General features: G+C 32.3%; 53 protein-coding genes (1 of these 53 only partly in view). 14 read left to right on the forward strand and 39 right to left on the reverse strand.

Annotated features, from left to right (window positions below; all coding sequences use genetic code 11):
* Positions 1–157: 157 nt before the first annotated feature.
* From OIU80_RS10420 to OIU80_RS10440, 5 genes are all read right to left on the reverse strand, one after another.
* On the reverse strand, positions 158–601 hold the full coding sequence (locus OIU80_RS10420) for a VOC family protein (protein ID WP_264286941.1): 444 nt from the start codon (positions 599–601) through the stop codon (positions 158–160).
* A 30-nt stretch (positions 602–631) separates the two neighbouring features.
* Positions 632–1,072, reverse strand: a complete 441-nt coding sequence (locus OIU80_RS10425) for an SRPBCC family protein (RefSeq protein WP_264286942.1) — start codon at positions 1,070–1,072, stop codon at positions 632–634.
* A 12-nt stretch (positions 1,073–1,084) separates the two neighbouring features.
* Positions 1,085–1,492 carry a VOC family protein gene (locus OIU80_RS10430; protein ID WP_264286943.1) on the reverse strand — a complete coding sequence of 136 codons (408 nt, stop codon included), beginning with the start codon at positions 1,490–1,492 and terminating at the stop codon, positions 1,085–1,087.
* A gap of 160 nt (positions 1,493–1,652) precedes the next feature.
* Positions 1,653–2,057 carry an SRPBCC family protein gene (locus OIU80_RS10435; protein WP_264286944.1) on the reverse strand — a complete coding sequence of 135 codons (405 nt, stop codon included), beginning with the start codon at positions 2,055–2,057 and terminating at the stop codon, positions 1,653–1,655.
* Positions 2,058–2,094: 37 nt separating this feature from the next.
* Positions 2,095–2,502, reverse strand: coding sequence for a VOC family protein (locus tag OIU80_RS10440; protein WP_264286945.1), 408 nt, complete (start codon positions 2,500–2,502; stop codon positions 2,095–2,097).
* Positions 2,503–2,644: 142 nt separating this feature from the next.
* Between OIU80_RS10440 and OIU80_RS10445 the strand changes: the two genes are divergently transcribed.
* Positions 2,645–3,610 (forward strand): GlxA family transcriptional regulator, encoded by a 966-nt coding sequence (locus OIU80_RS10445; RefSeq protein WP_264286946.1) that lies wholly within the window; start codon positions 2,645–2,647, stop codon positions 3,608–3,610.
* Between the two features lie 82 nt (positions 3,611–3,692).
* Here the strand turns inward: OIU80_RS10445 and clpX are convergent, their stop codons facing one another.
* The 6 genes from clpX to OIU80_RS10475 form a co-directional block, all read right to left on the reverse strand.
* Positions 3,693–4,925, reverse strand: coding sequence for an ATP-dependent Clp protease ATP-binding subunit ClpX (gene clpX / locus OIU80_RS10450; protein ID WP_264286947.1), 1,233 nt, complete (start codon positions 4,923–4,925; stop codon positions 3,693–3,695).
* A gap of 175 nt (positions 4,926–5,100) precedes the next feature.
* Complete coding sequence (clpP, locus tag OIU80_RS10455) at positions 5,101–5,775, reverse strand: ATP-dependent Clp endopeptidase proteolytic subunit ClpP (RefSeq protein ID WP_035617906.1); 675 nt, start codon at positions 5,773–5,775, stop codon at positions 5,101–5,103.
* Between the two features lie 169 nt (positions 5,776–5,944).
* On the reverse strand, positions 5,945–7,270 hold the full coding sequence (locus tag OIU80_RS10460; protein WP_264286948.1) for a trigger factor: 1,326 nt from the start codon (positions 7,268–7,270) through the stop codon (positions 5,945–5,947).
* Positions 7,271–7,389: 119 nt separating this feature from the next.
* The gene (locus tag OIU80_RS10465) at positions 7,390–7,734 is read right to left on the reverse strand and encodes a phage holin family protein (RefSeq protein WP_264286949.1); all 345 of its coding nucleotides are present in this window, start codon (positions 7,732–7,734) and stop codon (positions 7,390–7,392) included.
* Positions 7,735–7,790: 56 nt separating this feature from the next.
* Positions 7,791–8,555, reverse strand: a complete 765-nt coding sequence (locus tag OIU80_RS10470) for an alpha/beta fold hydrolase (protein ID WP_264286950.1) — start codon at positions 8,553–8,555, stop codon at positions 7,791–7,793.
* Between the two features lies 1 nt (position 8,556).
* On the reverse strand, positions 8,557–9,270 hold the full coding sequence (locus OIU80_RS10475) for a pyridoxine 5'-phosphate synthase (RefSeq protein ID WP_264286951.1): 714 nt from the start codon (positions 9,268–9,270) through the stop codon (positions 8,557–8,559).
* A 115-nt stretch (positions 9,271–9,385) separates the two neighbouring features.
* Here OIU80_RS10475 and OIU80_RS10480 point away from each other — a divergent pair, with 115 nt between their 5' ends.
* The 8 genes from OIU80_RS10480 (at position 9,386) to murI (ending at position 17,796) form a co-directional block, all read left to right on the forward strand.
* Positions 9,386–10,045, forward strand: coding sequence for a CBS domain-containing protein (locus OIU80_RS10480; RefSeq protein ID WP_264286952.1), 660 nt, complete (start codon positions 9,386–9,388; stop codon positions 10,043–10,045).
* An 85-nt stretch (positions 10,046–10,130) separates the two neighbouring features.
* Positions 10,131–11,015 (forward strand): NAD kinase, encoded by an 885-nt coding sequence (locus OIU80_RS10485; RefSeq protein WP_264286953.1) that lies wholly within the window; start codon positions 10,131–10,133, stop codon positions 11,013–11,015.
* Between the two features lie 172 nt (positions 11,016–11,187).
* The gene (porG, locus tag OIU80_RS10490; RefSeq protein WP_264286954.1) at positions 11,188–11,871 is read left to right on the forward strand and encodes a type IX secretion system protein PorG; all 684 of its coding nucleotides are present in this window, start codon (positions 11,188–11,190) and stop codon (positions 11,869–11,871) included.
* Positions 11,872–11,876: 5 nt separating this feature from the next.
* Positions 11,877–12,614 (forward strand): isoprenyl transferase, encoded by a 738-nt coding sequence (locus tag OIU80_RS10495; RefSeq protein WP_229989966.1) that lies wholly within the window; start codon positions 11,877–11,879, stop codon positions 12,612–12,614.
* Positions 12,547–15,279, forward strand: a complete 2,733-nt coding sequence (locus OIU80_RS10500; protein ID WP_264286955.1) for a BamA/OMP85 family outer membrane protein — start codon at positions 12,547–12,549, stop codon at positions 15,277–15,279. Before OIU80_RS10495 ends, OIU80_RS10500 begins: the two co-directional genes overlap by 68 nt.
* Positions 15,280–15,315: 36 nt before the next feature.
* Positions 15,316–16,329 (forward strand): OmpH family outer membrane protein, encoded by a 1,014-nt coding sequence (locus OIU80_RS10505; RefSeq protein WP_264286956.1) that lies wholly within the window; start codon positions 15,316–15,318, stop codon positions 16,327–16,329.
* Positions 16,330–16,375: 46 nt separating this feature from the next.
* Complete coding sequence (locus tag OIU80_RS10510) at positions 16,376–16,873, forward strand: OmpH family outer membrane protein (protein WP_229991342.1); 498 nt, start codon at positions 16,376–16,378, stop codon at positions 16,871–16,873.
* A 146-nt stretch (positions 16,874–17,019) separates the two neighbouring features.
* Positions 17,020–17,796, forward strand: a complete 777-nt coding sequence (murI, locus tag OIU80_RS10515; RefSeq protein ID WP_264286957.1) for a glutamate racemase — start codon at positions 17,020–17,022, stop codon at positions 17,794–17,796.
* Positions 17,797–17,940: 144 nt separating this feature from the next.
* Here the strand turns inward: murI and OIU80_RS10520 are convergent, their stop codons facing one another.
* Positions 17,941–18,462 carry a gamma carbonic anhydrase family protein gene (locus OIU80_RS10520; protein ID WP_264286958.1) on the reverse strand — a complete coding sequence of 174 codons (522 nt, stop codon included), beginning with the start codon at positions 18,460–18,462 and terminating at the stop codon, positions 17,941–17,943.
* Positions 18,463–18,490: 28 nt separating this feature from the next.
* Positions 18,491–19,477, reverse strand: coding sequence for a PorP/SprF family type IX secretion system membrane protein (locus tag OIU80_RS10525; protein WP_264286959.1), 987 nt, complete (start codon positions 19,475–19,477; stop codon positions 18,491–18,493).
* 164 nt (positions 19,478–19,641) lie between these two features.
* On the opposite strand from OIU80_RS10525, the gene OIU80_RS10530 reads away from it, so the two are divergent.
* From OIU80_RS10530 to OIU80_RS10540, 3 genes are all read left to right on the forward strand, one after another.
* Positions 19,642–20,541 (forward strand): NifU family protein, encoded by a 900-nt coding sequence (locus OIU80_RS10530; protein ID WP_264286960.1) that lies wholly within the window; start codon positions 19,642–19,644, stop codon positions 20,539–20,541.
* A 176-nt stretch (positions 20,542–20,717) separates the two neighbouring features.
* A complete protein-coding gene (locus OIU80_RS10535; protein ID WP_264286961.1) occupies positions 20,718–21,431 on the forward strand; it encodes an apolipoprotein A1/A4/E family protein in 714 nt (237 codons plus the stop codon).
* Positions 21,432–21,532: 101 nt separating this feature from the next.
* On the forward strand, positions 21,533–22,345 hold the full coding sequence (locus tag OIU80_RS10540) for a mechanosensitive ion channel family protein (RefSeq protein WP_264286962.1): 813 nt from the start codon (positions 21,533–21,535) through the stop codon (positions 22,343–22,345).
* A 9-nt stretch (positions 22,346–22,354) separates the two neighbouring features.
* Here the strand turns inward: OIU80_RS10540 and tsaB are convergent, their stop codons facing one another.
* The 7 genes from tsaB to OIU80_RS10575 form a co-directional block, all read right to left on the reverse strand.
* Positions 22,355–23,026: a tRNA (adenosine(37)-N6)-threonylcarbamoyltransferase complex dimerization subunit type 1 TsaB gene (tsaB, locus tag OIU80_RS10545; protein ID WP_264286963.1), complete on the reverse strand. Its 672-nt coding sequence runs from the start codon at positions 23,024–23,026 to the stop codon at positions 22,355–22,357.
* A 70-nt stretch (positions 23,027–23,096) separates the two neighbouring features.
* Positions 23,097–24,383 carry an efflux RND transporter periplasmic adaptor subunit gene (locus tag OIU80_RS10550; RefSeq protein ID WP_264286964.1) on the reverse strand — a complete coding sequence of 429 codons (1,287 nt, stop codon included), beginning with the start codon at positions 24,381–24,383 and terminating at the stop codon, positions 23,097–23,099.
* A 6-nt stretch (positions 24,384–24,389) separates the two neighbouring features.
* A complete protein-coding gene (locus tag OIU80_RS10555; RefSeq protein WP_264286965.1) occupies positions 24,390–25,763 on the reverse strand; it encodes a TolC family protein in 1,374 nt (457 codons plus the stop codon).
* Between the two features lie 81 nt (positions 25,764–25,844).
* Complete coding sequence (locus OIU80_RS10560; RefSeq protein WP_264286966.1) at positions 25,845–26,960, reverse strand: efflux RND transporter periplasmic adaptor subunit; 1,116 nt, start codon at positions 26,958–26,960, stop codon at positions 25,845–25,847.
* Between the two features lie 40 nt (positions 26,961–27,000).
* Entirely contained in the window at positions 27,001–28,269 is a 1,269-nt protein-coding gene (locus OIU80_RS10565) for an ABC transporter permease (RefSeq protein WP_264286967.1), read from the reverse strand.
* Positions 28,270–28,271: 2 nt separating this feature from the next.
* Positions 28,272–29,516: an ABC transporter permease gene (locus tag OIU80_RS10570; RefSeq protein ID WP_264286968.1), complete on the reverse strand. Its 1,245-nt coding sequence runs from the start codon at positions 29,514–29,516 to the stop codon at positions 28,272–28,274.
* Positions 29,509–30,210 (reverse strand): ABC transporter ATP-binding protein, encoded by a 702-nt coding sequence (locus OIU80_RS10575; protein WP_264286969.1) that lies wholly within the window; start codon positions 30,208–30,210, stop codon positions 29,509–29,511. The genes OIU80_RS10570 and OIU80_RS10575 overlap by 8 nt, the downstream gene beginning before the upstream one ends.
* 169 nt (positions 30,211–30,379) lie before the next feature.
* Between OIU80_RS10575 and OIU80_RS10580 the strand changes: the two genes are divergently transcribed.
* The gene (locus OIU80_RS10580; RefSeq protein ID WP_264286970.1) at positions 30,380–31,789 is read left to right on the forward strand and encodes a DUF4403 family protein; all 1,410 of its coding nucleotides are present in this window, start codon (positions 30,380–30,382) and stop codon (positions 31,787–31,789) included.
* 8 nt (positions 31,790–31,797) lie between these two features.
* Here OIU80_RS10580 and OIU80_RS10585 read toward each other — a convergent pair whose 3' ends face one another.
* From OIU80_RS10585 to cyoE, 8 genes are all read right to left on the reverse strand, one after another.
* Entirely contained in the window at positions 31,798–32,064 is a 267-nt protein-coding gene (locus OIU80_RS10585; protein WP_264286971.1) for a hypothetical protein, read from the reverse strand.
* Positions 32,057–32,596 carry a DUF420 domain-containing protein gene (locus OIU80_RS10590; RefSeq protein ID WP_264286972.1) on the reverse strand — a complete coding sequence of 180 codons (540 nt, stop codon included), beginning with the start codon at positions 32,594–32,596 and terminating at the stop codon, positions 32,057–32,059. The genes OIU80_RS10585 and OIU80_RS10590 overlap by 8 nt, the downstream gene beginning before the upstream one ends.
* A 1-nt stretch (position 32,597) precedes the next feature.
* Positions 32,598–33,287: an SCO family protein gene (locus tag OIU80_RS10595; protein ID WP_264286973.1), complete on the reverse strand. Its 690-nt coding sequence runs from the start codon at positions 33,285–33,287 to the stop codon at positions 32,598–32,600.
* Between the two features lie 12 nt (positions 33,288–33,299).
* A complete protein-coding gene (locus tag OIU80_RS10600; RefSeq protein ID WP_264286974.1) occupies positions 33,300–33,941 on the reverse strand; it encodes a hypothetical protein in 642 nt (213 codons plus the stop codon).
* Positions 33,942–34,018: 77 nt separating this feature from the next.
* The gene (locus OIU80_RS10605; RefSeq protein WP_264286975.1) at positions 34,019–34,369 is read right to left on the reverse strand and encodes a cytochrome C oxidase subunit IV family protein; all 351 of its coding nucleotides are present in this window, start codon (positions 34,367–34,369) and stop codon (positions 34,019–34,021) included.
* An 18-nt stretch (positions 34,370–34,387) separates the two neighbouring features.
* Entirely contained in the window at positions 34,388–35,368 is a 981-nt protein-coding gene (locus OIU80_RS10610; protein WP_264286976.1) for a cytochrome c oxidase subunit 3, read from the reverse strand.
* Positions 35,369–35,410: 42 nt separating this feature from the next.
* Complete coding sequence (locus tag OIU80_RS10615; RefSeq protein ID WP_264286977.1) at positions 35,411–35,998, reverse strand: cytochrome c oxidase subunit 3; 588 nt, start codon at positions 35,996–35,998, stop codon at positions 35,411–35,413.
* Positions 35,999–36,000: 2 nt separating this feature from the next.
* Positions 36,001–36,903 (reverse strand): heme o synthase, encoded by a 903-nt coding sequence (cyoE, locus tag OIU80_RS10620; protein ID WP_264286978.1) that lies wholly within the window; start codon positions 36,901–36,903, stop codon positions 36,001–36,003.
* A gap of 36 nt (positions 36,904–36,939) precedes the next feature.
* Between cyoE and OIU80_RS10625 the strand changes: the two genes are divergently transcribed.
* Positions 36,940–37,083, forward strand: a complete 144-nt coding sequence (locus OIU80_RS10625; protein WP_264286979.1) for a hypothetical protein — start codon at positions 36,940–36,942, stop codon at positions 37,081–37,083.
* On the opposite strand, the gene OIU80_RS10630 is transcribed toward OIU80_RS10625, so the two are convergent.
* From OIU80_RS10630 to OIU80_RS10680, 11 genes are all read right to left on the reverse strand, one after another.
* Entirely contained in the window at positions 37,061–39,184 is a 2,124-nt protein-coding gene (locus OIU80_RS10630) for a gliding motility protein RemB (protein ID WP_264286980.1), read from the reverse strand. The two genes, OIU80_RS10625 and OIU80_RS10630, sit on opposite strands and share 23 nt — an antisense overlap.
* A 19-nt stretch (positions 39,185–39,203) precedes the next feature.
* Positions 39,204–39,947 (reverse strand): deoxyribose-phosphate aldolase, encoded by a 744-nt coding sequence (gene deoC / locus OIU80_RS10635; protein WP_264286996.1) that lies wholly within the window; start codon positions 39,945–39,947, stop codon positions 39,204–39,206.
* Positions 39,948–40,119: 172 nt separating this feature from the next.
* On the reverse strand, positions 40,120–40,506 hold the full coding sequence (locus OIU80_RS10640; RefSeq protein WP_264286981.1) for a VanZ family protein: 387 nt from the start codon (positions 40,504–40,506) through the stop codon (positions 40,120–40,122).
* The gene (gene gcvH / locus OIU80_RS10645; RefSeq protein WP_086894628.1) at positions 40,499–40,879 is read right to left on the reverse strand and encodes a glycine cleavage system protein GcvH; all 381 of its coding nucleotides are present in this window, start codon (positions 40,877–40,879) and stop codon (positions 40,499–40,501) included. Before gcvH ends, OIU80_RS10640 begins: the two co-directional genes overlap by 8 nt.
* A gap of 87 nt (positions 40,880–40,966) precedes the next feature.
* Positions 40,967–48,181: a T9SS outer membrane translocon Sov/SprA gene (gene sov / locus OIU80_RS10650; protein ID WP_264286982.1), complete on the reverse strand. Its 7,215-nt coding sequence runs from the start codon at positions 48,179–48,181 to the stop codon at positions 40,967–40,969.
* Positions 48,182–48,209: 28 nt separating this feature from the next.
* On the reverse strand, positions 48,210–48,791 hold the full coding sequence (gene ruvA, locus OIU80_RS10655; RefSeq protein WP_264286983.1) for a Holliday junction branch migration protein RuvA: 582 nt from the start codon (positions 48,789–48,791) through the stop codon (positions 48,210–48,212).
* Between the two features lie 82 nt (positions 48,792–48,873).
* Entirely contained in the window at positions 48,874–51,165 is a 2,292-nt protein-coding gene (locus OIU80_RS10660; RefSeq protein ID WP_264286984.1) for an NADP-dependent malic enzyme, read from the reverse strand.
* Positions 51,166–51,323: 158 nt separating this feature from the next.
* Positions 51,324–51,749: a CBS domain-containing protein gene (locus tag OIU80_RS10665; RefSeq protein WP_264286985.1), complete on the reverse strand. Its 426-nt coding sequence runs from the start codon at positions 51,747–51,749 to the stop codon at positions 51,324–51,326.
* A gap of 253 nt (positions 51,750–52,002) precedes the next feature.
* Positions 52,003–53,943, reverse strand: a complete 1,941-nt coding sequence (locus OIU80_RS10670) for an OmpA family protein (RefSeq protein WP_264286986.1) — start codon at positions 53,941–53,943, stop codon at positions 52,003–52,005.
* A gap of 11 nt (positions 53,944–53,954) precedes the next feature.
* Positions 53,955–54,866: a PorP/SprF family type IX secretion system membrane protein gene (locus tag OIU80_RS10675; protein ID WP_264286987.1), complete on the reverse strand. Its 912-nt coding sequence runs from the start codon at positions 54,864–54,866 to the stop codon at positions 53,955–53,957.
* 63 nt (positions 54,867–54,929) lie between these two features.
* The coding region annotated (locus OIU80_RS10680; RefSeq protein WP_264286988.1) for a T9SS type B sorting domain-containing protein crosses the window boundary (this coding region is incomplete at its 5' end): on the reverse strand, positions 54,930–57,671 show 2,742 of its 2,754 nt. The annotated region continues 12 nt past the right edge of the window.

Genomic DNA, 57,671 nt, shown 5'->3' on the forward strand with positions numbered 1-57,671 from the left:
ATAATTTAATGTTCTATTCCAATGTTTAAAATAACTTGCATTGAAGCAACTTTTAATAAAAAAAGATTATTTAGTACAACTGAAGAAACAAGTAAATCTTGTTCTAAAATTATCCTAAATAATCTCCTGAATTAATTACTTAACAATAGTTATTTAATTAGCTGCTTGGCATATTTTCATCAAAATTCACCATCCAGTTTACTCCAAACTTATCGGTAAACATTCCGAAATAAGCGCCCCAAAAGGTTTTACCCATTGGCATAAATGGATTTCCTCCTGCTGAGAGTCCATTAAAAATTCTATCGCCTTCTTTTGCACTTTCGACATTAATTGAAACCGAAAAATTCCCTCCAAAAGTTACAGCACCAGATTGTTCGGTACTATCACTTCCCATTAAAATGGTTTGACCAATTGGTAAACTAACATGCATAATTCTTTCTGCTTCTTCGCTATCGCTTGATACTTGTGAACAATTTTCGTGTGCAGGCATATCTTTGAATTTTCCAATGTATGCAAATTCGCCTCCAAAAACTGATTTGTAAAATAGAAATGCTTCTTCGCAATTTCCATTAAAAATTAAATAGGGATTTACTGCTGCCATGATGTTTTATTTTAATTATTAGTGTTTTTATTATTTTGCTTCTGATAATTCTTTTACCTTTTCTAATCCTTTCGGAAAAGCTTCTTTAAAATAATCGATATATTTTTCGAGCGTATCAACTTTAGCTTCAAGAATAGTATAATCATTCTCTTGAATCAATCGATAGGTTTCCAATGCGCCAGTCCATTTTTTTGTTTCTTCATCGATTGGCATTTCTTTAAAATCTTTTAATCCGCTTATATGCTTAAATGCCATATATTCGTTTAGTATTTTCTTTTCGATAATGCTATTCATCCCTTCTCCATTTGGGTCTAAAAAATGAATTTTATCTCCTTCATTCCAATTACTTATCGCATAAGTACCTTCACAGAAAACACTTGTCCATTTTCGATAAGTTTCATCGTTCCATAAAATACCCCAGACTTTTTCTCTAGGAGCTTTAATCTTTATCTTAAATTCTAATGTTTCCATAATCTAATTTTTTTATGATAATTTACTAAAATCCATGAATAAAGAATTCCAACGATGTCCATCTAGATCTGCAAAACCACAACCGTACATCCAACCTTGATTCAAGCTTGGAGCTGCAAAAACATTCCCTCCTGCTTCCTGAACTTTTTTAGCAATTGTATCTACTTCTTCTTTACTTTCAGCATCTATAGATATTAGTATTTCTGAACTTGTTTTTGTATCTGTAAGTTTATTTTGAGAAATATCTTCAAACATTTTTTCTTCAAAAAGCATTATTACAAATTTACCTTCACCAACAAGCATACAAGTTGATTTTGGCGTATCATGCTCTTCATTGAATGAAAAACCTATTTTCGAGAAAAAGGCTTTCGATTTTGCTACATCTTTTACTGGCAGATTGAGCCATATTTGTTTTGCCATTTTTTGATATTTAAAGCTATTATTTTTAAACCATACAAGTTATATAAGATAATTAAGGCTATGCTTATATATTTACCTCAAAGGCATTAAGTCACAACGTTTTTTTTCATATTTGAGAGAAGCCTTAGAGTCTTTGTCTCTTTGAACCTTAGTTCCTTAATTAATTACGCTCTACATAACTTTTAAAATTATCTAGAATCGCTTGCCATCCACCACGTTGCATCTCTTCTGGATTTTCTGTCTCTGGATCAAAACTTTCTATTACTTCTACTCCGTTTGGAGTTTCTCTAAAAGTAATTTCGACTTTTCTCCCATCTCCAATTACATATTCAATAGCTTCGTTTTCTTTTACTAAGGTATATTCTCCTTCAAAATCAAAACTCATACTTCCGTCTCTGGCTGCCATTGTCGATTTAAATTTACCTCCTGTTTTTAAATCATTTTCAGCATACGGTGTATGCCATTCTGGCGATGGACTATTCCATTCTTGTATGTGTTTTGGAGCTGTCCATATTTCCCAAACTTTTGCTATTGGAGCTTTTACTGTACTTTGAACTGTTATCATATTCAATTGATTAAAATTATACTTTATAAATTGACTTTTAATTTTTTGGCGCTTGACTTTCATCCATGAAAAATATTTCCCAATGATGCCCATCTAAATCTAAAAAAGCTTTTTGATACATCCATCCATAATCTTTGGCTTCCATGTATTCTGTACCACCAGCTTTTACTACTGCTGTAATTATTTCATCTACTTTTTCTCGGCTATCAACAGATAACGCCATTAAGATTTCGGTCGTGGTTGCTGTATTGCAAATTTGTTTTTGTGTGAATGTTTTAAAAAACTCTTCTAACAAAAGCATTGCAAATATATTTTCTCCGATTTCTAAACAAGCTGCTTTATCATCTGTAAAATTTAAATTGAATGTAAAACCTAATTCTGTAAAAAAAGCCATGCTGCGATTTAAATCTTTCACTGGAAGATTTAAGAAAATTTCTGTTTTCATTTTTATATAAATTTACAAATTATTTAAAGCAAATTTAAAGTAATCACCTAGCCTTTAGACTATAATAAAAGTCATTTTTAGGGTCATTTAAGACAAAAAAGCTATTTTTGTATGAGTCATTTCCATTAAAAAAAGAGAAATAATGAGTAAAAAAGTTGGGTTAATCGTTCCGCATGACTATAAATTATTGAGTATTGCAGCCATTCTTGAAGTTTTTGAAACTGCTAATAAATTGCATTCTGAAGGCGAAAAACCGTTTGAGATATTCGTTTTTCAATCATCTGAACAAATGGAGCAAGAAAAATTGTTTAATTATAAAGTTAATTCCATCCAATCCTCCGATGAGAAACTTGGATTGGTTTTAATTCCTGCATTTACCACGGATGATATGAAAGGAATGATTGCAAAAAACAGCAATTTTATTCCTTGGTTAAAAAAACAGCATTTGTTTGGAGCAGAAATAGCTAGTTTTTGCACAGGCGCTTTCTTGCTTGGTGCTTCCGGATTACTAGATGAAAAATCAGCTACAACTCATGTTGACGCTTGTAGTGCTTTTAACCAATCGTTTCCTTTGGTAAATTTAAAACCCGAAGAAACATTAACTGCCGATGGAACGCTTTATACAAGTGGCGGATCAACTTCTTCTTTTCATTTACTGATTCTTTTAGTTCAGAAATATTGCGGAAATGAAGTAGCTGTACAAATTGCTAAAATTTTTGCCATTGATTTAAATCGTCATAAACAAAGTTATTTTAGCACTTTTCGTCCTAATCATTTACATAATGATATTCTTGTTGCTCAATTGCAACACAAAATAGAAAATGAATACAGCACAATAGAAAAACTGGAAGAAATTACTAAAGACATTCCGACTAGTAATCGTAATATGACTCGAAGATTCAAGCAAGTAGTTGGGATTCCTCCTATAGAATATTTACAAAACATTCGTGTAGAAAGCTCTAAAAAATATCTGGAACAAACACAACTTTCTATATCCGAGATTATTGAAAAAACAGGCTACAATGATCCTAAATCTTTTAGAAAAGTTTTCTACAAAATGGTAGGAATGAAGCCAATTGAATATAGAGAAAAGTTTAGAGTGAGATAAAAAAAAACCTGTTCAAATAAATGAACAGGTTAAGATAAATCTTTGACAAAAATTTAAAAATTTGACAAAGTTATTTCAAGATTTATGAAGCAATTTCTAATCGTTTCAATAAATTCTTATTCAAAGTTTCTTTGGCGTACTCTTTATCAATCTCTAATATTTTAACATCTGAGCTTGGTAAATCATACATAGCATCGGTTAAGATAGCTTCACATAACGAACGCAATCCACGTGCTCCTAATTTATACTCTAATGCTTTTTCTACAATAAAATCCAATGCTTCATCAGTAATCGTAAACTCTACCTCATCCATTAAAAACAACTTTTGATATTGTTTGATTAATGCATTTTTAGGTTGAGTAAGAATTGCACGCAATGTTTCTCTATCTAAAGGATCCATATGCGTTAAAACTGGTAAACGACCAATGATTTCTGGAATCAATCCAAAGTCTTTAATATCTTTTGGAATGATGTATTGTAATAAATTGTCTTTGTCAATATTATCCACATTTTTTGATGTGCTATAACCTACTGCCTGACGGTTTAAACGTTTTGAAATAATACGTTCTACTCCATCAAAAGCTCCTCCAGCTATAAACAATATATTTTGTGTATTTACCTCAACAAATTTTTGGTCTGGGTGCTTACGTCCTCCTTTTGGTGGTACATTTACAACTGTTCCTTCTAAAAGTTTCAATAATGCTTGTTGTACTCCTTCGCCCGAAACATCACGTGTTATTGATGGATTATCGCTTTTACGAGCAATTTTATCTATTTCATCAATAAAAACGATTCCTCTTTCGGCTTTTGCCACATCGTAATCGGCAGCTTGAAGCAAACGTGTCAAAATACTTTCTACGTCTTCTCCAACATATCCTGCTTCGGTTAGAACGGTAGCATCAACAATTGCCAAAGGAACGTCTAACATTTTTGCAATGGTTTTTGCTACTAATGTTTTTCCTGTTCCCGTTTGACCAACCATAATGATATTACTTTTCTCTATCTCTACTTCGTCATCCAACTGTTGTTGCATTAAACGTTTGTAGTGATTGTAAACCGCAACCGACATTACTTTTTTAGTTTGATCCTGACCTATTACATATTGATCTAAGAATGCTCTAATTTCTTTTGGTTTCTTTAATATTAAATCACCAACTAATTTTGAGCTTCCACTTGATTTTAATTCTTCTAAAACAATTCCGTGTGCTTGTTCGATACACTTATCACAAATATGTGCATTAATACCAGCAATTAATAAATTGGTCTCTGGCTTTTTTCTCCCACAAAACGAACACTCTAATACTACTTTTGCCATCTATTTTTAGTTGCAAAGTTACAAAGGTTCTAAGGTCCTGAGGTTCTTACATTCGAAACTCAAAACTAAGGCAACCTATAACTTCATTTTATTTTAACCTAAATTTCTCCTATTCAAATTCACAAAGCAGCGCACTTTGAAACTTAGTGCCTTTGTAACTTTAAACCTTAAAAATTTATCCTCTTCTCAAAACTTCATCAATCATTCCGTACTCTTTAGCTTCATCAGCAATCATCCAGTAATCACGTTCGCTATCTTTATGTACTTTATCAAAAGTTTGTCCTGAATGCTGAGAGATGATGTTATATAATTCATCTTTCAGTTTCAACATTTCGCGTAAATTGATTTCCATATCAGTAGCAACTCCTTGAGCTCCTCCAGATGGCTGGTGAATCATTACTCTTGAATGTGGTAAAGCCGAACGTTTTCCTGCAGCTCCTGCACATAATAAAACAGCTCCCATAGAAGCAGCCATACCTGTACAAATTGTAGCTACATCTGGTTTAATATATTGCATTGTATCATAGATTCCTAATCCTGCATAAACACTTCCTCCAGGAGAATTTAGATAAATCTGAATATCCTTAGATGCATCCGCACTTTCTAAAAATAATAATTGTGCCTGAACAATATTTGCAATTTGATCATCAATACCTGTTCCAAGGAAAATAATTCTATCCATCATTAATCTTGAAAAAACGTCTAACTGTGAAATATTCAACTGACGTTCTTCTATAATATATGGAGTCATATTAGTTGGAGTCATTGCACTTACGATTTTATCGTAATACATAGCATTCACTCCTTGGTGCTTTGTAGCAAATTTTTTAAATTCTTTACCGTAGTTCATATTTTTTTGTTCTAAGTTGTACGTTACTATATTATATATTTTATTTAATCAAAGGTCATACCTCTTTATAAACAATGCCAATATGTCTTATTTTAAATTTGAAACCTAAAAAAAGAGCGTCAAAGAAAAATATTCTTTTGACGCTCAAATATACTTATTTTTTTAGAAATTATTCTCCGTAAGAAGCTGCAATAAATTCTTCGTAAGTTACTTCTTTAGTTGTTGGATTTGCTTTTTCTTTAAACAATACCAATAACTTCTCAGCTACAACTTGCTCTGAAAGTCTTTTTACTTCTTCTTGGTTTGACAACACTCTTGCAACAATTCCTTGAACTTCTTCGTCTGTTGGGTTTGTTTGTCCAAATTGAGCCATTTGTTGTTTGATTGCACCTGTTGTGAATGCTTTCAAATCTTCAAACGTGATTTGGATATTACTTTGAGCCATTGCTTTTCCTTCAATCAATTGAAAACGTAATCCTTTTTCTGATCTTGCGTATTCAACTTCTGCTTCTTCTGGAGATAATTTTTTCTCACCTACAGTTTGCAACCATTTTTTAAGGAATTCAGCTGGCAATTCAAATTTAGTGCTCTCAATTAAGAAATCTTGAACATCTGCTAATAATTTTTGATCTGCTTGTTGTGCAAATTGAAGTTCTGCATCTTCTTTAATTTTTGCTTTCAAATCTTCTAATGAGGCTACTTTACCTTCACCAAAAAGTTTATCAAACAATTCTTGGTTTAATTCAGCTAATTCAGCTCCGTTGATAGCTTCGATAGTAAAGTTAACATCTACATCTAAACCATGAACATCATCATGACTTACTTTTAAGTAATCCATTAATTGGTGATCATCTTCGAATAAACCTTTAGTATTTACAGTTACAACATCTCCAACTTTTTTACCGATGAATTTATCAGCAGTTTTTTTATCTTTAAAGATAGAAAGTGAAATTGTTGTAGTATTGTTGATTCCTTTTTCTTCATTTGTAAAAGTTCCTGTAATATCAGAATCAGCTACAACTACATCTTGAGGAATTGCTTTTCCAAATTGTTTTTGGATACGCTCTACTTGACCGTCAATTAATTTATCATCAGCAGTAACGATATATTTTACGATATCATTTTTAGCTTCAAGATCAATTTCGAAGTTAGGTACTAAACCAATTTCATATTCGAATACTAATTCTTCAGCATCCCAATCAAAATTTTCATTTTCTTTAGCAAGAGGAGTTCCAAGAAGATTTAATCTTTCAGATTGTACATAACGCTCCAAAGCCAAATCAACTACTTTTTTAACTTCTTCTTGTTTTATTCCTTTTCCGTATTGTTTCTCAACAAGGTCTTTAGGAACTTGTCCTTTTCTAAAACCTTTTACAGTTGCCAAAGGCATTTTTTCGTTTAATCTTTTTTGAACTTGACCTTTGTAATCCATATGAACAACGTTCAATACAATTGTCTCATTTACTGCGTTTATTGCTACTCTTTTAATATCCATCTTCTTCTTTAATTTACATAATAAAATTGGGTTGCAAAATTATAAAATTTTTGCAACCCAACCAAGCTTTTTAATATATTGATAAGAAGTGCTTTTTAAGACTCCCCTTCCTTATTATTTTATCTATCTTCTCCTAATATTTTATACGTAATAGACTGTAGAATAGACAGAACGATACTAAATATTAGTGCCGTCCAAAACGAATCAACTGTAAACCCGCCAACAATTTTGGTACACAACAAAATAATTATAGCATTAATAGCTAGCAAAAACAGTCCAAACGTAATCAAAGTAACTGGCAATGTGAATAATACTAATAGCGGCTTAATAAAAATATTAAGCAATCCTAGCACCACAGCAACAATTAAAGCAATAGTAAAACTAGCTACATGAACGCCTGGCATAAAATGAGCAATTAGTAATACTAAGCCTGCGGTAATCAATATTCTGAGTAGTAATTTCATATTTTTTTGTTTTAAAATTTATTTAAAAGTAATAAAATTTTCATTAAACAAAGTAATTATTTTTTCAAAAAATCGATGGATAGTTCGTAAAACATCTTAGGATTTTCGGCATGTAACCAATGCCCAACGTTTGGAATCGTCTCAATATTTGAATTTGGAAAATGTTGCTTGATATTCTCAAAATCTGAATCTAAAATATATCTCGAAGCGCCTCCTCTAATAAATAATGTGGGATTATTAAAAACCAAATTGACATCTAATTCTTTACCTATAGCTTCTAAGTTAGTATTAAAAACTGGTAAATTAAATCGAAATGCTAATTGTCCCGGCTCCAGCCAATACAGATTTTTCATTAAAAATTGTCTTGTCCCAAAATCAGATATATACGCTGCCAAAATAGCTTCGACATCATTGCGACTTGGTTTTACTGAGAAATCAACTGCATTTAATCCAGCCAATATATCTTGATGATGTTGCTTATAATATTTAGGTGCGATATCGGCAACAATTAATTTATTAACTTTCTCAGGATGCTTTGCTGCAAAGAACATAGCCGTTTTACCTCCCATCGAATGCCCTATGATATCGACTTTATCCAAGTTATTAGCTTGACAATATTCGAAAACATCTTGCACCATTGCCTCATAAGTAAATATATCGGAATGAAAACTACGTCCGTGGTTACGTAAATCTAAAATATGAACCTGAAAACCACCAGCCGCAAATTGAGTACCAAGCGTTTTCCAATTATCAGACATTCCTAAGAATCCATGAAGAATTAGTAACGGCTTGCCTTCCCCTTCTATTTTTGAATATAACATACTATTTTAGTTTACGCAAATACATATTAATCACATTATCTAATCCAAGATAAAGCGCTTCTGAAATTAAGGCATGACCGATAGAAACCTCTAATAATCCCGGAATATTTTGTTTAAAAAACTCAATATTATCCAAACTTAAATCATGCCCAGCATTAATCCCTAAATTAAGTTCATTTGCTAATTTAGCTGCTTCGGTATAAGAATCAATTCCCTTTTCGTTTCCTAGACTATATTGATGCGCAAAAGCCTCTGTATATAATTCTATTCTATCTGTTCCTGTTTTTTTAGCACCTTCAATAATTTCAAGAACTGGATCAACAAAAATCGAAGTCCTAATTCCGTTACGCTGAAACTCCTGTATTACTTCTGTTAAATACGCTTGATTCTTTATAGTATCCCAACCTGCTGAAGATGTAATAGCACCAATTGCATCTGGAACCAATGTTACCTGATCTGGTTTACATTCTAAAACCAAATCGATAAAATTATGTTGTGGATTTCCTTCAATATTATATTCTGTATACACAATTGCTTTTAAATCTCGTGCATCCTGATAACGAATATGGCGTTCGTCTGGACGAGGGTGTATTGTGATTCCTTGGCCTCCGAATTTTTGAATATCGGTCGCCACTTTTAATAAATCCGGTACATTTCCGCCACGCGCATTACGTAACGTTGCAATTTTATTGATATTTACACTTAACTTTGTCATATAAATGGATATTAATTCTAGTAACACTATATTTGTTACGACAAAAATACAAAGTAAAACTTAGGAGTTTTTGCTATTTTTTGATTATTTTGCATCAAATATTGCTAATTGGATTATGACAGATATTACTAATTACATTACCAATGACTTTAGAGCTATAAACAGCCAAGAAACCATCACTTCGGTACAGGATTTCTTTGCTGACCTAAGCTTCTCTCATTTTCCTGTTTTGGAAGATGGAGTATACATTGGTTGTATAGCCTCTGATGATATTGAAACTTTTGATAGCGACAAAAAAGTAATTGATTACAAATATACTCTCGAGCATTTTTTTGCTCGAAACAATATGATTTGGCTAGATGTATTGGAAGTTTTTGCCAAAAACCACACCAATTTAATCCCTGTTTTAGACGAAAACAATGTTTATCTTGGATTTTATGAAATAGGTGACATCATCAAATTCTTTCATGAAACACCCTTTTTAAAAGAACAAGGCGGAGTAATAATCGTAAAAAAAGGACTTCTGGATTATTCCATGAGTGAGATTACTCAAATTGTAGAGAGTAATAATGGTAGAATTTTAGGTGCGTTCGTTTCTGATGCTAATACAGACAGCATTCAAATAACCATTAAAATTAGCTTAGGAGCAATGAACGAAATTATACAAACCTTCCGAAGATATAATTACGAAATTATATCCGAACACCAAGAAGACACATATATCAATAATTTAAAGGAACGCTCTGATTACTTAGACAAGTACCTTAATATATAAAAAATTAGGCGATGTGTCAATTAGATAATTTTCACATTATGCAATTGACAAATTATTTAATTGACACATTATTTAATCAAAAAGAATGAAAGTAGCTATCTACGGACAATACTATCTAAATAGTACAGACCCAATTATTAAAGACATATTTGTTTTTTTTACCTCGAATAATGTTGAAATGGTTATCGAAGCCAATTTCTTGAAGATGCTCCATGAAAAAAAGATAATCGAAAAAGAATATAAAACTTTCTCAACTCACACTGAATTAGACAGCAGTTTTGAAATGCTGATAAGCATTGGTGGAGATGGAACCATTTTAAGAGCCGCAACATTAATTCGTAATTCAGGTGTACCAATTTTAGGCATCAATGCCGGTCGATTGGGATTTCTTGCCACTGTACAAAAAGAGAACATAGCGGCATTTATGCAATTTGTAATTGATAAAAAATACACTGTATCTGAAAGAACTTTATTAAGTTTAACGACAGAACCAAAAAATGAGGCAATAGAAGAACTGAATTTTGCTATGAATGAAGTTACAGTAAGCCGAAAAGATACTACTTCGATGATAACAGTAGACACTTACTTAAACGGAGAATACCTAAATTCATATTGGGCAGATGGACTAATCATATCAACACCAACAGGCTCAACAGGATACTCATTAAGCTGTGGTGGACCAATATTGACTCCAGATGTAAACAGTTTAGTAATTACACCAATTGCGCCACATAATTTAACAGCCAGACCGCTTATAATACCAGACAATACCGAGATTAAACTTCGCGTATCAGGAAGAGAAGATCATTATCTTGTTTCATTAGATTCAAGAATAGCTTCAATAAAAAACGAATCTATTTTAACAATAAAGAAAACCGATTTTAAAATAAATATGGTTGAAATTCCCGGAGAAACTTTCTTAAAAACCTTACGTAATAAACTACTTTGGGGGGAAGACAAAAGAAATTAAGCTTTTTTCAAGCGTACTTTATACTATTTGTAATGTTTTTCTCGTTTTGCAAGTATCGAATATTCAGTAATTGTTGAGATATTTCGTCTATAATTCAAAAAAAGACAGTTTTAACTTAATCAGCATTGATTCGTATTGATTATTATTATATTTGCACGCAATTTTTAATTAAATGAACAAAATTTTTAATTTATTGTTATGTTTCTTTTCCTTTACAAGCATGAACGCTCAGATACATGAGGTTGGTGTTTTTTTAGGAGGTAGTAACTATATTGGAGATGTAGGAAGTACAACTTATATTTCACCAGATAAGCCTGCTTTTGGTGTATTGTACCGATGGAATAAAAGTCCTAGACATGCCTATCGCTTTTCATACACACAATCAACAATCACCGCAAATGATTTAGACTCAAGAGAAGGAGGTCGAAAACTAAGAGGATATCGTTTTGACAATACAATTAGAGAACTTTCTGCTGGTCTTGAATTTAATTTTTTTGACTTCAACCTACATGAAGAGAAAAGAAAATTTACACCATATGTGTTTTCAGGTCTTAGTTATTTCAGATATGATGAGTTATACATTCAATCTGGCGAGACAAAAAAAGAAAAAAACACAGGTTCATTCGCAATTCCAATGATATTAGGTGTAAAAACAAATTTAACGAGTAATTTTGTTTTAGGATTAGAGGTTGGCGCACGATATACCTTTACAGATAATCTTGATGGCAGCAATCCAGATAATGATAATTTAAAATCATTACGTTTTGGAGACTTAAATAATAATGACTGGTATGTTTTTTCAGGAGTAACTTTAACGTATACATTTGGAAACAAACCTTGCTATTGCCCATATTAAAAAAAATGAATTTAGACACAATAGATAAAACGAACTTACCACGACATTTAGCCATCATAATGGATGGAAATGGGCGCTGGGCTAAACAACAAGGCTTCTTACGAGCTTTTGGCCATGAGAATGGAACAAAATCTGTAAAAGAAACCATCGAATCCTGTGCCAAGATAGGAATTGAATATCTAACATTATACGCCTTTTCAACTGAGAACTGGAATAGACCAAAATTAGAGATTGAAACTTTAATGAAGATACTTATAAATTCATTAAAAAAAGAACTTGGTACATTACAGAAAAACAACATAAAACTTAATGCAATTGGTAATTTAGAAAAATTACCTAAATCCGCACAAAAAGAGCTATTGGATGTTATTGAAAAAACAAAAAACAACACAAGGCTTACGCTCACATTAGCTTTAAGTTACGGTTCAAGAGAAGAACTTGTAAACGCTGTTAGAATCATCAGTAATAAAGTTAAAAATAATATAATTTCAATAGACACTATTGACGATTCAATTATAAATGAGCATCTTTACACGCAAAATTTACCAGATGTAGATTTATTAATACGAACAAGTGGAGAACATAGAATAAGTAATTTTTTGTTGTGGCAAATTGCCTATGCAGAACTATATTTTACTAATGTCTTATGGCCAGACTTTAAAGAAAAGGATTTATATGAGGCTATCATTAGTTATCAAAAAAGAGAACGTAGATTTGGAAAAACAAGTGAACAAATTAAATGATTTTTTAGTGTTACAAAAAAGAATAAAAATAGTACTTACCTTATTGGTTTTTGGTAGTTTTTCACAAATAAAAGCGCAAGAAAGAATTCCTTTTGACCAAGGGAAAAAATATATTCTTGCTGACGTATCTGTAATTGGTAAAATAAGCTTCAATGAGCAAACTGTTGTCACTTTTTCTGGCTTACAAAAAGGACAGGAAATAACAGTTCCTGGTGAAGAAATAAGTGGAGCCATCAAAAAGCTGGGAAAGCTTGGACTTTTTGACGAAATTTCATTCTATGTAAATAGAATTGAGAATGATAGCATCTATCTAGATTTAGATATTATAGAGCTACCTAAATTAAACGAAGTAAAATTTGTCGGTATAAAGAAAGGTAAAATTGAAGGCCTAATTAAAGACAACAGTTTAACAAAAAACAAAATTGTAAACGAGAATTTAATTACAACTACCAAGAATTATATCGAAAACAAATACAAAAAAGAAGGTTACTATAATACCAAAGTAACCATTACTACTACTGCTGACACCACCTCTACAAACCAAGTAAATATGCTAGTTCGTGTAGATAAAGGGGATAAAGTAAAAATTAGTAAAATCGAATTTGAAGGCAATAAACAATTGTCAGATGCTACTTTGCGAAAAGCAATGAAAGACACCAAGCAAAAGAATCCTATTCGTGTTTTTAAAGCTTCTAAATTCATCAAAGACAAATACAAAGCTGATTTAGAAAAAGTTATCGCCAACTACAAAGAAAAAGGATATAGAGATGCTCGAATATTATCTGATACTATTGTTTACGATAAAAAGAAAAACACATTAGCCATAAAAGTAGATGTTGAAGAAGGAAACAAATACTACTTTGGTGACATCAAATTCTTAGGAAACACTGTATATACAGACCAATTATTAAATCGTTATTTGGGTATCAAAAAAGGAGAAACATATAATGGTGTACTTCTAGAAAAAAGGATTGCCGATAAGACAAAACCTGATGCTGAAGATATCACGAATTTATACCAAAATAATGGTTATTTATTCTCTAACATTAATGCTGTAGAGGTAAGAACTGTAAATGACACTATTGATTTCGAAATTAGAGTAACCGAAGGTCCAATTGCATATTTTAATAAAATATCAGTTGTAGGTAATGACAAAACAAATGATAAAGTAATTTACCGTGAGTTAAGAACTAAACCTGGTGAAAAATACAGTAAAGATTTATTAGTAAGAACAATTCGTGAGATTGGACAATTAGGATTCTTTGATCCAGAAGCAATTGACCCAAAATTCAAGAATGTAGATGCTGCTGCAGGAACTGTAGATATAGAGTATAATCTTGTAGAAAAAGGATCTAGCCAGATAGAACTTCAGGGAGGTTATGGAGGTGGTGGTTTCATCGGAACCTTAGGTCTTTCATTTAATAACTTCTCTGCCAGAAATTTATTTAACAAAAATGCCTACAAACCTTTACCAATGGGTGATGGACAAAAAGTAGCACTTCGATTACAAGGAAGTACTTATTTCCAAACCTATAGTGTATCGTTTTCTGAGCCTTGGTTTGGAGGAAAAAAACCAGTACAATTTAGCACATCGATATCATACAGTACTCAGTTCTTAAATAATTACATCACACAAAAAGTAGACAGAAGCAAAAGCTTTAACATCTTAACGTTATCGGTTGGTATAGCAAAAAGATTATCGGTACCAGATGATTACTTCGTATTATCACAATCGGTTAGTTACCAACACTACGATTTACATAATTACAATACAGGATTGTTTACTTTTGGTAATGGAACTTCAAGAAACTTAGCATATACTATTGGACTAACCAGAAGTAATAAAGGGGTAAACCCAATATTCCCAACATACGGTTCAGAATTTAGTGTTTCTGCAAAATTGACTCCTCCTTACTCTTTATTTAATGGAATTAATTATGCTGATTTAGGTAATCAGAAAGAATACAAATTAAGAAACACTACAGATAGAGGAAATGTTCCTGATGCAAATGGAAACATGGTGCAAATTGGAGATTTAATTGATGCGAACGGAAATAGAGTCGAGCCAGATGATTACAAAAATGCCGCTACAGATCAAGGAAAAGTTGACCAAAAGAAATTTAATTGGCTAGAATACTACAAAATTAAGTTCAAAGCTGATTGGTATACCAAAGTTTATGGTAAATTAGTACTACGAACGCTAACTGAATTTGGTTTCTTAGGAGCATATGACCAATCTAGAGGTGTAGTTCCTTTTGAAAGATTTTATTTAGGAGGAGATGGTATGGCAAACTACTCTATGGATGGTAGAGAAACAATAGCATTAAGAGGATATGAAAATGGTTCATTAACGCCAATACAAAACGGAGAACAAATTGGAGCAACGATTTACAATAAATTCTCATTAGAATTACGTTATCCAATTACATTGAAACAATCAGCTTCGATTTATGTACTTACATTTGCTGAAGCAGGTTCGTCTTATCCAAGTTTCAAAGACTACAATCCTTTTGATTTAAATCGTTCTGTGGGAGCTGGTTTACGTGTATTCATGCCTGCATTTGGATTATTAGGAATTGACTTTGGTTACGGATTCGATACATTACCAGGACAAACAAAACCAAGCGGTTTACGCACGCACTTTATTATTGGACAACAATTTTAATCGTATTGGTTAAAAATTTCAAATAAAATTAATGTTATGAGAAAACAATTTTTATTTATAATTTTGGCTTTGATAGTAGTAAATACAAGTCAGGCACAAACCAAATCGACAAAAATAGGATACATCGACATGGAGTATATTCTACAAAATGTCCCTGACTATAAAGAGGCTCAAACTCAATTAGAGCAGAAAGCCGAAAAGTGGAAACAAGAAATTGAAACTAAGAAATTAGAAATCAATAAACTTAAAGACGCTTTAAAAGCTGAAAAAGCATTATTAACGAATGAGTTAATTGATGAAAGAGAAACTGAAATTAAGTTTCTTGAAAAAGAAACGTTAGATTATCAGCAGCAACGCTTTGGTGTTAATGGAGATTTAATTAGACAAAAATCGGCCTTAGCAAAACCAATACAAGATCAGGTTTTTACTGCTGTTCAGGATATAGCAGAAGCTAAAAGATATGATTTTATATTTGATAGATCATCCGACTTAACAATGCTTTTTGCAGCAAAAAGATATGATGTTAGCGACCAGGTTTTAAGAGTAATTACCAGAACCGATAAAAGAGAGCAGTTGACAAAAAAGCAACTTGCCATAGAAGAAGAAAAAGAAAATAAAGAAAGTGCAATTGACGAAAGTCCTGCTTTACAAGAAAGACAAAAAATCTTAGACGAAAGAAAAGCTGCAAGAGATAAAATACTAGAAGACAGGAAAGCAGCACAAGAAGAAAAGATAAGGATATACGAAGAAAACAAAAAAGCAATTCGTGACGCAAGGGAAGCTAAAAAAAATGGCACGGTTTCTGAAACAGTAAAAAAGGAAAGTACACCTTCAGTAGCTAATCCAACTAAAGAGGCAGTCAAAACAACTCCAACTACAGAAGCAGCTAAACCAACTGCAACTGATGATACAAGAGCTAAACAAGCTGAAGAAAGACAAAAGCTTTATGACGAACGTAAAAAAGCTTTAGAAGAAAGAAGAAATAAAATTTTAGAGGAAAGAGAAGCTGCAAAAAAAGCGAGAGAGCAAAAAGCAAAAGAAGACAAATAAAAACAAGGAAATACGACCAATAATTAATTAATATTTTAAAATGATGATGAAACAAATCAAAACTTTACTAATTGCTGCAATACTAGTTTTAGGAGCAAACCAAATGAATGCTCAAGCTAAAGTAGCTCACGTTGATGTAAGCGAAATTATGTCTAAAATGCCAGCAATGATAGATGCACAAAAACAACTTGAAAAACTAAGCGGTACATATGATGCAGATTACAAGAAAATGGTTGAAGAATACCAAGCAAAATTAAAAAAATACGAAGCTGAATCAGCTACAGTAACAGATGCAGTTAATGGAGAACGTTCAAAAGAAGTTCAAGATATGCAAAAAAGAATTGTAGACTATAGAGACAATGCTCAAAAAGAATTGCAACAAAAAGAATCTGACATTGTAAAACCATTAATGGAAAAAGTGAGAGCTTCTATCCAAAAAGTTGGTAAAGCAAAAGGTTACCAATATGTTTTAGATGGTTCTACTCTTTTATTAGCTGACGGTCCAAACGTTACTGCTGATGTAAAAAAAGATTTAGGTTTCTAGAAAACTGTCTTAGTAAAAATAAAAAAACTGCTCACCAATAAAATGGTTCGAGCAGTTTTTTTATACATGAAAATTAATTTCATTCCACTTAAAAATCCTCGTTAAAGACTTTTTTTTGATTCTAAAAAATACTTAACTTTGTTTTTATGATAAACAATAATCCTATAGGCATTTTCGATTCTGGCATTGGTGGCACTTCAATTTGGACTGCAATTCATCAATTACTTCCAAACGAAAAAACCATCTATTTAGCTGATAGTAAAAATGCCCCTTATGGTCAAAAAACGAAACAGGAAATAGTAGCCTTGAGTAAAAAAAATGTAGATTTTTTACTAGATATGGGTTGCAAACTAATTGTTGTTGCGTGCAATACAGCAACCACAAATGCTATTAAAGAATTAAGAGAACAATACACCGTACCGATTATAGGAATTGAACCAGCTATAAAACCAGCTGCGACTAACTCAAAAACGCAAACTATTGGAATCCTCGCTACTCAGGGAACTTTAAATAGCGAGCTTTTCAATAAAGCAACTGAAATGTACCAAGACACTAAAATTATTGAACAAGTAGGTCATGGTTTAGTACCGTTAATTGAGAATGGAGATTTAAATTCTCCTGAGATGGCGCAACTTCTCGAATCGTACCTCAGACCAATGATCGAAGCTAATATTGATTATTTGGTATTAGGATGCAGTCATTACCCATATTTAATACCTCAGATAAAAAAAATATTACCAGAACACATTCATATTATTGATTCAGGCGAAGCTGTTGCTAAACAAACTCAAAACATATTGCGCGAAAAAGCAGGATTTAATAATGGTCCTCTAGATGAACCTATATTTTATACTAATGGCAATCCTAAAGTTTTATCGGACATACTAGAAAATAAATATAAAGTTGAAGAAAAAGTTTTTTAGTAATTAATCTATTTTTCTCTTAACAAACCATATTCCATCCAATGCTAAATTGAGTGATAGTTTATGATAATTCTCTTCTATAAGACTGTACCTATTTTTCCTTTTAACCATTAAGAGTAAGAAATATTTAGAGCTGAAAAAGTATTATTTTTCCTCTTCTTTAAACCAACTCGAATACATTACATAATTATTAGAAATACGTTCAATCTCGCCAGCAAAGTCTGATTGGTCGATATCTTTCACTTTCTTAGCAGGCACTCCTGCATAAATACTGCCTGAAACTACTACTGTATTTTGAGTTACTACAGCGCCCGCAGCAACAATAGCATTACTTTCGACTACACAATTATCCATTACAATAGCTCCCATTCCTATTAATACGTTATCGTGAATTGTACAACCATGCACAATTGCATTATGTCCTATAGAAACATTATTGCCAATTATTGTTGGATGTTTTTGATAAGTACAATGAATAATAGCTCCATCTTGGATATTTACTTTATTCCCTATTTTAATAAAATTTACGTCTCCCCTAATTACAGCATTAAACCAAACACTGCATGAATCTCCAAAAGAAACATCTCCAACAATTGTTGCATTTTCAGCTACATAGCAATCATTTGGAATGTTAGGCATTTTTCCGTTTACAGATTTTATCAACATACGTTTATTTATTTAAAATGAATTATAATTAGTTTATTGCAGGACAATCGCAATCATATTTTTCCCGCTTACAGAATAAATTAAGCCCCAAAGTAATTTGATGATATGCGCCATTATCAAATTTTACATTTCCTGTAACTTGAGAATAGGTGTAAGCAAACATGAAGTTTTTATAGTTAACTCCTAAAATTGGTGTTATGTATTGTAGTTTTTGAGTAGAAACACTTGAACCATTATAATATTGTGCTCCATCAAAACTTCTTCTGTATGATAATCCAGCCCAAACACTTCCAAAATCCATATTCTTATAAGCCTTTATATTAAAATCGATTAGCTTCTCTTTGGTTTTATCAAATAATTGAAAAAGTACCGAAGGCTCCCACAATAGTTTTCTTTTATTTCCAAAAACATATCCTGCACTCAAAAGATATTTTCTGAGATTATCACTTTCAAATTCTGTATAAATTTGCCGCCTTGTTTCTACTGCCCCCTGAACCGTTGCATGAGCATAAAAATTAAGAAAATTATATGACGCACCAAAATCTACATTAAAATAAGAGTCTCTCTGAATGTTTCCAAAAACAATCGGGTCAAATTCTCCAAAAGAAGTTTCATCTAACTGATTCTGAATTACTCCTGCGTTAATACCAAATGAAAGTTGGTTCAAATCGATTTCATTTCTCGAAAAAAGAATATGATACGCGTAAGTAAGTTTAATTCCTTTTTGAGAATGATATCCATTTTTATCATTAAAAAGTATAATTCCTGCCCCTGATCTGTCACCTACCCGACCGTTAAAGCTTAATGTCTGAAGTGCTGGTGCATCATCCTGGCCAAACCATTGTTTACGTGCGGTTAATCTAAGTTTTGCACAATTTGCCGCTCCTGCCATCGAAGGATGTATCAAATAATAATTATCTGATAAATAATCTGAATAAACCGGGATACCTTCTTGAGAATAAGAGTATAAAAATATAAATAATAAAAAAATTGAATATTTAATTTTAGAATACATTAAAGGTAGCTTTATTTAAAATAGATGTTAAAAATATATTTCAGCATCATACTATGACAAATTGTATTGAGATAGATGGAATAATACGTTATTTTTATATTAAAAATCAAATATAACTATTAGTAGAAAATAACTTTAGTAAATTTGTAAAAAATTACTAAATCATGACAAAACTCACTATAAAAGAAACGCAAAACCCTAGCATATTAAAATTTGAATTCCCAGACTTTATCACTAAAAATGAGAGCTTTGAATTTAAAAATATTGATGAAGCTAAAAACTCTCCGCTAGCCCAAAAATTATTTTATTTACCGTTCGTAAAAACAGTATATATTTCGGGGAATTTTATTGCCATCGAAAGATATAACATCGTTGAATGGGATGATGTAAAAGATGCTGTAGTGGAGCAAATCGAAACATTTGTAAACGATGGTGGCGTAATCATATCTATTGACGAAAACAAACCAAAGAAACAGCCTATAACTGTTTATGGTGAATCAACTCCAAACCCTGCTGCTCTAAAATTTGTGGTAAGCAGAATGTTGACAAAAAATGCTATTGAATACAAAAACATTGATCAGACTGCATCTTCTCCACTTGCGAAAGAATTATTTAAATTCCCTTATGTAAAAGAGATTTTTATCGATGAAAATTATATCTCGGTAACTAAATATGAAATTAATGACTGGCAAGAAATTACTCTTGAACTGAGAACTTTCATCAAACAATATATTGAAAATGGAGGAACTGTTTTAGACGAAAGTTTAATTGAAGTAGCAACCAAAAATGATGTTACCAAAGATGAAGCTTTTGATAAACTAGATACAACATCTCAACAAATCATCAATATATTAGAAGAATATGTTAAACCTGCTGTAGCTGCAGATGGTGGAAACATTGCTTTTGATTCCTATAATGATGTTGACAAAACTGTAAAAGTAATTTTACAAGGAGCTTGCAGCGGTTGTCCTTCATCTACATTTACTCTTAAAAGCGGTATAGAAAATATGCTAAAAAGCATGCTAAATGATGACAACATTAAAGTAGAAGCTGTAAATGCATAAATAACTTTTATAAAAAAATCAAAAAAAGCGCTTCATATGAAGTGCTTTTTTTTGATCTAAAAATAAAAACCAGCAAACACAAATTACTTACTATCAATAAATTATAATTAAACAGTTACTATAATTCTTAAAAAAAAGATTAATATTGTAATCTATATTAACTAACAAGAACTATTATGGGATTATCATCATTTTTTAAAAATTTATTCGGCACTGCTAAGGAGTCTGCTACTGAATTAGCAAGCCAAGCCGAAAATACATTTGAGCAAGCTAAAGAAGCGGCTGCGCCGTATATTGAGAAAGCAGAAACATTTGCCGGAGAATCAATAGAAAAAGTCAAAGAAGTATCAGCTCCATATCTTGAAAAAGCAGAGTCATTTGCCGAAGAAACAATAGATAAAGTTAAAGAAGTATCCGCTCCTTATCTTGAAAAAGCAGAGTCATTAGCTGGAGAAACAATAGATAAAGTTAAAGAAGTATCCGCTCCTTATCTTGAAAAAGCAGAGTCATTAGCTGGAGAAACAATAGAAAAAGTCAAAGAAGTTTCTGCTCCTTATCTTGAAAAAGCCGAAACATTTGCAGGAGAAACAATAGAAAAAATCAAAGAAGTATCAGCTCCTTATCTTGAAAAAACAGAATCATTAGCTGGGGAAACAATAGAAAAAGTTAAAGAAGTATCCGCTCCGGTATTAGATACTGCTGAAAATCATGTTCATGAAGCAAAAGATGTAGTTACTGATTATACTGAAAAAGCTTCAGATGATTTAGAAAAAGTAGTTGATTCAATTAAAGAAAAAGCTACAGTAACTGCAGATACTGTTGTTGAAGAAACTAAATCACTTGCAACCGATATTGCCGATGAAACTTCAGATGAAGCATTAAATAAATAGTTAAAGATAACTGCAATATTTATTAATAAAAATAATTAATTTTTATCTTTGCCTCACTAATTCGAACCTTCTCATTGAGAAGGTTTTTTTATACTAAAAAAATGAATCTAAATCCCGAACAAATTAGTGGTTATGTTAACCAATTTATCCAAGTACTAGTTGATTATTCGCCTAAACTAATATCTGCCTTCCTTATTCTATTTGTTGGGCTATATATTATTCGCGTTATTAATAGACTAATACGCCGTGTAATGGTAAAAAGAAACTTAGACCCTACCTTGACTAAATTTCTTGCTGATATTTTATTGTGGGCTTTACGAATATTACTATTTGTATCATTTATTTCTAAACTAGGAATAGAAACATCTTCATTTGTAGCCATCCTAGGAGCTATGGGTCTTGCTATAGGTTTATCTCTTCAAGGATCGCTTTCTAATTTTGCAGGAGGTATGTTAATTATTCTTTTCAAACCTTTTAAAGTTGGTGATACTATTGAAGCTCAAGGAATCGTTGCAACTGTATCTGAAATACAAATTTTTGTAACTAAACTACTCACTGCAAACAACCAAACTGTATTTATGCCAAACGGAGCTTTATCTAATGGCACAATTATTAACTACTCTATGCAAGGCCAACGTAGAGCTGACTTGACATTTGCAATTGCGTATGATGCTGATATTAAAAAAGCCAAAGATATTCTTGAAAAAATTTTAACAGACAATCCAAATGTGCTTAAGGATCCTGCTCCTGAAGTTTTCGTAAAAAACTTAACAGCTAGTTCAATAGAGTTTGCTGTACGTCCTTGGGCAAAAAAGGAAAATTACGGAACTGTTTTTTCTCAAACTTTAGAGAATTGTAAGATTGCTTTAGATGAAGCCGGAATTGCGATTCAGCCCTATACCCTACAAAAATAAGGCTGTTTTTTATTGCTTTTTAGGAGTTGTAACCATAAAGTCTTTCAAATAATAAGGTTCAAAATAAGCGACATCTACTGTGTCGCTTTTTTTGTATTTATCGTAGCTTATGATACACATTTCTTTTGCTGATGGAAATTTAATATCCTCTAGAAAAATAAAATTTTCTTTTGTTAAAACTGATTTGCATTTTTCAGCACAATCACCAACAAAATAAAGTGTTTCATTATATTCCTCAAAAGAGTTTTCGGTAATTATTTCAGCCAAAATTTCTCTTTGTTTTTCAAACTTTGAATTAAATACTGCGCTATATACTTCCATTCGTCTTGCATCTAGCATTGGAACTATTAACCCTTCAGTAATTTTAGCTTGAGAAGCTAATGTTTGCAATGTATCAATAGCAATTAATGGAATATTTAATGCAAAACACAATCCTTTTGCTGCCGAAACTCCTATACGCAATCCTGTGTACGAACCTGGACCCTGACTAACCGCAATGGCAGATAAATCCTGAAATGAAATTCCAGCTTCTTGAATACATTCTTCAATAAAAACATGTAATCTTTCGGCATGAGAATAGCCTTCTTCGGAAATTTCTTTACACAAAATTATTTTTCCTTCTTTTGCTAAAGCAACAGAGCAGTTCTTTGTAGCGGTTTCAATATTAAGAATGTAAGCCAAACTAATTTTCTATTTATGGTAACAAAAAACAATCTAATTCTATTATAGAACTAGATTGCCTTCGTTATTATTATTTTTTTACTTTTTCAGATTTAAGACTAACCTTATCTCCTGAATTCAAATCTTTCGAAACTGTTGTATATGGTCCTGTAATCACCACATCTCCTGCCTTAAGTCCTGACATTACTTCGATGTTTGTATCGTCTTGAATTCCTGTTCTTATGATTCTAATTTTAGCTTTATCTCCTTCTTTCACAAAAACACATTCGAATTTTTTGTCATTTTTGGGAACTATCTTTTTATCATTTGGATCTTCAATTTTGATTTCTTTTACTGCTGCCGTATCCGATTTTACAACTACTGAACTTATTGGTACTGCCAACACATTCTTTTTGGTATTTGTTATAATATCAACCGTAGCTGTCATTCCTGGTCTAAAAGGAGAATACGCCTCTGGTTTTCCTTCCAATAAATCTTGATAAGATTCTTTTAAAATTCTTACTTTAACTTTAAAATTTGTTACCTGATCTGATGTTAAAGTACTGCTAGCTGAGTTAGAGATACTGGTTACTATACCTTTAAATTGTTTTTTCAAGTAAGCATCTACTTCTACATTTGCCTCGTCTCCTACTTTAATTTTTACAATATCATTTTCATTTACATCTACTTCAACTTCCATATTATTTAAGTTTGCAACTCTTAAAATTTCGGTTCCTGCCATTTGTTGTGTTCCTAAAACACGCTCGCCTAGCTCAACATTAAGCACCGAAATTGTTCCATCTGCAGGAGCATAAATAGTAGTACGGCGTAAATTATCTTTAGCTTCATTTACAGATGCTGAAGCACTTTGTACTGCAAAATAAGCATTCTCTTTCGCTGCTTTTGCTACTTCAAAAGAAGCAATTGCTTTATCCCAATCTGACTTAGAAATTATTCCTTTCTCAAATAATTTTTTATTTCTCTCATAACTAGCCTTTGCTTCTTTAAAAGACGCATCTGATTGACTCAAACTGGCTTTAGTCGCTGACAGATTAGAAACGGTACGATTATATCCTGAAGTATATAAATCAGGATTTATCTTCACTAATAAATCACCTTTCTTAACAATCTGTCCTTCTTTTACATTTAGTGCAATAATTTCTCCCGAAACTTCTGATGAAATTTTTACTTCAATTTCTGGCTGGATTTTCCCCGTTGCCGATACTGTTTCTACAATAGTCGACGCTACTACTTTTGTAACTTCTACTTCTGTACCTGTATCTTTATTTCCTATTATACCTGCTTTCGAGAATCCAATTAAGGCTGCAATAACTATAACTGCGCCTCCTAACAAGAAATAAACTGTTTTTTTTGACATAATAAATTAATTTTTAACTATCGGAACAATAGGGATTCCAAAATAGAATTCTAATATTTTTGTTTTAAAGATATAATCGTATTTTGTTCTAATTACTTCTGATTGTGCATTGGTCAATAATGTTTGTGATTGATTAAAATCAAAAGCATTCATTAAGCCTACTGCAAATTTTTCTTTTGCATAATCATATGCTCCTTGTCTTGCTTCTAAAGCTACAACAGCTGCTTCATGCGCATTTAAAGCCCCTCTTGTGTCTGTAAAAGCGGTATAAACATTACGTTGCAAATCTAAGTTTTTTTGCTCTAAATCAATTTTAGATTTCTCTAAACTTACCTTATTACGTTCTACATTATTTCTTGTAGAAAAACCATTAAAAATTGGAATCGATAATTCTGCTCCAAAAGACTGCCCTTTGTTATCACTAAACTGATTCCAAAATGGAGCAGGCCCTGTTACAACAGGAGTTCCGCCAACTAGTGTAGTTCTATCTGAGTTTGAAACTCTGGAGTTAAAGTTATAGAAACCTCTTAATGAAGGTTGATAAGCTCCTTTAGCAATAGCAACATTCTTCTCTGCAATTTCAAGATTAGTCTGAGCTATTTTTAGTTCAGTTCTAGTTTCTTTAGCTTTTTCATAAATCGCTGTAGGCGATTGTGCCAAAATAGTTTCTCCAGCATTAATATTTGTATCATCAACTACATCAAAATCATTGAACTCTTTTAATTGTAATAACTGTGCTAAACTTAGTTTAGAAATCAACAATGTATTCTCTGCTATAACAACATTTTGTTTACCTGTTGCTACTGTTGCTTTGATGTCTAGTAAATCTCCTCTTGGAATTGTTCCTGCTTTTACCAATTCGTCTGAACGTGTATATTGCTTTTCGCTAATTGCAAGCTGTTCCTGCTGTACTTTTAGATTTTCTTTATTAAAAAGCACTTGTAAAAAAGCATTAGCAACATTAAGCGAAATATCTTCTTGCATTTTTAACAATTGATATTTAGAAGCTACTATAGATAAATTTGCTTTTCGTAATGCATTCTGATTTTGCAATCCTTTATAAATATCAACTCCTACAGTTGCTCCTGCAGAGGTAAACTGTGTGGTTTGATTACGTAAAATCCCTGTTGTTATATCCTGATTTAAACCAATATTCCATGAATGTGATACTTGTGCATTGGCGGTAGGAAGAAATTTTCCAAATGCATCTTTTTTATCGATAGCAGTAGTTTGAGTATCCAATTCCGATTGCTTAATCGAGATATTGTTGTCCAATGCATACCTTACACATTCTTCAAGAGTCCATTTTTTAGTTTGCGCCTGTATTGACGCTCCTAATAGTAAGACAAAAACAAGATAAATATATTTATTATTTTTCATAAACTTTGAATCAAAGCATAGCAAAGATACTATACAAATTTAACATTCTTTAAAAACCAAAAATTCTTTTTTAACTGCTACTTATTTTTTTTCTTCTTCTTTTAACAAGCCCTGATTCCAAATTTTTATTTTATCAGTAGCTGTAATTCCACTTTTCACCTGCACATAAATTCCATCACTAACTCCTAAAACAAGATCTTTTCTTTGAAATTTTTGTGGTGCGGTTTCTACTTCAACGTATGGTTTTTGAGTTTTCTTGTCAAATTGTACTAATGATTCTTTTATAGCCAAAACTTTTTCTGCTTTCTCTAGTATAATTGATGCATTCGCACTTAAACCTGCTCTAATAAATGTATCATCTCTATTTTCAAGTGATCCTTTTATTTGAAACTGAATTGCTCCATTTTCTACTACCCCTTTTGGTGCAATATAACGCAAGGTTGCATCAAATTTTTTATTTTCAATAGCTCCGATGGTAATTTCGATTGGCATATTTTCTTTGATTTTACCAACTTCTGATTCATCAATTTTCCCAACAAAAATCATCTTTCCAACATCTGCAACGCTAGCAATTGTAGTTCCTTCATTAAAGTTATTACTCTCAATAACCTGATTTCCTACTTTTACTGGCACATCTAATACCATTCCGTTTACCGTAGAACGAATTAAGGTATTGGCATAATTCCCTAGTCCTGATGTTGTTCCGGTTTTTACAATATCAAAACTTTGCTTTGATGACAAATAACTTTGTTTAGCCTGTTTATAAGCTAATTGTGCTGCATCAAAATCATTTGCAGAAATCACTCCTTTATCAAACAATGTTTTTTGTCTCTGGTATAATTTTTCTTGGTTGTCCAATGCAATTTTAGCAGTTTGAACTTGATTTTGAGTGTTGCTTACATTAGAAACATTTGCAACAACTTTTATCTTTGCAATCATATCTCCTGCTTTAATACTTTCTCCTGCTTTAATATAAACAGCTTCAATAATTCCTGAAATATTTGGTTTGATAAGCACCTCTTCATCAGGCTGGATATTCCCCGTTGCAATTGTATTTTTAACTATCGTTTTTATTTCAGCTTTCTCTGTTTGGTAAACAATTGGTGACTCTTGATTTTTTGCATACAAATAATACAAAGCACCAAAGAAGACTACTGCAATAAAAATTAAAATGGTTATGGTTACTCCTTTTTTCATTTTGTTTTTTGTTTAATCGATTATTTTATTGATTGATAATTTATTCTGTTCGCAAAGCATCTACTGGCTTTACATTTATTGCCGTTTGCGCTGGAATAAACCCTGCCAACAAACCAGATCCTACTAATATTAATAATGCTACAAAAACAACCCCTAAATCTACAGTTGGACTTGCAAACATAGTATTACTGTCAGCAGGCATCGAAGCGAGTACCATATTAAGAATTGCAATGACTCCTGTAGCAACTGCAATACCTAACATACCCGAGATAATGGTTAAAAATATAGATTCTGAAAGTATTTGTCTTCGAATTGCTCCTGGTGTTGCTCCCAATGCTCGTCGTATCCCTATTTCTTTAGTTCTCTCTTTTACCACAATAAGCATTATGTTAGAAATTCCGATAACACCCGATATCAAAACCAATGTTCCTACAAAATAAGCAATAAATGTTAAGATTGTAAACAATCCCTGTACTTGATTAAATCGTTCAAACAAATCAAAATTCCCTACTGCCCTATCATCAGTCGGACTAACAGAATGTCTTTCTTTTATTAATTCTATTATTTTAGGTTTTAGCTCTGTAATTGATACTTTATCATTTGCTGTAAGTGCCATCCAACCTACTTTATCTCCATAATTAAAAGCTTGCTGAAAAGTTGTAAAAGGAACAAATATATTTTTCTGTTCTGCTTCTGCACCTCCATTATTTTGATTTTTAGAATAATATACTCCAACAACCATAAAATTCACCCCATTTACTTTAACATAAGTTCCTATAGCTTCTTCTTCTTTTCCATAAAGTTCACTTATAACTCCTTTTCCAATAACTGCTACTTTTCTGTTGTGCTTGATATCTTGTTGGTTTAAAAAACGCCCTTTAATGATAGTCATTGGTTGCTGCATGATAAGCTCCGGATAATCACCATATATGGTAAAAGCTGAAGTTTTAGTCCCTCGAACTACATTATTGGCACCATTAAAATCTCCTAATTGATTTCTAGGTGAAACATATAGTAAATCTGGAAAAGCTTCTTTTAAAGCCATCACATCGCTATTCTTAAAATCATATCGGCGAGTTTTAGGCAAACCTTTATATGCTTTTGATGTGGTTTGACTCCACATAAACATAGTATTTGTTGCAATTCCATCAAATCCTTTTTTTACTCCATTCTCCAAACCATTTCCAGCAGCAAGTAATATTACCAAAATGAATATCCCCCAAAACACACCAAAAGCAGTAAGTACTGTTCTAAATACATTAGCAGTTAAAGCTTCTAAAATCTCTTCCCAATTATCTCTATCAAACATAATTATTCGTCTCTAAGTGCTACAATAGGTTTTATTTTTGCTGCTCTATATGCTGGAAAGAAACCAGCCATTGCTCCTGCAAATACAAGCAAAACAAGAGTGGTCAATGCCACACTAAAATCAACTTCCGGATTTAAAAAGAATTCACTTTTTATCATTGGACCAACTACTTCCAGCAATAATAAACTTGCTAACAAACCTATAAAACCTGCAATTGTTGTAATAAAAATAGACTCATGTAATATCATTCCAATAATTGATATTGGTGAAGCACCAAGTGCTTTTCTTATTCCAATTTCTTTAGTTCTTTCTTTTACAATAATTAACATGATATTACTAACTCCAACAACACCTGCTATAATTGTACAAATTCCTACCCACCAAAAAAATAGTCTAATATATAGATTCAGATCATATACCTGTTTTGCATCCTCAACTGAGTTGTTCAAACCAATACCACTATCATCATCTGGAGCTACATTATTTTTACTCTTAAGAAGTGCTTTTAAATCTTCACTAAACTTTTTAGATTCTGCCAATGCTTCTTCATAAGTAGCTTTTTTGTTTAAAGTAAAGAACAAATTACTCACTTTGTCACCAACCCCATAAGCTCGTTGTGTTGTTGACATTGGTAAGTAAACTCTTGTTTCCTCTCTTTCACCAGCCGGATCTGTAAAAACTCCAACAACTTTGAAATTAATATTATTAATTGCAATTTGTTCTCCAAGCGGATTTTTATCTTTAAACAAGTCTGTTTTTACTTTCATTCCAATAACAGCAACTTTTTCATAATTAGCCAAATCTTTGCTATTTATAAATCTCCCCATAACAACTGTAGCATTTTCAATTCCCAAATAATCGGGATCTACACCTCTAAATTGATACGTTGAAGATTCTTTTCCGTAACTCACTGAGGCTCCCCAAAAGTTATAAGTTGATGCTCGCTTATCTAATTTATCTTCAAATTTTTGAACGGATTGCGAATAATCACTATTTCGAAACTGAATTTGTCTTCCAGGATTTAGTCCTTTATATTGTTTGGCAGTAGTACCCGTCCAAACTTCTATAATACCAGCTGCATCACGTTCGAATTGTTTTTCGATTCCATTTTGAATTCCTTTACCTACCCCAAGAAGAATAACTAATATAAATATCCCCGAAGCAACAGATACCCCCGTAAGAAAGGTTCTTAATTTATTTTTAGCGATTGCCTCAAATATTTCTTGCCAACGCTCAATATTAAACATAAGCTGATGCTCTAACTTGTTCTACATATTTATCATCGATGATTAGTCCATCTTTCAAGACTACATTTCTCTTACACATTGCCGCTATATCTGGCTCGTGAGTTACAATCAGGATAGTTTTTCCTTCGTCATTGATTCCCTGAATCAATTCCATTACTTCGTATGATGTTTTTGTATCCAAAGCTCCTGTTGGCTCATCTGCCAATAATACTTTGGGGTTTGAAGCCAATGCTCTGGCAATTGCTACACGCTGTTTCTGCCCACCCGAAAGTTCACTAGGCAAGTGATGTGAATGCGAATCCAAACCCACTTTTTTTAAATAGGTCATAGCAATTTCATAACGCTCTTTTCTTTTTATACCCTGATAATACAATGGCATAGCTACATTATCGAGAGCGGTTTTATAATTAATCAAATTAAATGACTGAAAAACAAAACCCAAAAATTTATTTCTATATCGAGACGCAATTGTTTCATTAAGATTTTTAATTGGCACATTATCCAAAATATATTCTCCAGAATCTGCTTCATCCAATATTCCTAAAATATTAAGCAACGTTGATTTTCCTGAGCCTGATGACCCCATAATTGCAACCAACTCTCCTTCTTTAATATTGAAATTAATACCTTTTAATACATGCAATTCAGATTTTCCCATTTTATAGGATTTATGTAAGTCTTTAATTTCAATCATGATTTGTTAATTTTAAAACAATAATACCTATTTTGCCAAGCAATTTACTACAATAAAATGTTAATACTCTTAATCTATTACATCAATAAGACTAAATCTCTATCAAAATGTTACACTTTAATCTTAAAATATATTTGTTTTCTTAATTTTACATCTTAAAAAAAACACAATGAAGAAAATTTTTTCGTTTCTAATACTCTCAATGGCTCTACAATTTGTAGTTGGTTGTTCTTCTACTCAAAAACTAGCAACATTAAAACCCGAACCTGATGATGCCAGTCCATTACTATATGACAACACTCCTTCATTTATTAATTTACCCATTACTGTAAAACTAAAAGATATTGAAAACCAAACCAATACTTTGCTTAACGGTTTAATTTACGAAGACAACAACATTGAAGATGACGATATCGAAATTAAAATATGGAAATTAGCTCCTATAAAAATCGAGACTGATCCAGCTAATCCTGGTAAAAAAATAAAAACTATTTTACCTTTAAAAGCGCTTGTAAAATACCGAATAGGAACTAAACAGCTTGGTGTCGAATTATACGATACACGAGAATTTAATTTGAATGGAGTAATTACATTAATCAGCTCAGTAGGTTTAACCAACTGGAAGTTAAATACTAAAACCGAATTAAAATCATTAGATTGGAATGAGAGCCCAACAATGAGTGTTTTTGGAAAAAATATGCCTGTAACTTATCTTATAAATCCAGCCGTTTCTATTTTCAAATCAAAAATAGAAAAAAGTATTGATGCAGCAATCGAAAAATCGATGGATTTTAAACCAAATGTTTTGGCTGCTTTAGAAAAAATCTGTACTCCATTTCAAATGAATGAAGAATACGAAAGCTGGCTTAAGATTGTACCTATTGAAATATACTCTACTGATGCAAAGCTAAAAAATGATTCTTTTTTGCTGGAAATGGGCATGAAATGCAATATGGAGACAATAATTGGCAAGCAACCTGAAAGTAAGTTCAGTGCTTCTAAAATAGTTTTAAAACCTGTAGCAAAAATTCCAAAACAAATTACAGCTAATATCGCTGCAGTTTCAAGCTACAAAGATGCTTCCAAAATCATGTCTAGGAATTTTGCAGGACAAGAATTTGGAACGGGAAGCAAAAAAATTACCGTTAAAAATGTTGAAATCTGGCACAAAGAAGGAAAAATGATTATTGCCTTAGATGTTTTAGGAGCTGTAAATGGTACACTTTACCTAAACGGTTTTCCAAAATATAACCCACAAACAAAGGAACTTTATTTTGATAAACTTGACTACGTTCTGGATACAAAAAGTAAACTCACCCGTACCGCTAACTGGCTTATGCAAGGTTATATTTTAAAGAAAATGGAAGAAAGCTGCCGTTACTCGATACAACCTAACTTAGAAGAAGGAAAACAAAGCATGCTTACTTATCTTAAAAATTACTCTCCTATGCCTGGTGTTTTTGTAAATGGAAAAATGGAAGATATTGAGTTTCAAAAAATAGAATTGACAAATCAAGCCATTATTGCTTTTATAAAAGTTAATGGAACTGTGAATGTCTCGGTAAACGGATTAAAATAAAATCTAGTCTACGCGTTTTTCTTTTTAGATTGATACATTCTATAAATCAAATAACCAATTACTGCAACTAGTAAATACGGAACTACCATCAGGTAAACAATTCCATCATTTACTGCTTCTGCTTGTTTCGTGTTTTCGTCTCCACCTAAAGCGGCACGACACATTGCACATTGCGCGTTAGCAGATAAATTAAAGAAAAAAATAACCAACAAGAAACTAATCTTTGCTAGTCTAGAAACACCTTGTTTCTTGTTGTTTGTATTTATATTAAACATAATAAGGGGAAATCATTAAATAAACAATCACTCCAGTAATAGCAACGTATAACCAAAGTGGAAATGTAACTCTTGCAATTTTTCTGTGATTTTCAAAATTTTTCGCAATTGCACGAACGTATGTTATCAAAACTAATGGAACAATAGCAATTGACAATAAAATATGAGAAATTAAGATAAAGAAATACACATATCGAATTGCTCCTTCTCCACCAAATTTAGTAGAGTCTGATGTCATATGATATGCAATATACATTACCAAAAAAACTAACGAAAGAGCTATTGCTGTAGTCATCAAACGCTCATGAAGCTTTCGATTTCCTTTTTTAATAGCCATTACTGCAATAATCAAAACCAAAGCTGTAATACCATTTATTGTAGCATAAATAGGCGGCAAAAAAGTAAGTGGCTCTACATTATATCCAAAATCTTTAAGTTTGACTCCAAATAAGATAGCTACTACAACTGGAATTACAATTGAAACAAGTACAATGTACTTGTTATATTTTTTTTCTAATGAATTATCCTCCATCTTATTCTTCTAATAATATATTTATATCTTGTTGTATATCTCTAACTCCTTTTTTGTCCAATCCATCGTAATAAAGTATTGGGTTTCCAAATTCATCTTTACGACAACGAATGTCTCCATTTTTATCTATTAAAGCAAATAAACCTGAATGCTCAAAACCTCCACTCACTTTACTGTTTGCTCCTGCATATAAATTAAATCCTTTATTAGATAAATCCATAATAACATTTTTATCTCCTGTTAAAAAATTCCAATTAGATGACTTAACTCCTAACATCTTTGCATGATCTTTTAAAACTTGTGGTGTATCATGAGCTGGATCAATTGTTATTGCAACAATACCAAAGTTTGGATTTCCAAAAAATTTCTTTTCTATTTCTAACATACTCAAATTCATCTTAGGACAAATTGATGGACAGCTTGCAAAGAAAAACTCCAGAACATAAACTTTACCTTTATACGTTTCATTAGATATTTTAACGTTATCCTGGTTTACTAATTCAAATTTAGGTGCTGGACCAATTTTTACTAATTTTCCGTCATCCTTAACATTTTTACCTTCAACGCTATCTAAACGACTTCCTTTTACAATTGTATCATTTTTTACTCTATCTATAATTTTAGGAATAGCATAAATACCAAAAATCAATACTATAAATGAAATTCCGATATATGATTTGTTTTTAAACATGATAATATAATTTTAAAGTTGTTTTGTTGCATTATGATTTTTCTTAAGAGCTGCACGATATTCGTAAAGGATAATCTTAAAATCATCCAACATTTCATTACTTAACTCTGAAGGGTGAAATGTATTATACCCTTCTTTGTAATCTTTCTCATCTTTTCGCCCTCTTAAATTACGTTCTTTATCAACAATAAAAACATTAGGAGTTCCTAGGTGCTGATCTAACTTTCCAACTAAATGCAATTGATTGTAATATGCACTAATTTCAGCTGGAGATGCAAAAACAAAATGCCATTGTGACACATCTGTAAACGCTGCTAAAGCATCTACAACTTTGCGTGCATCCTCTTCTGTTCCTAAAGGACAGATTACAACAAATTGTAAATCTTGAAAACTATGATAACGCTGGTAAACTTTTTCATTTAGATTAAAATAATTACCACGATTTTTTAGAATTTCTGCTCCTGAAAAACCTAGTATTGTTATTTTATTATCCAAACCAACTTTCTCACCTCTTAAAGACTTCCAGTCTCCTAAGTTGGCAATTTTAGATGTTACAATAGGCAGTTTAGTAAAGCCATTCACGCCAGATGCAAAAAAAAGATATGCAACTATAGGCAAAACGAAGAGAACGAAAAGAACTATATTTTTTTTCATTATACAAGGGAAAAAATTAAAGTACAAAAATAAAAAAAGGTACGCAATGCGTACCCTCTTTTTGAATTAATATCATGTTAAAAATTCCATTTGATGGTAGAATTTTTAAAAACCTCAAAAATATAATGTCCTTCGGTTAAGAGAATGAACAATAAATACAAAACTAGGAAAATAACCGTTGAAACTACCGACCATCTTAGGCTACTTTTTTCACCCTCCATATGCATAAATGCCCAAACTATATAATAAGCTTTATATATTGTTAGAATATAAAATATCCAATTCAATAAATTTAAACCTATAAAATGATTAAACTCTAATATTCCTGGCTTATAAATCCCAAGGATAACCTCTACTGTTGTTACAACTGATAAAAGTGCAAAAACAAACCAGATTCTTTTTGTATGTGATACATATTCGTGTGACATAATAATATAAATCTAAAATTAAACTAAGTAGAAAACTGTAAATACAAATACCCAAACTAAATCGACAAAGTGCCAGTATAAACCAACTTTCTCCACCATTTCATAGCTTTTTCTCTTTTCATAAGTACCTAACAATACATTAAAGAAGATAATAATATTGATGATAATTCCTGAAATCACGTGAAAACCGTGAAAACCTGTAATAAAGAAAAAGAAATCCGCAAACAATTTATTTCCGTATTCGTTTCTAGTTAAATTAGCACCTTCTACAACGTAATGTGCTTGACTTAATCTAGCTTCTGACTCTTCTCTTGTTAGAATAGTTTTTTGCTTTTTCTCAGTAAGTTTTTCTGTTCTTACTAATAATTCAGGATGTGCTTTAAAACCTGCTTGTACTTCGGCTACTGAATATGTTGGCAATGTTTCTGCATCGCTCATAAACCATTTACCTTTGTCTCTAGTCAATGCTTCTCTTCCTTCTGGCAATTTCACTGCAAAATCTGCAAGAGCAACACGTTTACCATCTTTATCTACAAACTGAAGTAAACTTCCTCCTTTTGTTTCAATAGCTCCGTATTCTCCTTTGATAAAGTTTTTCCATTCCCAAGCTTGTGATCCAACGAAAATCAAACCTCCAATAATAGTTAAAAACATATATACTGCAACTTTGTTTTTCTTCATTTGATGTCCTGCATCAACAGCCAAAACCATTGTTACAGATGAAAAAATCAAAATAAATGTCATTAATGCGACATAATACATAGGTGCAGGTACACCATGCATAAAAGGGAAGTGATTAAACACTTCATCAGCCAATGGCCAAGTTTCAATAAATTTAAATCTAGAAAAACCGTAAGCCGCTAGAAATCCAGAGAACGTTAAGGCATCCGATACGATAAAATACCACATCATCATTTTACCATAACTTGCTCCTAATGGCTCATTGCCGCCTCCCCAAGTTTTTTCTTCATTATTTGCAGTAGTAACTGTCGCTTCCATAAAAGATATTCGTTAAAAAGTTCCCAAATTTACGTTTTTTTCTTATTTAAAGAAATATAAAAATAAAAATAAATAGACCCACAAGAAATCAAGAAAGTGCCAGTACATTGCACCTAGTTCTATTCCAAGAGTTTGAGTCGAATTGTATTTCTGTTTAAAATGATTATAAATAATAACTAAAAGAGAAATGATCCCTCCAGCTAAGTGAAATAAGTGTGTAACTGTTACAACATACAAGAAAGTTGTTGTTATTGTACTCTCTGCTCCTGTAAAATAGTACCCATCTGCCACGATTTGTCCAAATCCCACAAACTGTAAAACTACAAACAAGATCCCTAATGCTAAAGTAGTCAAAAGTAAGTTAGTTGTTGCTTTTCTGTTGTCTTTTTGCATTGCTTTTTTAGCTAAATGAAAAGTAACACTACAACCTATAATTACCAAAGTACTATAAAAAAACGCCGGTGGTAATTGAAAATCCTTCAACCAGTCGGTTCTTGACTTACTTACCACAAAAGCACTTGTAAGTCCTGCAAACATCATGGTCATACTAACCATTGCGAACAATAAAATTAATTTAGATGACTTAGCGCTCCTTGCTCTATTTTCATCTGCTGTCATTGTCATTTCCATAACTATCTTAAAAATTTATCAAATATATAAATCAACTGCAACAAGGTAATATAAGAAACACTTACCAACATTAATGTTCTTGCCGCCTTAGCTGTTCTTAACTTATACAAACGAACTGCATAAATCAACATCCAAATCCCTAACAAAAACACTAAAACCGCTGCTATTGGTGTAATAAACAATTTACCTGTATAACCTAAAGCTGGCAATAGTGACGCCACTATAAGCCATACTGTGTACAAAATAACCTGTAACGCAGTTCCTTTATCTTTTTTCCCTGTAGGAAGCATAAAAAACCCTGCTTTTTCATAATCCTCATACAAGAACCAACCAATTGCCCAAAAATGAGGAAACTGCCAGAAAAACTGAATTAAAAAAAGTGTTCCTGCTTCTATACCAAAATCTCCTGTAGCAGCTACCCATCCTAACATAAATGGTATTGCTCCTGGAAAAGCTCCAACAAAAACTGATAATGATGTTACCGTCTTTAATGGTGTATAAACACTAGTATATAAAAATATAGAGATCGCTCCAAACATTGCTGTTTTTGGATTGATCGCATAGAGTAAAGTTAATCCGATAATTGTAAGCAAACTTGCAACAAACAAAGCCACTTTTTGTGACATTCTCCCAGAAGGAACTGGTCGATTCTTTGTTCTATCCATCAAAGCATCCAAATCTTTCTCGATAACCTGATTAAAAGCATTTGAAGCTCCTACCATACAATATCCTCCAATTGCTAAAATTAGAAGTACCGACCATTGAAAAGGATGTTTATCATCAAACCCAAGTAAATAACCTGCTATTGAAGAAAACAAAACACTTACAGCGAGTCTTGCTTTTGTGATTTCTTTGAAATCATTAAAAATAGATTTGAGCGAAAGTGTATTTTGTGTTGCGTCCAATGCGTTGATGTTTTTGTTTTTCCAAAACTGGTGCAAATGTACAAATTAGATTGCAGAATTCAGGATGATAAAATTACATTTTTTCAAATGAAGCATCCAAATACACCACAATTTCACCATAAAAGCGAATCATTTGCAAAAAATCTTACTAAATATTCTAATAATCAAAATACCAATTAAAGACATCTGCTCTTAATCCGAAAGTAAACCATGTTGTGCTTTGCTTAAAAGTAGCCTCAGTATCTTTAGTAGGATCAAAACTTCTGTAAATCAAGCTTCCAAATAATTTTAAATTTGTTGCTGGGTTTACCAAATATCCAGCCTGTATATCTGTAATAAAAACTGCTGTTTTATTTCCCTGTCCAACTTTTACCCCTTTATTGTAAGGTCTTTTGCTATCATAACTTTTATAAATATTCGATCCATAATTAAATGAATCCTCTGTCGTATCAAAATCTAAACCTCTTGTACCTGTAGTGATTTTTGCATCTGCAAAATACCTTCCTTTATGATATCGTGCTATTGCAATAAGCTCACTAAAATTACCGCCCCATTGATGTCCAATACTCTGATTATTATGTCCGTAATTTGTAATAACCGCACTATGTGAATATACATATGGACGCACATGGTTATACTCTAACTGTACTAATAAATTTGGAATTTTAAAAGCATCATAATATTTAACTCCTAACTGATATCCGAATTTATTCTTCCAGCTTTTTTCTCCGCTTTTCATATCACTAACTGAGAATTCATCTAAAAGAAATTGTCCGTATAAATTTATTTGATCATTCCATTTGTATTTTGCCGTTAAACCTAATAAAGCATTACCGCTTTTGGATGAGGAAGCAAATTCTACTGATCTATAAAAAATGATCGGATTAGCAAAAGCCATATCAAATCCTCTGTCGTTACTATTGGTCCAAATTACAGATTCGAAAAAACCTAAATTTAATCTATTTGTAACATTCAAACTTAAGTAATGGTTTGCCATGAATTTACTGGCATAAGTTTTATCAACTGTTGCATCTTGTCGAATATCTTTAAGAAACATATAGGTATTAGTATACTTTATCTTCCAAAAGGTTGTATTCATTTTAAAATACGGATACGGACTTGCTCCATCACTTTCTAGTAAAGAACGATATCCATCTCCTATAAAATTTCTTCCATAACCCAATTGAAAATTAAAAATCTTACTTGGTGTGTATGTCAAATTTGCTTCGGCTGAAGGAAAATCGAAACCGTTTGTTTTAAATTCCTTTCCTATTCCAATTCCCGGAACTACCCCTGGATTTCCTCCCGAAGGCTTTATTGATCGTGCATAACTATTGTAATAATCTGCAAATCTTCCCTGACTCTCAAAAACAGTTGTTGTAAAATTAAGTTGCTTACCCAGTCCTCCTCTAAAATTAAGAGCTCGTGTATTTACGTAAGTATAAGAAACATCACTTTTTGTATCCTTACCAACTTGTAAATCCATAATCGCATTTAATGTAAACCAATACCCTTCTCCTTCGATTTCGACTAAACTTTCATTCCAAAGCTTACGTCCCAACCAACTAGAAACATTCTTTTTAAGCGATTCATTCACCGCTTTAAGGTTATAATATTTTGAAACTTCTGCATACGTATATGGCTTTGAGCCAGTATGGTTGTTACTTCCCACTCTATTCATCGCTCCATCAAATTGAGCGTAATAACTATGTGAAAACGGGATATTTAAATGACTTTCGAATTCTGGATTTGTATATTTCTTGTAAACAATACTATCCAATTCCGTTAATGGCTTAGTCGCTGGTTTAATAATTTTAGCCGCAGCTATGGCTTCTTCTGAAATTTGTCCTGCCGTTTTTAGCGGTATATTAATTATGATTGTATATTTAGAATAGGTAGGCTTACCATCATAAGTAGACGGTTTAATCTTTGGAAATGCTGCAAAAACACGTTTTGTTTCCTGAACTAATTCTTCATTATTTGCATTAACATATATTACCTTAAACTCTCCTGTTTTATCAACCTCAAAAAGCACTTTAACATCTCCTTTATAATTATCCTGCTTTAAAGCTGATGGCACTTGAAAATTATTAAATACAAAATCCTGAACCTTGTTATAAAAACAACTTTCTAAAGCCTTCGATTTTAAATTTTCACATGTTGGGAAAATTGGAAATTCTTCGGAAGTAAAACTAGAATTAACGGCTAAATTATTCCCTTCCTGAGAAAAAGCTAGTAAGGAGTTCAATGTTATAAGAAAAGTTAAGAAACCTTTATTCATATAGTTTTGGTTGTGAATTTTAATATTGGTTTTGCGAAATTTCTCCGTTTGCAATTGCTCTAGCATTTGAAGTCCCTATGCGCTTCACTCCAAGATTAATCATTTCAACAGCCTCTTCATAAGTTCTTACTCCACCTGCTGCTTTTATAGGTAATGGCGAAGCGTTTTCAAGCATCATAATAATTGATGGAACTGTTGCTCCATTGGGTAAGTTGTTTTCTGTTTTATAAAAACCTGTAGATGACTTTACAAAAACAGAAGAATATTCATTCTCCTCAAAATTCTGAATGACTATATTTTTTATTAGTGCTGATAATTGTATAATTTCTTTATCATTAAGCGCAGCAACTTCTATAATCCACTTTACAACTTTACCATTAGTCAATCCTAATAGTGTACACTGCAAGATTTCATTTTTAACTAAATCAATTTCTCCATTTTTAAAGGCTTCATAATTACACACAAAATCCAGCTCATTTGCCCCATCTTGTATTGCTATATTTGCCTCCGCAATCTTTTCTTCTAAACTTGATTTACCTTCTGGAAAGTCAATTACTGTCCCTATCAAAAGATTCGATTTAGCATTCGAAATCATTTCTTTGGCTAAACTTACTTTATCTGGACGAATCATTATCAATTTGAATTGCTCTACTATAGCTTCTTCAATCATATCCTTAACTATCTGTGTATTTTCTGCTTCACTTAAATTTGCCTGCTCTGCAGTTTTTAAATATGTCGAGTCTAAGTATTGTTTAATATTCATAGCCATAATAAATTGATTGTATTAAATCCTAATTGACAAAAATACATTTTATATTGGGATAAGTCTGGAATTAAGGGCTACTTTTATCTAGCTTATTCATAACAAAATTTTTACTGCAAAAGCACATCCTATAAATTCCCAAAAACAAAAAATCCCACCGAAGTGGGATTCTTTAATTTACTATTTTAGTGATTAGCCTATTAAATAAGAGCACAGCAATTATTGCTGATGTTGCCCCTAGTGAATTGGCTAAAAAATCCATCATGTCTGCACTTCTTGTCAAAGTGTATTCACTTTGTAAAAGTTCGATTGTAATTCCAAAAAAGGTTGAAAAAACAAAAGAAAGTAATAGTGGTCTAAAATCATCCGCGTTCTTAAATTGTTTTTTAAAATATAAAAACCACAGAAAGGTAAAACCAAAATAAAAACAAAAATGAACTAATTTATCTATGTTTGGTATAGTTACAACTGGTATATTACTTGATTCAGTTAAACAGAGAAAAATAATAACCCCTGTCCACAATAAAGCCAAACATAAAAAAAATATTTTTTTAAGCACCGATTAATTCTTTATAAGCTTCATCAGATAATAAAGAATCTAATTCTGATGTATTTGATATTTTAATTTTAATCATCCATCCAGCACCATAAGGATCTGAATTTACTGTTTCTGGAGCGCTTTCTAAACTATCATTAAAAGCAATAATCTCTCCAGACAAAGGCAAGAATAAATCTGAAACTGTTTTTACTGCTTCAACTGTTCCAAAAACCTCATCTTTATCAAGTGTTTGATCTAAAGTCTCTACTTCAACATAAACGATATCTCCTAATTCTTTTTGTGCAAAATGAGTAATTCCTACTGTTGCAACATCACCTTCAATGCTAACCCATTCGTGATCTTTTGTGTACTTTAAATTTGTTGGTATATTCATAATAAATACTTATTGATAATTGATAATTTAATTTTAATAGGGCAAATGTAATAATCTTCTAATCAAATTCTCTTTAGAATCTGTAATTTAATTTCCAAAATTATATCGAATGGTAAATCCTGATCGAATATTCGTTAGAGGATATAAAGTCGAAATAACTGCTTTAGAAAATGAATGATCATAATAAAAGATTGCTGTTAGGTTTTTACTAAATGAATAGTCGGCTGTGATTTTTACTGACCAAATGTTTTGTCCAGCAGCCAATTGATTGTTATCATAATCTAAATAACGAACCATTGTTTGATTATTTCGATATGACAAATCTCCTTTTATGTTGATATCACTTTTTATAATTCCTGTAGGGCTATCTGCTAATGTTGATGAAAAAATCACATCTTTAATACGGTATCCAAGACCTATGATATATTCCATTCCTTTTACTTCTGTCAATAAATTATTATCAAAACTCATTGATAATGCTCTATCCTTTTTAATTTCCGTAAGTACTTTCAAAGAACTCTTTAGCTCAAAATCCATTCTGATAAGCGGACTAAATTGTTCCACTAAATTCACATTAGACATGATTGTCGCATTATAAAAATTATCACTATCTGGATCAACTCCTCCTGGATTTTGGTCATATTTAAAATTAGAACGATACTGGTTAATTGTATAAGACGCTCTATAGTTATGCTGCAATGAGAAACGTTTGAAATTTTCTTTAAAGTATCTATAACGCATCAATCCATTGTACTTTATACTCCAGTTTGGAAGCGGAAAATTTCTAAAAATACCTGTCGAACTACTTGAAGCATTGCCTCCCGAATAAGCCGCCAAAAACGAAGGTAGTAATACTGCCTGATTACTTTTTGTATATCCTATAGGAAACCCTTCATTTGATATATAAATATCTCTCTGACCATATTTAGGATCTGTTGGGTTGGTCGGAATAGGATTTGCAGCATCACCATAACGAGGAATATCACTTCCATAATGACTTTCTGCCAAACGATTTGCAATTACCAAACGATTGGATCTAAAATCATCAAACGCAGATGAGAAATTTTCATCACTTGTAGAAAATGCTGTTTTTATCAAAATAGTCGAAATAGAAAACATTCCGTAATTGTATGGTGATCTCGCATGATACAATCCTGTTGCATCAACATCATATTGCTCTGAGAAATTAGCCGAATAAGAACGATCTAAATTCAAATCTATTTTTAAATCTGGTAACAGATCTATATTAGCTGTCGCTTTAAGCATCTTGTTTGTTACCTGCGAAAAGTTCTGGTTGAAATCTTGATAATTGGTTAACCAGCCATTTTTAGCTGCCTCATAACGTACGTCATCCTGACTTCCGAAAATAAACCCTAATGATGGTCGAGATGAACCTAAAAATCCAACACTTGGAGTATATCCAGGTAAAACTGTTCCGCTATTTACGGTATAATTAACCTGAATATTTTTTATGCTTGTTAACACTCCTATTAAACCATCTTGGAATGCACTATTTTTTACCAATGCTTGATTTGTATTTACTACTTTCTCACCTGGTTTTGGCACAGTAGGTTTTGCTTTAGGAGTTTTAGCACCTCCTTTTGTAAGTCCCAAATACTTATAAAGCGTATTCATATTCATTGCCGCAGTAAATGTATTCGAATTTGCATTTTGAACTGTATTCCCCAAATCATACATATTCCCTTTATCATCTTCATACCTTGATAATGCCTCTGATGTACGCTGCCAGCTATAATCTCCTGTATAAGTATAATTTGCTTTTAAAAACCCTAATACTGGTATTTTATATAACGGAATTTCATAATTTAAAATCAATTGTTGCATATGCTGATTTGGCGTACCAATATCCCAATAACTATCCCAAATACTAAAGCTATCAATTGGTTCGTTATCAGCATTCATATAATTTTTAACAATATTATTAGATGATGCTGTATAGTTTATTTTTAATGATTTCGTAAGATTAAAATTAAATCCATACTGATAATTAAATGCAAAATTTCTTCTATACATCGGGTCTAATCCAATACCTTCAACATTCTCAACTTGTCTAAACTCCTGACGGTTGTATTGTCTTATAATATTAGTATTAAATGTTATGTTTGATGGCAAATAATTAAAATTAAAATCACTTAACATTTTCCAATAGTCACTTTTCTTGAAATATTTACTTTTCTTAAATGGCTCAACTGCTTTTGGCTGAAAGCTGTATGCATAATTTACAGTTGTGCTCGATTGCTTATCTTCATAACTTCTTATCTCATAATCGTGACGTTCTACTTCATTATATGATTGTGAAAATGTAAAATTTTCAGGATCATAAATATGTTGTTTTTGTTCAGGTGCTCTATCTTTTCTAACTCCAATAAAATTGATACTTCTACGCTTTGTATAATCAATAGCACGGTTTCTTATATTCTCTTTTTCTGCAGAATTTGTAGTTATATCCAGTAACTGTTTAAGTTTAATATCTTCGTTAAACGGGTCATATTCTGGAGTAATTATCTCTTCTCCTACTGCATAATTAAAAGGTAAATTAATCCCCCATTTTGGCGGTAATAACTTTCCTAAATTTAAATTAGTTACAATATTATATTGTTGTATATCTTCTCTACTTCTTTCATTTGGCCCTTGCTCTAGAGAACCAAATCCTATTGTACTTTTTCTACCTGTTGCAGAAACTGTAGCAAAATCAGCAAAATTAGTATCAAGGTTCAGCACTGCCGCCATCCCTCCTTTATTATCCATTTCGGCTAGACGTAATTCATTAAACCAAACTTCTCCTTTAACATCTTGGTGCGTTTCTAAGTTTTTAACACCTATCATTAAATTCCTAACTAACCCAAAATTCGGATTTCCTTTTATTCCTAATCGCAATTTATTATCTCCATCTCCACCTGAATTGGCTAGATCATCATCTGGATAATATATTCCATCTAGCGGCAGTGTATTTGGATCAATTTTCATTGCCTTAATTTTCATCTGTGTCAATAATTCAAGAGCCAAATCAATATTATTTTCTTCTGGCCAAACAACTTCTGGACTTAAAGGCGAACAATCTTGTCCTGTCATTGAGGTTGGAATTGTTACTTTTAAAGGTATTTCAATTTGATAGAAATTCTGAGTAAAGTCATTTCCAAAACGAATAAAACCTACCATTTGTCCATCTCTCAAAACTACTTCATCTGGTAATGATTCTGCATGTAAAAACATTTTCAATCTGTTGTATTGACGCATATCAACACTTACATTTTTAAATACTGCTCTGGAATCTTTTGGCTGTAAACCATTTCCTGAAACTCGTAATGCCAATGCCTGCTCATTTTGATTGATAATCGTATTATTATTATACAATTGCTCTCGTGCTACTTCTGGAGGTGACACATAATTTATTGGACATCTAGTACTATTCTCTTCAATATTTACTGCCGAAACATCAAAATTTGTATTATCATCTTCTACATTAACATCTGCAGGATCCAATGTACTTGTATATCTTCTCCACTCTCCTCTCACTAAATCTAATGCTCCAAAACGAACTGTAACGTTGCTTCCAAACCCTGTCATGAACATTCTCATAAAACGAATTGATCTGAAATCAGATATATTACCAACAGTATTTTGAGGTTGTGAAACTGGAATCTTAAACTGAATCCATCTGGCATCAGTAACCGAACCATTTGCCATTGTTACCTGGGTATTTTTTATATCTGTAATATAATTTTGCCCTACGGTCATATTTGGCTTAATATCAACACCATACTCATAATAGGCATTGATTGTATTCATGGTGTTGTCTCTATTAATATCTTCAACGTCTGGAAGTGTTGTTGAAGCTCTATTAGCATCATTTATGTCTACTGCTGAGTTTCCTTCTACTCCGTTATAATTTTTATAACGATCCAGAACTCCACCTGTAGTATTTAAATAATATCTATAATCATCTGCTGCTGGATCTGCCTCTGAGGCAAAATTATTATAAATTGATCCTTCTTTGGCATTTGGCAAACCATCTAAACCTACATCTTGATTTGCTCTATTTGAGCTGTTATTATCAAATGCATAAATTAAAGATTGTGATGCTGGAACATCTCCCCATAAAGGCTGAGGCTTCACTAATATTTGATTTGGTCCTAAACCATTTTCATATTGCTTTCTACCATCTTTCAAAATATCTTCTGAAATTTCTCCTAAGTTAAAATAAACCTTACCTGTATTAGTTTGATCTGTTTGTCCTGCACCTACAAATGGATCTAATACCCAAAACTGGATGTACTCAACATTTCCTTGTTCAAAATCAGTTGAACTTAAAGCACGCATTATCCCTCCAAAATTATCTTTTGGACTCGTTGCATAATTTAAATTATTGTTATAAGGTCCTCTTTCTGATGGATAGTATGTTAAATCTAATGTATTTACCACTTGTGATTGTCCTTGGGCAATATCAGTTAGTGGATACAATTCTTCACTGTAAATTCTACGGGTTGAGTTCAACGATAAATCATCATTAGTAATTCCAGATGGTTTCGAAGCATAAAAAATTGGATCGATTGTATACCATGATAATTTTGCTCTTTTAAAACCGTAGCTTAAATCATTATTTTGTGCATTAAAATTATAGGTACTTAATGCATTATTATCCGGTGTTGATGCCAAACTCCAAGCATATGCCGAGCGCATATCTATTGTTGATTGTGATCCTTCGAAATCATCTACATAAATAGTTGACTCTCCTTCAAAATTGTCTGCTTTTGGAGTTCCCGGTTTTAAGAAAGCAACTTCTCCTCTTATCGAAAGATTAGATGGAACATCGGTATCCATAAATGGCAATTTATTTACCAATCGGGTAAAGAAAGGAACTTCTGTAGAGAAATTTGTATTGAACCCATAAATCATATTATTTACAGATTCCTGTCCGTAACTTGATTTTTGTGTAAATGGCTTCTCTGTCATTTGTAAAAAAGTACCTCCAACAGTAAAATTCTCTGAAATTTTATGTTGTACATCTATTCCCATAAATCTTCGGGTTTGTTGCCCGAAAATAGAATTATTCTCTAACGAAATTTCGATTGGTGTATTTGATGCCTGAAGTGAAGGGTCCAAAATCTGAACTCTTCCTAATTGATAATTTACACTATAATCAATTCCTTCGACTAATACACGGCCTGCTGCAGTAACAACAACTGATCCTTGAGGAACATTAAAAGCTCCGATAGGAATTCCGTCACCTCCTGTAGATTTATATTTACCTCTTAATAAGAATTTATTTTTATCACTATCCTGTAAAGCTCCCGATTGTGTATTCGCATACATATTACGGAATACATATTTACTCTGATTCGGGTTATATGTACTTGTATTACGATAGTCTTCTCCTGCGCTATTTGATAGTTTTGAGAATAATAGTTCCCCAAAAGGTTCTTTGGTTGTAAATATGATTCTACCATTTTGCACATCCATTGTCAATCCTGGTAAGAAATCAAAAAAACCATCACCTCCAGCTTGCGGGTCGTTATTATAATTTAATTTATCCAGATTAAACACTTTTAGCAAAGGTGTATCTTCTACCTTGTTGCCTGGAGTAGGATTTGAAGGAAATGGTGTTCCTGATACTGGCGTAATATAGTTTATAGGAGATGGATCTGTATATAATATATTAAATCTAAAATCTTCTTGTTTTATTTGATATGCCCCAGGGATTTGATAGATATTTTTCATCATCAAATTCCAAACTGGATTTTTGACATTGGTCAAATTACTTTTTAGCATTTTCAAAATCAAACTCTGCGTTATGATTACTTGGTCTGAAGGATTGTTTCCTGTTACAATTGTACCATCCACACCATCGTTTCCAAATTCTCCAACTTGGTATACCTGATCCCCCATTGTATATTCATAGGCTACCGCCAAAACTTCATCATTTGCTAATCGTTGTTGCAACGAAACATATCCTAATTGTGGGTTAAAAGTATATTCATTTGAATTTAACTTTCTTGCATTTTCTAATTTCGAATAATCCTGACCTTCACTTACTGTAACACCTCTAAATCCTTGACTTGAAGTAACTATTTCACGAATCTCACTCTTTAAGAAACCTGTTCCTGCAGCAATTAATTTTGGGTCATATTTATTATTTCCATTATTTGCTGGGGTATTGATTGGGTTTAAAAACATCCCTGCAGATGGATTTAGAACAACAACTTCGCTATCTGAAATTCCTGATAATTGCCCTTCTCCTAAATCCTGAAGTGCTATAATATTTCTTAAATTATTATTTGTTGTACTAACTCGATTTTGCTTATTAGTTACCCAAACTTCTAATCTTGTTATTTGAACACGACTATCAATAAAAGGATAGTTTTTTAATGATGAATCGTATTTATTTCTAAAGTACTGAGATAAAAAGAAGTGTCTGTCATTATCATAATTCAGAGCATATAAATCGAAATTCTGAACTGTTCCTCCACCTTCGGCTACTACACTTTTGGCTTGCGATTTTTGTTCTGAGAAAACTCCTGTAATTGTAGTTTTTCCAAATTGTAATTGAGCTTTTACTCCAAATAAACTTTGTGCTCCTCTAATTAAAGTACTATTAAGTGGCAAACTTACGTTACCAACTTCAATTTTTTGAATGATATCGTCTTCAGATGGTGAATACTCTAATTTTATTAAATTTTGAAAAGCAAACGTAGATTGTGTATCATAATTAGCATTTACATTTAATCGTGTACCCACTTTTCCTTGCAAGCTCATACTAATACGCTGATCAAAATCAAAAGAAAGATTTGATCTATTTCTAGGAGAAAAGGACGGATTGTCTTGTTTTGTATAACGAGCTCCTAGATCTATTTCGACTGAACCTGTTGGTTTTACATCGATGGTATTGCTTCCAAAAATAGATTCGAAAAGTCCCGATTTAATATAATATCTAGGTAATAAATCTTTTTTTGCATCTTCGCTTCCATCTTTTTTACCATCTATAGCATCTGCTTTTTTCTTAAAATAATCTCTTCGAGATTCTTTTAAGATTAATCTTTCATACTCTTCTGGCGTTAAAATAATGGGATAATTGATCGAAAATCCATCTACAGTATTAGTATAGATATAGCGATCTGTAACAGGATCATAGGTATATGCAGAAAGTATGCTTTGCGGATCTTTTATTTGTATTTTACCAACAGAATACCCTGCTTTCGTTGTATCTTGAGCCTCTTCTTTCACTTGAGCTTTCGATACAAACCCACAAAATAAAACCAGTAAAGAAATACAAATTTTATGCATATATCCGGTGTGTTTTTATGTACGTTTTTTATAAACTTTTTAAAGCCTTCTTAATTATTGACTCAACAGTCGCTTCAGGATCTTCTTTTATGATTTTTTCAATCACTTTTTCAGATGTTTTTCTAACGAATCCTAAAACTTCTAAAGCAGATAACGCTTCATCTCTGTTTGTATTGTTTTGAAGCATCGAAACTTCATCTAAATCGTACAATTTAACAATTTTTTCTTTCAAATCAAGGATTACTCGTTGGGCTGTTTTGTTCCCAATACCTTTTATTGATTGAATTACACCAACATCTCCTGATGCTATTGCATTAATAATTTGTTTCGGGTCTAATGAAGACAACATTGTTCTGGCAATATTTGCTCCAATTCCCGATACGGATAGTAACATTCTGAAAATTTCTCTTTCAGATTTTTCTACAAAACCAAATAATGTATGCGCATCTTCTTTTATTTGAAGATGCGTATACAATTTTATAAGATCATTATTTGGAATTAATGAGTACGTATGCAGGGATATATTTACATGATACCCAACTCCCCCACAATCGATAACAACTTCGGTAGGGGTCTTTTCTACCAATTTCCCTTGCAAATGTGCAATCATAATATAATGTTAATAAGTGCCAAATATAGCAAAATTTGAAGTAAAAATACGACAACTATAAACAATACTTATTTACACCTTATTATTTAATTAAATTATTCTTTTTTATCTCTTTTTCCTGAGCATCTATAACTGCGATAGCCGACATGTTTACCATCTCTTCTACACTTGCTCCTAATTGAAAAATATGAACTGGTTTCCCCATTCCTAACATTATTGGCCCTATTGAATCTACTTTATTCAACTCTTTCAATAATTTATAAGTAATGTTTGCTGATTCTAAATTAGGAAAAATAAGTGTATTTACTTTTTTTCCTGCTAATTTAGAGAAAGGGAATTTTTCTTGTAGCATTTCAGGATTCAAAGCGAAATCTGCTTGAATTTCTCCATCTATAACTAATTCTGGATGATTTTTATGTAAATAAGCAACTGCTTCTCTCACTTTTGATGCTCCTGAATTTGTTGAAGACCCAAAATTAGAATATGAAACCATAGCAATTACTGGCTCTACACCAAACATCTTTGCCGTTTTTGCTGTCATAATAGCAATTTTAGCTAAATCATCTGCTGATGGATTTATATTAATTGCTGTATCTGACAAAAACATTGGCCCTCTATTTGTCATCATCATATTTGCCGTAGCTACAAGTGAAGCTCCTGGTGCTTTTTCTATAAGTTGCAACATTGGTTTTACAACCGATGGATAACTTCTTGAATGTCCTGTTACTAATGCATCTGCTTCTCCCTCATTAACCATCATTGCAGCAAAATAGTTTCTTTCGCGCATTAATTTTTGAGCATCTAGCAAAGATATTCCTCGTCTTTCTCTTGTTGACCAATAAGATGAAGCAAATTGATTTCTTCTTTCTTCTTGATCTTTTGTTTTAGGGTCAATGATTTCTACATCTGCATCAAAACCTAATTCTGCTTTAAGCTCTAAAATGATTTCTTTATTTCCTAATAATATTGGAAAACCAATACCTTCTTCATGTACAATTTGAGCTGCTTTTAATACATTTAAATGATCTGCTTCTGCAAAAACGATTCTTTTTGGATCCATTTTTGCTCTGTTTGTAATCAAACGAACCATTTTATTATCGTTTCCTAAACGATCCAAAAGTTCTTCTTCGTACTTTTCCCAATCTGTTATTGGATTTAAAGCTACTCCTGACTCCATTGCTGCTTTAGCTACTGCTGGTGCAACTACGGTAATTAATCTTGGATCAAATGGTTTTGGAATTATATACTCTCTTCCAAATCCTAATTTAGTAGCTCCGTAAGCAACATTTACTTGTTCTGGAACTGATTCTTTTGCCAATGAAGCTAGTGCTCTAACAGCAGCCATTTTCATTGCTTCGTTAATTTTAGTAGCTCTTACATCCAGCGCTCCTCTAAAAATATAAGGAAATCCTAATACATTGTTTACTTGGTTAGGATAATCTGAACGACCTGTAGCCATAATAACATCTTTACGAGTTGCAATAGCTAGGTTATAATTGATTTCCGGATCTGGATTTGCCATTGCAAAAACGATAGGATTTTCAGCCATTCCTAACAACATATCTGCTGTCATGATATCTCCTGATGATAATCCAAGGAATATATCTGCTCCTTTTAAAGCTTCTTCTAAACCTATTGGCTCAATATCTTTAGCATATTTTAATTGTAAGGCTGATAATGCAGGGTTGTTTTTTGTTAAAAGCCCTTTACTATTGTACATTAAAATATTCTCTACTTTCACTCCTAATAGAACATACAAATCAGCACAAGCCAAAGCTGCTGATCCTGCTCCTGAAACTACCATTTTTACATCTTCGGCTTTTTTATTTGCCAACTCTAATGCATTTATTAAAGCTGCTGAAGATATAATTGCAGTTCCATGCTGATCATCGTGCATCACTGGAATATTAAGCTCCTCTACTAATCTTCTTTCTATTTCAAAAGATTCTGGTGCCTTAATATCTTCCAGATTGATCCCTCCAAATGTTGGAGCAATATTCTTTACTGTCTGAATGAATTCTTCAATATCTTTTGTTCCAATTTCAATGTCAAAAACATCGATATCCGAAAATATTTTAAATAACAATCCTTTCCCCTCCATTACTGGTTTTGATGCTTCAGGACCAATATCTCCTAAACCTAAAACCGCGGTTCCATTAGTTATTACAGCAACAAGATTCCCTTTTGCAGTGTATTTATATACTTCGTTTACATCTCTTGCAATTTCTAAACACGGTTCGGCAACACCTGGTGAATACGCCAAAGACAAATCTCTTTGGGTTGCATATTTTTTGGTTGGAACTACTTGAATTTTTCCTGGAGTAGGCTTTGAATGATACAATAACGCCTCGCTTCTTTTACTATCTTTATTCATTGTTTTTAGATTTTATTCTAGCTTACAAAGATATAAGACTTGGTTTAAAAAGGAAGCTTTTTACTATTCTTTTATTTAAAATGATATTTGATTATAATCAAAAAAAAATAACCCAATTAATTTTGGGTTATTTTTCAATATACATTTAGTTTATTTTTTTACTGTGATATATAAGAATTTAGATGATTAATAGTGTCTTTTTGAATTTCTATTATTGATTTCACAACATCACTTATAGAAATAATTCCGACCACAATATCATTATCCACTACTGGCAGATGTCTTATTCTTTTGCTGCTCATTAATTCCATACATGAATCTAAACTATCGGATAAGCTTATTGTAATGACATTACTTTCCATGATTTCATGAACAAAAGTCTCTTTTGAAGATTTGTCTTTCAATACAATTTTTCGTGCATAATCTCTCTCCGATAATATACCTTTTAGCTCTGTTCCATCTATAACTAAGATGGCACCAATGTTTTTATCACCCATTACTTTTAAAGCTTCGTAAACGGTGGTTGATGAAAGTACTGAGTAAACTTCTTTTCCTTTCGTGCTTAGTATTTGATTAACAGTCATATCTGATATTTTTAAGAACTATAAATTTAAAAAAAAACAAGTTACAAATAACATTATTTTTAAATTTAACTCAAAAATCCATTCAATTTACCATAAAAACCAGCAAAACAAAGCATTTATTCTATTTTTGTAATGCATTTATTAAATATTTATTAATAGAAAAACGCATTTATATAAAACAAACAATGCTTTTTCTTGATTAAGAAAAAGCATTGCTTCTAAATAGTGGTATTTATTTAGATGTACTAATATATTATTCCATCGAAACGATAATAAATTCGCTTCGTCTGTTTAGCTGATGTTCGGCCTCTGTACATGGTACTCCATCTGAACACTTGTTTACTAACTGACTCTCTCCATATCCTTTTCCTGTTACTCTATTTGGAGCGATACCATTTTTTACCAACCATTGAATAGTTGATTTTGCTCTTCTATCTGATAAAGCAATATTATATTTAGCCGTTTGTCGGCTATCAGTATGTGAACGCACATCTATTTTCATCTTTGGATATTGCTGCATTACTGCTAAGATTTTCTCTAATTCAAAAGCTGCATCTTTACGGATGTATGATTTATCCAAATTAAAATAGATAATCGGAATGTCAAGTGTCTTAGCTAAATCGGTTCCTACACCTATTGGTTTAATTCGTTTTTCTAAAGATACCAATACATTTGTTTCTCCTGTTACCGTTTTGATTGCAACTGGAAGTTCTTTGGTTTCGTAATCTTGTTTACTAGCTCTTATATGGTAGTTTTTGCCACAATCTACATTAAATGTATAGCTTCCGTCTGATCCTGTTACAACTTCACCTATTGCATTAAATTGTTCGTCTAACAAGGTTACTTTAGCATTATCTACTATTTTGCTAGTTTCTAAATCGACTACTATTCCTTTTAATATTTGCTTACAAAGTAGTTTTCGGATTTCGGTAAATCGATAGATATCATCGTTTCCATTTCCTCCTTCTCTATTAGATGAGAAAAATCCATTTCTTTTTTCGTTGTCAATGATAAAAGCAAAATCGTCTTGTTTGCTATTTATTGGTGCTCCTAGATTCTGTATTGCTGAAAAAGTTCCATCCTTACTGATTCTAGATACAAATACATCTAGTCCTCCCAAACCTGGTCGCCCATCACTGGCAAAATAGAGTTCGTTTTCTGCTGAGATAAATGGAAAAGTTTCTCTTCCTTCGGTATTAATTGCTGGTCCTAAATTTTCGGGTTTTCCAAAACTTCCATCGCTATTAATCGTTACACTATACAAATCAGATTGCCCTAAAGTTCCTGGCATATCTGATGCAAAATACAGTTTCTTTTCATCTTTACTCAATGCTGGGTGCGCTGTACTATATTGATTACTATTGAATGGTAATTCAGTTACATTCGTCCATTTACCATTAGTAAAATCTGCTTTATAAAGTTTTAGCAGTGTGATTTTTTGCTCATCTCTTCCTCTTTTGCCATCTAGAAAATTGTTTCTTGTAAAATACATCGTTTTCCCATCCTTTGTAAAAACTGGCGTAGATTCATTAAATTTAGAATTGATTTTCTTTTCGAATCGTTCTGGTTTCCCAACTGTTCCATCTGATTTTAATTCAGCCGAGTATAGATTTGTAAATGTTTTATTTGTCCATTTGAATGTGTTTCTGACTACTCCTCCTGTATCTCTAGCTGATGCAAATACGATTTTATTATCATAATAAGCACTCCCATAATCTGTTTGTGTTGAATTGATTCCAGCATCTGCTATTTCGAAACGACCTGAATTGGCTTTTATTTGTTCAAGATAGTTCTTGTTATTTTCAAATAATATTCCTCTTTTATCTGTGTTTATTTTTTTATTGAAAGCTTCCAAAGTTTTATCTGCTTTAGCATAATCTCCTGTAGCTTTTAATGTTTGCGCATAACGATAATAATATTCTGGCTCTTGATCTGCATTCATAGCAAAAAGAGCATCATACCATTTGGCTGCTTTGATTAATTCTCCATTAAAATAGTAGGCGTTCCCTAATTTCTGGAACATTTTCTCGTCTTTATATCCTTTTTCAGCTACTCTTTCATAAGTTGCAATTGCATCTATATATGCATATTGAGCATAATCTTTATCTGCTTTCTTCTCTATTCCTGTTTGCGCATTTCCTTTTAGCGCAATCAGTACTAAAAAAATAGTATAAATTGTATATTTAACTTTCATCTTTGGGGAAATTAGAAGAATCTTGGTGATGTTATTCGGCTATAGTTATTAAAGAATTCAAATCGTAAGAATATCTCGTGAGACCCTGAGTTATAATTATTCAATCTTGTAGTTTCACGATCGTATGCGTATCCTATGTACAACCCATCACTTACCTGAAATCCTACCATAGCACTTAATGCTGCACTCCATCTATAGGCTACTCCTGCTACAAACTTGTCATTAAACATGAAGTTTGCTGAAAGATCTACTTGTAATGGTGATCCTTCGACCATTTTGGTAAGTACTGCTGGTTTAAATTTAATGTATGGATCTAAATCAAATACATATCCTGCTATTAAATAGTAGTTTATTTTCTCCTTAAAAATAGCTACCTCATTATCCTTATCACTGTATCTATTAGTTTCAATAAAGTTCGGCACTGATAATCCGATGTACGCTTTATCAGAATGCCAATATACTCCTGCTCCAACATTGGGTGTGAATTTGCTGTTTAGATCTTGAAATTGTGGGTCACCTTGATGTTCTGGATTTAATTTATTTATATCCAAATTGAACAAATTAGCCGTTGCTTTAATTCCAAAAGATAACTTAAAGGTTTCTGATGTTGGAACTGTATAAGATAAATCTGCTGATAAAGTGTTCTCGTTTGTCGGTCCTATTTTATCATTTACAAGCGAAACTCCTAATCCTAGATTACTGTTATTTAGTGGCGTATTTAATGAAAAACTACTGGTCTCTGGTGCTCCATCTAGCCCAACCCATTGGGTACGATACAGTCCGAAGATACTCATTGCTCCTCTTGATCCTGCATATGCTGGGTTTATATTGATGGTATTGTACATATATTGCGTGAACTGTGCATCTTGTTGTGCATATCCCACAGCGGAAAAAAACATAAAAACTAAAACTAATTTTCTCATTTATTTTTCTTTTAAGAATGGCTTAGCTTTTTATCACTAAGCCTTTTCTATTTGTTTTTACTATTATTTATTAATATATAAATATCCTGCTTTTTGATGCGCATTAGATTCACTATCCTTGTATTTTAGAACGTAGTAATATGTTCCTACTGGCAATCCTTCTGATTTTTGAACTGTTGTACGTCCTTCTGAAAATCCTTTAAAGGCTCTTTCTTCATTATTGTAACCATCTCGTTCAAACACTAAGACTCCCCATCTATTGTATATCTCTACTGTATTATCTGGGTAACACTCTAATCCTTGGATGTAGAAACGTTCGTTTCGAGAATCTCCGTTTGGTGATATCGCATTGAAAACTTTGATTACACATCCTTCTATTGGAGAAACTGTTGGATTGTCATCTACTTCACTTAGATTATCTGACATATCCTCAACTGTGATTCCATTTGCACTTGTTCCAAATACTGTTGCTTGGTTACTTATTTTACCTAAATTAATATCCGATTGTTTGATAACATAAGTACCTATAAAAGAATTTTCATCTACTTCATTTACTCCTAATGTTATCGGCCCTCCTGACATAACAAGCCCTGGAAGCTGGTCATCTATAATAACATTTAAAAGAGGTGTGTTTCCAGTATTTGTAATCTTGAATTTATATGTTATTGTTTCTCCTGCATTAGCATAACCACTTTTATTTTCATCATTAAACACTGCTGTTTTTACAACTGCAATTGATGGAACTTCTACAAAGATTGTAACCTTAGCAGTAATACAGTTTGATCTATTTATCACATCACAAATTTGATATGTTAGTGTATAAACTCCTCCTGGTGTATTTGGTGCTACATCTATTGTACCATCAACATTTAATGTTATTCCTGATAAAACTGTTAGACTTTTTAAAGTAACAACCGCTGGATTACTTATTTTTCCTCCATTCAACCTATCATTATCTAATACATTGATTACCTCTAATGATCCATTAATACCATCTGCAAAAATTACATTATCATCTACTGCATCTATTACTGCTGCACCTACCACAACTACTGAAATTACAGTATCACAATTTGTTGGATTAGTTACTTCACATATTTGATATTCTACATTATAATTTCCTGCTGGTGTATTTGGAGCGACTGTCACTGTCCCGTCAGGGTTCAATGTCAATCCTGTTGGCACCGTCTTTGGCGTCAAAATTACATCTCCAGGATTTGTTCCTATTACTACTTTATCTCCGTTTAATGTATCATTCGATATTAATGATGATGTAGTTCCTCCCGTTATTCCATTGATTGAATCGGTAGTTTCTGTTACAGCATCTATTACTGGTTTTTCTACTACTACTGTAACTGTAGTTGAACTGCAATTTGTTGGGTTCAACTTCTCACATATTGTGTACTCTACTTCATAAGTGTCTGCTGGTGTACCCGGTGTAACCGTGATTGTTCCATCTGCATTTAATGTAATCCCTGCTGGATACGTTCCTTTTGGTGTCAATGTAACTTCTGATGGAACTACTGCTTTACCGTTTAGAGTATCATTATCTAATACGGAAACTGTAGTGCTTCCTCCGTCTTTTCCATTGATTGCAGCTGGTGTATCTTTATTGGCAACAATAGGAGCTGCTGTTACAGGTACTGTAACTGTAGTTGTACTGCAATTTGTTGGATTTAACTTCTCACAAATTGTGTACTCTACTTCATAAGTGTCTGCTGGTGTACCCGGTGTAACCGTGATTGTTCCGTCTGCATTTAATGTAATTCCGGTTGGATACGTTCCTTTTGGTGTCAATGTAACTTCTGATGGAACTACTGCTTTACCGTTTAGAGTATCATTATCTAATACAGAAACTGTAGTACTTCCTCCGTCTTTTCCATTGATTGCAGCTGGCGTATCTTTATTGGCAACTATTGCTGCTTGTTCTACCACTACTGTAACTGTAGTTGTACTGCAATTTGTTGGATTTAACTTCTCACAAATTGTGTACTCTACTTCATAAGTGTCTGCTGGTGTACCCGGTGTAACCGTGATTGTTCCGTCTGCATTTAATGTGATTCCGGTTGGATACGTTCCTTTTGGTGTCAATGTAACTTCTGATGGAACTACTGCTTTACCGTTTAGAGTATCATTATCTAATACGGAAACTGTAGTACTTCCTCCGTCTTTTCCATTGATTGCAGCTGACGTATCTTTATTGGCGCAAATAACATTTCCTACAGTAACATTTAAAGATGGTAATGAAATACATCCTATTTCACTAGTTACAGTAAAACTATAAGTACCTCCTGGTATTAATCCTGTAATAGTTGTAGTTGCTGTATTTCCTCTGATATTTCCTGGATTGACTATCCAATCTCCTGATGGTAAACCACTCAAAACTATACTTCCTGTAGGAACTAAACATGTAGGCTCTGCTAACACTGAAGCTACTGGAGTCTCTGGTAAAGGAGTCATCCTTACATTTAAATCATCTGTTGAATCTGTACAAGACATATTTGAAATTGTCCATCGTAAAACGTAAGCTGTTCCCACTGTCCCTGTAAAAGTTGTTGTAGCATCAGTATCTAAAGTAAACACTCCATCATCACCACTTACAATTGTCCACTTTCCAGTTCCTGCTGTTGGTACATTCCCAGCTAGTGTAACTGTAGTCAAGCCACAAGTTGCAAAGTTAACTTGATCAAGCCCTGCATAAGCTATCGTTGGTATATCATTTACTGTGATTGTTCCTGTTGCTGATTTAGCAGTTCCACATCCTCCAACTAATGGAATATTGTAACTAAAGGCACCCGAGGCTGT

Source organism: Flavobacterium frigoritolerans, assembly GCF_025847275.1.
In the GTDB taxonomy this organism is placed as follows: domain Bacteria; phylum Bacteroidota; class Bacteroidia; order Flavobacteriales; family Flavobacteriaceae; genus Flavobacterium; species Flavobacterium frigoritolerans.

What these genes read in the sequence shown, in the direction of transcription:
- OIU80_RS10525 (WP_264286959.1), bottom strand. Translation starts at nt 19,477, where the DNA reads ATGTATTCTAAAATTAAATATTCAATTTTTTTATTATTTATATTTTTA.
- OIU80_RS10465 (WP_264286949.1), bottom strand. Translation starts at nt 7,734, where the DNA reads ATGAAATTACTACTCAGAATATTGATTACCGCAGGCTTAGTATTACTA.
- OIU80_RS10440 (WP_264286945.1), bottom strand. Translation starts at nt 2,502, where the DNA reads ATGAAAACAGAAATTTTCTTAAATCTTCCAGTGAAAGATTTAAATCGC.
- OIU80_RS10560 (WP_264286966.1), bottom strand. Translation starts at nt 26,960, where the DNA reads ATGAAAAAAGGAGTAACCATAACCATTTTAATTTTTATTGCAGTAGTC.
- OIU80_RS10675 (WP_264286987.1), bottom strand. Translation starts at nt 54,866, where the DNA reads ATGAGAAAATTAGTTTTAGTTTTTATGTTTTTTTCCGCTGTGGGATAT.
- OIU80_RS10570 (WP_264286968.1), bottom strand. Translation starts at nt 29,516, where the DNA reads ATGTTTAATATTGAGCGTTGGCAAGAAATATTTGAGGCAATCGCTAAA.
- OIU80_RS10630 (WP_264286980.1), bottom strand. Translation starts at nt 39,184, where the DNA reads ATGAATAAAGGTTTCTTAACTTTTCTTATAACATTGAACTCCTTACTA.
- OIU80_RS10510 (WP_229991342.1), top strand. Translation starts at nt 16,376, where the DNA reads ATGAAACAAATCAAAACTTTACTAATTGCTGCAATACTAGTTTTAGGA.
- OIU80_RS10600 (WP_264286974.1), bottom strand. Translation starts at nt 33,941, where the DNA reads ATGAAAAAAAATATAGTTCTTTTCGTTCTCTTCGTTTTGCCTATAGTT.
- OIU80_RS10540 (WP_264286962.1), top strand. Translation starts at nt 21,533, where the DNA reads ATGAATCTAAATCCCGAACAAATTAGTGGTTATGTTAACCAATTTATC.
- OIU80_RS10445 (WP_264286946.1), top strand. Translation starts at nt 2,645, where the DNA reads ATGAGTAAAAAAGTTGGGTTAATCGTTCCGCATGACTATAAATTATTG.
- clpX (WP_264286947.1), bottom strand. Translation starts at nt 4,925, where the DNA reads ATGGCAAAAGTAGTATTAGAGTGTTCGTTTTGTGGGAGAAAAAAGCCA.
- OIU80_RS10550 (WP_264286964.1), bottom strand. Translation starts at nt 24,383, where the DNA reads ATGTCAAAAAAAACAGTTTATTTCTTGTTAGGAGGCGCAGTTATAGTT.
- OIU80_RS10485 (WP_264286953.1), top strand. Translation starts at nt 10,131, where the DNA reads ATGAAAGTAGCTATCTACGGACAATACTATCTAAATAGTACAGACCCA.
- OIU80_RS10530 (WP_264286960.1), top strand. Translation starts at nt 19,642, where the DNA reads ATGACAAAACTCACTATAAAAGAAACGCAAAACCCTAGCATATTAAAA.
- sov (WP_264286982.1), bottom strand. Translation starts at nt 48,181, where the DNA reads ATGCATAAAATTTGTATTTCTTTACTGGTTTTATTTTGTGGGTTTGTA.
- OIU80_RS10580 (WP_264286970.1), top strand. Translation starts at nt 30,380, where the DNA reads ATGAAGAAAATTTTTTCGTTTCTAATACTCTCAATGGCTCTACAATTT.
- deoC (WP_264286996.1), bottom strand. Translation starts at nt 39,947, where the DNA reads ATGAATATTAAACAATACTTAGACTCGACATATTTAAAAACTGCAGAG.
- OIU80_RS10480 (WP_264286952.1), top strand. Translation starts at nt 9,386, where the DNA reads ATGACAGATATTACTAATTACATTACCAATGACTTTAGAGCTATAAAC.
- OIU80_RS10670 (WP_264286986.1), bottom strand. Translation starts at nt 53,943, where the DNA reads ATGAAAGTTAAATATACAATTTATACTATTTTTTTAGTACTGATTGCG.
- OIU80_RS10625 (WP_264286979.1), top strand. Translation starts at nt 36,940, where the DNA reads ATGTACAAATTAGATTGCAGAATTCAGGATGATAAAATTACATTTTTT.
- OIU80_RS10605 (WP_264286975.1), bottom strand. Translation starts at nt 34,369, where the DNA reads ATGTCACACGAATATGTATCACATACAAAAAGAATCTGGTTTGTTTTT.
- OIU80_RS10660 (WP_264286984.1), bottom strand. Translation starts at nt 51,165, where the DNA reads ATGAATAAAGATAGTAAAAGAAGCGAGGCGTTATTGTATCATTCAAAG.
- OIU80_RS10665 (WP_264286985.1), bottom strand. Translation starts at nt 51,749, where the DNA reads ATGACTGTTAATCAAATACTAAGCACGAAAGGAAAAGAAGTTTACTCA.
- OIU80_RS10535 (WP_264286961.1), top strand. Translation starts at nt 20,718, where the DNA reads ATGGGATTATCATCATTTTTTAAAAATTTATTCGGCACTGCTAAGGAG.
- porG (WP_264286954.1), top strand. Translation starts at nt 11,188, where the DNA reads ATGAACAAAATTTTTAATTTATTGTTATGTTTCTTTTCCTTTACAAGC.
- OIU80_RS10595 (WP_264286973.1), bottom strand. Translation starts at nt 33,287, where the DNA reads ATGTTTAAAAACAAATCATATATCGGAATTTCATTTATAGTATTGATT.
- OIU80_RS10495 (WP_229989966.1), top strand. Translation starts at nt 11,877, where the DNA reads ATGAATTTAGACACAATAGATAAAACGAACTTACCACGACATTTAGCC.
- OIU80_RS10520 (WP_264286958.1), bottom strand. Translation starts at nt 18,462, where the DNA reads ATGTTGATAAAATCTGTAAACGGAAAAATGCCTAACATTCCAAATGAT.
- ruvA (WP_264286983.1), bottom strand. Translation starts at nt 48,791, where the DNA reads ATGATTGCACATTTGCAAGGGAAATTGGTAGAAAAGACCCCTACCGAA.
- OIU80_RS10505 (WP_264286956.1), top strand. Translation starts at nt 15,316, where the DNA reads ATGAGAAAACAATTTTTATTTATAATTTTGGCTTTGATAGTAGTAAAT.
- murI (WP_264286957.1), top strand. Translation starts at nt 17,020, where the DNA reads ATGATAAACAATAATCCTATAGGCATTTTCGATTCTGGCATTGGTGGC.
- OIU80_RS10610 (WP_264286976.1), bottom strand. Translation starts at nt 35,368, where the DNA reads ATGGAAGCGACAGTTACTACTGCAAATAATGAAGAAAAAACTTGGGGA.
- OIU80_RS10555 (WP_264286965.1), bottom strand. Translation starts at nt 25,763, where the DNA reads ATGAAAAATAATAAATATATTTATCTTGTTTTTGTCTTACTATTAGGA.
- OIU80_RS10585 (WP_264286971.1), bottom strand. Translation starts at nt 32,064, where the DNA reads ATGTTTAATATAAATACAAACAACAAGAAACAAGGTGTTTCTAGACTA.
- OIU80_RS10500 (WP_264286955.1), top strand. Translation starts at nt 12,547, where the DNA reads ATGAGGCTATCATTAGTTATCAAAAAAGAGAACGTAGATTTGGAAAAA.
- OIU80_RS10615 (WP_264286977.1), bottom strand. Translation starts at nt 35,998, where the DNA reads ATGGAAATGACAATGACAGCAGATGAAAATAGAGCAAGGAGCGCTAAG.
- OIU80_RS10460 (WP_264286948.1), bottom strand. Translation starts at nt 7,270, where the DNA reads ATGGATATTAAAAGAGTAGCAATAAACGCAGTAAATGAGACAATTGTA.
- clpP (WP_035617906.1), bottom strand. Translation starts at nt 5,775, where the DNA reads ATGAACTACGGTAAAGAATTTAAAAAATTTGCTACAAAGCACCAAGGA.
- OIU80_RS10475 (WP_264286951.1), bottom strand. Translation starts at nt 9,270, where the DNA reads ATGACAAAGTTAAGTGTAAATATCAATAAAATTGCAACGTTACGTAAT.
- OIU80_RS10575 (WP_264286969.1), bottom strand. Translation starts at nt 30,210, where the DNA reads ATGATTGAAATTAAAGACTTACATAAATCCTATAAAATGGGAAAATCT.
- OIU80_RS10565 (WP_264286967.1), bottom strand. Translation starts at nt 28,269, where the DNA reads ATGTTTGATAGAGATAATTGGGAAGAGATTTTAGAAGCTTTAACTGCT.
- gcvH (WP_086894628.1), bottom strand. Translation starts at nt 40,879, where the DNA reads ATGAATATACCAACAAATTTAAAGTACACAAAAGATCACGAATGGGTT.
- OIU80_RS10590 (WP_264286972.1), bottom strand. Translation starts at nt 32,596, where the DNA reads ATGGAGGATAATTCATTAGAAAAAAAATATAACAAGTACATTGTACTT.
- OIU80_RS10430 (WP_264286943.1), bottom strand. Translation starts at nt 1,492, where the DNA reads ATGGCAAAACAAATATGGCTCAATCTGCCAGTAAAAGATGTAGCAAAA.
- OIU80_RS10420 (WP_264286941.1), bottom strand. Translation starts at nt 601, where the DNA reads ATGGCAGCAGTAAATCCCTATTTAATTTTTAATGGAAATTGCGAAGAA.
- OIU80_RS10470 (WP_264286950.1), bottom strand. Translation starts at nt 8,555, where the DNA reads ATGTTATATTCAAAAATAGAAGGGGAAGGCAAGCCGTTACTAATTCTT.
- OIU80_RS10425 (WP_264286942.1), bottom strand. Translation starts at nt 1,072, where the DNA reads ATGGAAACATTAGAATTTAAGATAAAGATTAAAGCTCCTAGAGAAAAA.
- OIU80_RS10435 (WP_264286944.1), bottom strand. Translation starts at nt 2,057, where the DNA reads ATGATAACAGTTCAAAGTACAGTAAAAGCTCCAATAGCAAAAGTTTGG.